The sequence below is a fragment of the Streptosporangium sp. NPDC000509 genome (assembly GCF_042898365.1).
Classification (GTDB): domain Bacteria; phylum Actinomycetota; class Actinomycetes; order Streptosporangiales; family Streptosporangiaceae; genus Streptosporangium.
Genome location: NZ_JBIAYX010000009.1, coordinates 300,574 through 348,114 on the forward strand (window position 1 = coordinate 300,574; position 47,541 = coordinate 348,114).

A 47,541-nucleotide genomic window follows, 5' to 3' on the forward strand; every position below is an offset into this window, starting at 1 on the left:
GATGGCGGAGATCTCGGCCGGATCCAGCGGGAGCCGCACCACCTCGTACTCGCCTCGGGCGGGATCGTCGAACTCCGGGCCGCAGCGCAGCGCGGGGTCCATGGAGACGAGGCGGCAGCCGTAGACATGCTGGGTCTTGATCCCCCCGTCGCGAAGGCACTCCAGGGTCGTGAGCGGGGTGACAGCGGAGACCACGGCGCCCAGCTCCTCCATGACCTCGCGGTGCAGGGTGTGCTCAAGGGAGGCGTCCTCGGGCTCGACGTGGCCGCCCGGAACGGACCAGTACGGCTCCCTGCCGGGAACCGTGCGCCGGAACACCACCAGACGGTCCTCGTCGAGAAGTACGGCGCGGACACTCGGCACGACGGACATGCGGCCATTCTGTCACCGCCCCGGCGCACGGTCCGCATCCGAGCCGGGGGAGGTGGGATTTCTTCACGACCCGGGTGGTCGGCCACCTCCTGAAAACGGGGTCGGCCGATCCTGTGTTCCGCACCCGCCCCCGACCTGCCTGGGGCGATCGCTCATCGCGTCGGATCGGACATGGCCGCCCGCGGCGTGTGCGAAGAGCGGGTCAGTAGCGGTCCCCACGCAGGCGCTTGAGGTCGGAACGTTGCTTCTTGGCGGTGATCCGCCGCTCGATCGCGCCCCTGCTCGGCTTGGTCGGGCGGCGCTTCTTGGGCGGCGGGGCGATCGCCTCGCGCAGGATCTGGGCCAGGCGCATCTCGGCGGCCTCGCGGTTGCGCAGCTGGGAGCGGAACTCCGAGGCGGCGACGGTGATCACCCCGTTCACCAGGCGGGGAGCGAGGCGTTCGAGGGCGCGGGCCTTGAAGACGGGCCCCAGCGCCTCGGTGGCGGCGAGGTCGAAGCTGAGCTCGACCCGGCTGTCGGTGGTGTTGACCCCCTGGCCGCCGGGGCCGGAGGAACGGGAGAACCGCCAGCCGAGCTCGGCCTCGGGGACCGAGACCGAGCCGCTGATCTGGAGCGGACCGGGCATGACGGTGACTTCCTTCTCATGGTGGGGCGTGATCTCAGGGTACCGAGGAGTGACAAGCATGGATCAACTGCTTTTATGCCCCGTTTCTCGATGGTCGATGAGTCGTGAAGCGGTGCACGGTCCCTGCGGCCGGTGATCTTCCGGTCCTTCGTCCTGGCCCGGCTCGGCTCGCCGCTTCCGGGAGGAGGATTTTCGGACGGGGAAGGCGCAGGTGGGCGCGGACGTCGATGACCGTGGCCTGGAGATTCTCGTCCGGCATCGCCCTGGCCGCCCTCACACCGGCCTGCTTCGAATGTGAGGGCGACGTGGCACGAGCAGCCGTTCTTTTTCGCCGGGAACGTTCCGTCGCAAATGCTTGTCAGTGCAGCTGACTCCTATGTAATGTCTCAGCTCTCGGTGCCCGAAAGGTCACCTTTAGGAAGGAGTGAGCCGTGCCGGTCGCTAAAACAGTGCAAATCGCAAAACGTGGTTCGGTGCGCGCCCTGGTGGCGTGTTCCACCACGGTCGCCCTGGCAGTGGGCGTCGGGGGTTGCGGGAGCGACTCATCCGAGGGCGGACCGGCACAGGCCTCGGCGTCGTCCACGACCCCGGAGTCGTCCGCGGCCTCGGCGTTCGACCAGGCGCTGCACGATCAGTTGCCCGACCGGATCAAGCAGAGCAAGCAGATCGTGTTCGGCGCGCTGTGGGAGACACCGCCGATCATCGGGATCGAGCCCGGTGACACCTCCAAGCCGGTCGGGATCACCCCGGACCTCGCGGTCGCGCTCGGCGAGATCCTGGGCGTGACGCCGGTGTGGAAGAACCTGCAGTGGCCGGCGCAGCTGCCCGGACTGCAGAGCGGCAACGTCGACGCCCTGTTCGGGCAGGTCAGCGACGGCAAGGAACGCGAGCAGGTGATCGACCTCGTCGGCTTCTACCGCTCCCCGATGTCCGTGCTCGTCAAGGAGGGCAACCCGCACGGGATCAAGAGCCTCTCGGACGCCTGCGGCCTGAAGATCGGCGTGCCGAGCGGCAGCCAGCAGGAGGCCGTGGTCAAGGGCAACAGCGAGAAGTTCTGCGTCGGGCAGGGCAAGCCCGCGATCACACCGATCGGCTACCCGGGCGCGCAGGGCGCGATCGTCGCGATCAAGGGTGGCACCGTGGACGCCTGGATGGATCTGACGGTCTCCGTCCGGGTCATCGCCAAGGAGTCGGGCACCGCCTTCGAGAACGTGTCCCTGCCGGACGACCAGATCGACCCGTACATGGAGCGCGACGTGGCGATCGCGATCTCCAAGGAGCAACCCGGGTTGTCGAACGCGCTGGCCGGAGCGCTCGGCGAACTCGCGCGATCAGGGGAGTACCGGAAGGTGATGGACAGGTGGGACTCCGGTGACGCCGCGCTGCCCGCCGAGGACATCAAGGTGAACAGCTACACCGGCCTGCCCGCCGGGCAGGGCGCCTCGGCCACCCCCGCGTCCTGAGCGGTCGTGATGACAGAGCAGGCATCCCGGGCTCCCGGCCTCGCGGACGGCGTCTCGCCGCTCGCCCGCCAGGACGCCGTGCCGGTGCGGCACTACGGGCGCGGCGCGGTCGCCGTGCTGGTGGTGGCGGTCGTCGCGATGACGGCCTACGCCTTCGCCGCGAACCCCAAGATCGAGTGGCCGGTCGTCGGCGAGTACCTCTTCCACCCCGACATCATGGCCGGCCTGACGCGCACGCTGCTGATGACCGCGATGGGCATGGCGTTCTCCGTGATCGGCGCGGTGGTGGTCGCGCTGATGCGGATGTCACCGAGCAGGATCATCAGCGCGACCGCGGCGGCGTACATCTTCGTCTTCCGCGGTATCCCGCTGATCCTGCTGCTCATCTTCGTCGGCAACCTCGGACTGTTCGTGGACCGGATCACCGTCGGTATCCCGTTCACCGACCTGCAGGTGTTCAGCCGCCCGGTGCAGGAGGTGCTGACGCCGTTCGCGGCCTCGGTCATCGGGCTGACGCTCGCGGGTTCCGGCTACATGGCCGAGATCGTACGCGGCGGCCTGCTCGCGATCGGCCGAGGCCAGCGCGAGGCCGCCAAGGCACTCGGGCTCAACTCGCTGAGGACCACCCGCTTCATCGTCCTGCCGCAGGCGCTGCGGGTGATCGTGCCCCCGATGGGAAACGAGCTGATCAGCATGCTCAAGGCGACCGCGATCGTGTCGGTGATCGGCGGCGGTGACCTGCTCACCGTCGCGCAGGCCATCTCCGGCTCCAACTACCGCACGATCGAGATGCTGCTGGTCGCGACCGTCTGGTACTTCGCCGTGATCGCCCTGCTCACGGCCGGTCAGTACATCCTCGAACGAAGGATCGCGGAACGATGACCGCCGAACCGGAGCCGCGCGACGCGCGGCCGATGGTCTCGATCGAGAACATCAGCAAGTCGTACGGGCACCGCCAGGTCCTGTTCGACATCGACCTCGCCGTCGCCGCGGGCGAGACGGTGTGCCTGATCGGGCCCTCGGGGTGCGGCAAGAGCACCCTGCTGCGCTGCGTCAACAACCTGGAGGACATCGACCGCGGTCTGGTGCTGGTGGACGGCTCGCTCGTCGGCTACCGCGTGCACCGCGGCAGGCTGCGCGAGCTGCGGGAGAACGCGGCCTGCCGCCAGCGTACGCAGGTCGGCATGGTGTTCCAGCACTTCAACCTGTTCCCGCACCTCACCGCGCTGGAGAACGTCGCCTTCGCGCCCGTGCGGGTACGCGGCGAGGACAAGGCCGCCGCCCGTACCCACGCGCTGGAGCTGCTGGAGAGCGTCGGACTGGCCGACAAGGCCGGCGAGTATCCCTCGCGCCTGTCCGGCGGTCAGCAGCAGCGCGTGGCCATCGCGCGGGCGCTGGCGATGCGCCCGAAGGTGATGCTGTTCGACGAGCCGACCAGCGCGCTCGATCCGGAACTGGTCGGCGAGGTGCTCAACGTGATGCGCGATCTCGCGACGCGCGGGATGACGATGATCGTCGTGACGCACGAGATGGGTTTCGCCCGCGAGGTCGCGAGCCGCGTGGTGTTCATGGACGGCGGCCGGATCGTCGAGCAGGGCCCGCCGCACGAGGTGCTGCGCAACCCCCGGCACGAACGCAGCCGCGCGTTCCTGTCGGCCGTGCTGCGATGACCGCGCGTCCTGACCGCCGAGAACCGAAGAAGAAGGCCGATGGGGCCGATAGGAGAATCATGACCACCACCAACGAACTGCCCGCCGGGAGTGTGTTGCGTGCGCCGGTGGCTGCGGAGGCGGTGCTGGCCAACGCGGACGCGGTGCTCGACCTCGTCGCGGAGGAGGCCGCCGACGGCGACGCCAAGGGGCGGCTCAGCGAGCGGGCGGCGCTGGCGCTGCGCCGGGCGGGCCTGTTCGAGATGGGCTTTCCCGCGCGCCTCGGCGGAATGGAGGTGCCCCTCGCCGACCAGGTGGCCGTCGTCGCCAAAATCGCCAGGGTGGACGCGGGCACGGCCTGGAACGTCGCGGTGCTCAACGCCACCGGTTTCTACGCCGGGCGGCTCGGCGACGAGGCCTACCACGAGCTGTACCCGACCCGCGACATGCCCACCAGCGGCGCGTTCCATCCCAAGGGCCGGGCGCAGGTGACCGAGGGTGGCTACCTGGTCACCGGGCGGTGGGACTGGGGCAGCGGCAGCTACATCGCCGAGCACATCATCGGCGGCTGCCTGGTCTTCGACGGCGACGAGCCGGTGATCGGGCCGAACGGCAAGCAGCTCACCCTCGGCCTGTGGCTGCCGCGCGAGGCGGTGGTGCACGCCCACAACTGGCACACGCTCGGCGTGCGCGGCTCGGGGAGCTCGTCCTACTCGATCACCGAGCCGGTGTTCGTCCCCGAGCGGTACTCCTTCGACAGGGAGGCGCTCGCCAACCCCGACGCCGACCCGCTCAACAAGCACGTCACGCTCGCGTTCTTCGGCCTGACCGGGGTCTGCGTCGGGGTTGCGCAGCACGCGCTGGACCTGGCGCTGACGGCCGTACGCCGCAGGCTCGGGCCCGCGGGCGTGGCCGACGTGACGACCAGGCGCGTGCTCGGCCAGGCGTGCGCCGAGGTGGACATGCTGCTCGCCGGGATCACCGACATCGCCAAGCGCACCGACGAGATCGTCTTCACCCCCGGCAGGGTGCTCACCCCGACGCAGGAGCACCGGCTGATCGCGACCAACACCATGGCCGCCGAGACGCTGCGCCGCGTGCTCGATCTGTGCCTGGAACTGTACGGATCGCACTATCTCTTCGACGACGACCCCATGCAGCGCGTGCTGCGCGACGCCTGGAGCGCGCTCGCGCACGTCGGGGCCAAGCGCGTGCACTGGGGCTCCCTGGCGGAGAAGGTGCTGCACGACCCGGCCGGCGGGCCGACCCTGTTCGGCGCCGCGCCGTGACCGCGCCGCCGCGGGTGCGGGTCGTGGTCGAGCGGGCGGACTCTCCGCGGTGCGGCCTGGCCATCGGTGATCATTTCGAGGTCGAGGGCACCGCGCTGACCCTGCCCCAGGGCAGGCCCTTCTGCCTGCAGGCCATGGCCGCGGTCTTCCCGATCCTGGAGTCCCGGCTGTCGGACCTGCCCGCCGACCACTGGCTGGAGCGCAAGCCCTTCACCTGCTGCCCCGACCCGGCCGACGCCGTCGTCATGCGTCTGGAGCGGGTGGACCGGGCGGAGGGGGCGGCGGGGGCGGCGGGGGCGGTGGGAACGCAGTGAGCGCAGGCCGCGGGGTGCGCTGCACCGTTGAGTTCATGAACTACTCGGCGTGCGGGCTGCGCGTCGGCGACTACTTCGAGGTCGGCCCCGAGGGGGTGTCGCTGCCGCCGGGCGGGCACTTCTGCTTCTACGCCATTGCCTCGGCCACCTCACTGCTCAACGGGCGGCTCGCCGCGCCGGGCGGGGACGCCTGGCTGGCCGGGCGCCCGCTCGCCGCGTGCCCCGACCCGCCGGAGAACCTGATCATGCGTCTGGAGAAGGTGGACGACGATGACCGAGCATGAGGGACCGATCTTCAGCGTACGGGTCGGCGGGGGTGGCATCGCGGAGATCACCGAGCACGCGGTGCGCGCCGAGGCGATGGGCTTCGACCAGGTGTGGACCGGCAACGATCTGTTCGGCGGACCGGGGATCGCGACTCTGGCCGCGATGCTCGGGGCGACGAGCCGGATCAAGGTCGGCTCCGCGGTGCTCGACCCGGTGTCGATCCATCCCGTCCAGCTCGCCCAGCTCGCCTCCGGCTATCAGGAGCTGTCGGGTGGCCGGTTCATCCTCGGCCTGGGCGCCGGCTCCGACGTCTTCTTCCGCCGCGCCGGAATCGTGGCGCCGCGTCCGGTGCCGCGTACCCGTACGGCGATCGTGGCGATCCGCGCGCTCACCGAGGGCCACAGCCCCGCCGGACTGCCGGGCGCGGGCGAGGGCTGGCACGAGCAGGCCCGCATCGAGTCGCCGCGTCCGGTGCCGATCTACATCGGCGCGATGGGTCCGAAGATGCTGGAGCTGGCCGGGCGGCACGCGGACGGCGCGCTGCCGCTGTGCCTGCCGCCGGGCCAGGTCCTCGACGCGATGGAGCAGATCGGACGCGGGGCACAGGCGCAGGGCCGCGATGTGGCCGCACTGGACATCGCCGCGTGTGTCTGGTGCTCGCTCGACGAGGATCGTGAACAGGCCCGCCACGCCCTGGCCAGGTTCATCGCCCGTTACAGCGGCTCGCTGTCGGCCGACGCGCTCGCCGCCCACGGTCTGGACCCCGAGGAGTTCGCCCGGACCCAGGCGCTCGTGGACGACGGGCGCCTGGACGAGGCGGCCGGGGCGGTGCTCTCCTCGTCGTCTATGCTCAGCCTGGGCATCGTCGGCGGGGCCCGTGAGGTGCTGGAGCAGTGCGAGGCGCTGCTCGCCGCGGGAGCCCGGCACATCTCCTTCGGGCCGCCGCTCGGCCCCGACCTCACCCACGCGATGCGGATCTTCGGCGAGAGCGTGCTGCCCACCCTGCGCGCCCGGGGGGCGGGATGACCGCGGGGCCGCTGGCGGGACGGGTGGCGCTCGTCGCGGGAGGGACCGGCGCGATCGGGAGACACGTCGCCACCGGGCTCGCCGCGGCGGGCGCGGCGGTGGCCGTGCACTGCCACCGCTCCGCGGGCCAGGCCGCCGAGATCGTGAGGGAGTGCGGCGGTGGCCTGGCCGTGTGCGCGGCACTGCCGGGGCCGCGATCCGCCGCCCGGCTTGTGTCCACCGTGGAGGCCGAACTGGGACCGGTGACGATCCTCGTCAACGCCGCGGAACCGGCCGGAGCGGCGGGCGTCGCGGCGGTGGCCGACATCGAGCCGGGCACGCTGGAACGTCATCTCGACGGCGTGCGCGCCCACCACGAACTGTGCCGGCGGGTCCTGCCCGGTATGCGGGCGGCGGGTTTCGGCCGGATCGTGTTCGTCTCCGGGGCGCTGATGGCCCGCCCCATGCCGGGCATGGGGGCGTACGCGGCGGCGAAGGCGGCGGCGTCGGTGCTGACGCGTTACGTCGCCGCCGAGGAGGGACGGTACGGGATCACGGCCAACGTGGTGGCCCCGGGCCGGGTGGCCGAGCCGGACGCCGAGGAACCGGACGACCCCGCGCTGCGGGAGCTGTCGGAGGCGTTGCGGCGGCGGATGGCGCTGCCGCGCTTTCCGGCGCCGCGTGAGGTCGCGCGTACCGTCGTGGCGCTGGTCTCACCGGAGTTCGACCAGGTCACCGGGCAGACGGTCTGGATGACCGGCGGCGAGTTCACCGGCTGAGCCGCGCGAAGGGCTCGCGGGTGTAGACGCGTGTCTCGCCCGCGGGGTCTGCCGGAGCCGACCAGAGCGCGAAGTCCACCCCCCACGCGCGCAGCCGGGCCTCGCCGTCCGCGAGGCCGGGGCCGGGATGCGCGCCGCCGGTCAGGTCCCAGCCGATCGCGCAGCCGGCGCCCCTGGCCGCGACCGTGACGGAGGCGAGGTCGGCCTCGTCGGCGGGCGCGGGCAGCCACACGGTGGCGTACTCGTGGCCGTACCTGCGCAGGAAGTCCGCGATGTCGGCCGGGCGGGTGTCGGGCTCTCCCGGGCGCGGGTGCAACCGCGCGAGCCGGCGCGGGGGTGGCTGGCCGTGTGCGGTGAGGGTGTCGGCGGCGGCGGTGACGTCCTCGTCGGCGCACCCGCTCGACAGCACGATGCCCAGGCGGAGTCCTTCCGGCCGGTAGTACGCCGCGAGCAGCCGTCGTAGCGAGGCGATGCGGGGATCTGGCACATTCCGCAGCCTAGCCACGATGGTAGACAGTGCACAATGCTGACTTGTAATCTATTGACGCGCCCCCCGAGGGGCCACTGCGAAAGGAGGCGCGGATGGGCATGCCGCCCCCCGGGCTCGGCTCCGTCCCCGTCGATTCGGCCCTGCTGCGCGAGGTGATGCGCCGCTTCGCCACCGGTGTGGCGATCGTGGCCACGGTGGACCAGGGGCGGCCCTATGCCGCGTCGGTCAACTCGCTGACGTCGGTGTCGCTGGAACCGCCACTGATCCTCGTCTGTCTCAAGATCGGCTCGAACACCTGCGCGGCCATCGAGCGCAACGGCCGGTTCAGCGTGTGCGTGCTCGCCGAGCAGCACGAGGAGCACTCCCGGCGCTTCGCCGGATCGCAGCCGACCATGGACGACCCCGCCTTCGAGCTGGTGGACGGCCTGCCCGTGATCCGCGGCGCGCTCGCGGGCATGCTGTGCGAGGTCGAGTCCACCCAGCGCAAGGGCGATCATGTGATCGTCATCGGCCAGGTCGTGCGCACCCACCACGAGCACGACACGCCGCTGCTGTTCTTCAACAGCCGCTACCACCGGCTGGCGTCCGGCGAGCCCGCCTGAGCGGACGCGCCCGGTCCGCCCGCCTCAGGTGCGGGTCAGCTCGCGAAAGTGGGTCGCGGCCGGCTCCCTGAGCCGGCCCAGCGCCTCCCAGTAGACCGTGATCGCCTCCTCGCGTGCCCCCGCGTGGGTCGCCCACTCCTCGGGCAGCTCGGGGTCGATGTCGGCGAACGAGCGGAAGGACTGCATCATCTCGGTGCAGGTGACGAACGCCTCCCGCGGCGACATCCGCGGCGGCCGGGTCAGCGGGGCGTATCTGGAGGCGAAGTGGCGATAGCGCTCGGCGACCTGGTCGAGCTGCCACAGATGCCCGAGCAGCGGCCCCGAGGCGACGTCTCCCGAGGGTGAGGCCCGGAAGATCGTGACGGCGTCGGCGATGCCGAGCTTGTCGACCAGGTCGGTCACCTCCGCCACGTAGTCGCGGGGCGAGACCCACATACCGTCCTGCAGAAGCCCGAAACCGTGGAAGCGGAGCTGGCGCACGAAGTTGGACCGCTCGGCCTTGCGGCTGTCGGGCAGCGTGTGCCAGACAAGCGTCCAGGTCGAGGCCGCGCCGGGGCGTTTACCGAGCGAGGAGATCCGCTCGTCGCCGTCCTCCAGCAGATGCACGCTCCGCCTGGTCAGCGTGTAGTAGACGTGCCGCCCTTTACGGTGCCGCTCGGCGAGCTCGCGCTGGACGAGGCGTGCCAGCGCGATGCGGGCCGCCGCGGTGGTGATCCCGAAATAGTCGAGCAAGGTGACCAGGCCGCCCGACCACACCGGCGCCGTGCGGGGCTCCAGGAAGGCCCCGAAAGTCGTCATCAGCAGGCTCTGCGGCTGCACGTCGAAAAGATCATCACCGTCTGTGCGCAAGCCATGATGCTACCATGCGCTCCCTCTCTCCCCGGGGGGCCGCGAGCGCCGAGACCGATCACGGTTTCCTCCGGCGGGTGCCGCCGCGGCCTTGTGGCGCGGTGTTCGCTTCCGCCACAGTTGCCCGGGGGCGTACGACACCCGGGAAACAGGGCTTCAGAGGGCGGGGAGCATGGACACGATCGTCGGCGTGCACGGTATCGGCAAGTACCGCTACTACCGTGACGCGGGTAACTCGGTCGGCGGCGCGGCCGTCGCGATGCGCGACAAGTGGGACCGTTACCTGCACAAGGGCCTCACCGGCGGCAAGCCGCACGCCAAGGAGCGCTACGTCACCGAGATCGCCTACTACGCCCACCTGCTGGGCGAGAGCAAGGACGAGTCCGTACGCGCGGTGCGGAGCATGGACGTCGGCGCCCAGGAGGTCTTCGTCGCCTGGGCCAGGCAGATCGACGCGGTGGGGGAGGGGCTGACCGGCGCCCTATACCGGATGACCGGCTGGCTGCTGGACCGGCTGGAGGTCAACGCCGCCGAGTTCGCCAGGCTGTTCTGCCCCGAGGTCGCCGCCTACATGGCCGCCGGGGGCGAGGCCAGGGCGAAGGCCCGGGCGGCCGTGGCCGAGGTGATCAGGCGCAACCGCCCCAAAGTGGTGATCGCCCACTCGCTGGGCAGCGTGGTGACGTACGAGACGCTCTGGGCCAACCCCGACCTGGAGGTCGACCTGCTCATCACCCTCGGCAGCCCGCTCGGCATGCGCAACGTGATCTTCGAGCGCCTGGTGCCCGCCCCGGTCAACAACTGGGGCGAGCGGCCCCGCAAGGTCAAGCGGTGGGTCAACATCGCCGACAAGGACGACATCGCGGCGATCCCTCCGGCGCTGCGGACCTGCTTCACCGGGGTCGACCAGGAGGTCATCGTCAACCTCGACTGGATCGACTTCCACACCGTGGAGAAATACCTGGGCTGCGGTGCCCTCAACCCCCACCTCAAGCCCTACCTACGCTGACGGCGGGCACCCCCGCTCTGACCGGCCGCGGTGCCTTTGACGGGATCTGTCGGCTCCGTCCTGAAGGCGTTCGCCCGCGCTCACCGGACGTGTCGGTCACCGTGGGTTCCGATCCTTCGCGGTCACGGGCCGTCGTCGCCGTCCGTGCCGCGCGGCCACCGGCGCGAGGTCGGCTCTTCGCCGTGATGTCGTCCCAAGGTCGGCCGTCGTTCAATCACGGTGGGTAAGGCGTCTTTCTGTGCGACGGCTGTTCATCTCGCCTTGATTCGCAGGTCACAGCGGAGAAAGCTGAAAAGGCTGCACTGATGGGGTGGAGCAGAAGCCGTCACGCAGAGTGTTCCTTTCCTTCGCCGCCGCGGGTGCGGGCGGCCTGTTGCTGACCGGGGCGGGGCTCGGCCCCTCCCGGACCCTCGCCGGTGATCCCTTCACCCTCGGCATCGCCTCCGGAGACCCGTCCAAGGACGGGATCGTGCTGTGGACCAGACTCGCCCTCGACCCGCTCGGCCTGAACGGCCGGGGCGGCATGCCGGTGAGGGACGTGGACGTCGAATGGCAGCTCGCCACCGACGAGCGGTTCTCCAAGGTGGTCCGCGAGGGCACCGAGACCGCGCGCTGGAAGCAGGCGCACAGCGTCCACGTCGAGGTCGACGGCCTGGAGCCGGGGTGGGAGTATTTCTACCGCTTCCGCGCCGAGGGCCACCTGTCGCCGACCGGCCGCACCCGTACGGCACCGTCCGCCGTGTCCTCGTCGTCCCCGCTCACCTTCGCCGTCGCCGCCTGCGCCCACTACGAGCACGGCTTCTACACGGCGTACAGAAGGCTGGCCGAGCAGGACCCCGAGCTGGTCGTGCATCTGGGCGACTACATGTACGAGTACGCCCCCCGGGGGTACACGGCGCTGGGCGGGAGCGTCCGGCAGCACACCTGGGGCAAGTGCGCCACGCTGGCCGACTACCGGATGCGCCACGCGCAGTACAAGAGCGACACCGACCTGCAGGCGGCGCACGCGGTCGCGCCGTGGCTGGTCGCCTTCGACGATCACGAGATCGAGAACAACTGGGCGGGGGACGTCTCCAGCACCGGCGCCCCGGCCTTCGCCCGGCGCAGGGCGAACGCCTTCCAGGCGTACTACGAGAACATGCCGCTGCGCAGGACGAGCGTGCCGGGAGGCGCGTCGATGCGGGTCCACCGCCGGGTGGACTGGGGGCCGCTCGCCCGTTTCCACCTGCTCGACACCCGGCAGTTCCGCGACGACCAGGCGTGCGAGGACGGGCTCAGGTCCGGCTGCGACGAGCGGCTCGCGACCGGACGCACCCTGCTCGGCGAGGACCAGCGGCGCTGGCTGCTGGACGGTCTCGCGAGTTCCGGCGCCCGCTGGAACCTGGTCGGCCAGCAGATCCTGATGGCCCAGCGCGACTCCAAGGTCGGGCCGGGAGTCGAGGTCAACATGGACTCCTGGGACGGCTACGCCGCAGAGCGCACCCGCCTGCTCACCGGTTTCCGCGACTCGGGCGCGTCCAACCCGGTCGTGCTGACCGGCGACGCGCACATGCACCACGCGGCGGACCTGAAGCTCGACTTCGACGACCCCGACTCTCCCCGCGTGGCGGTGGAGCTCGTCACCTCCTCGATCGCGAGCGACGGCGACGGCTACCGCGACGAGGGCAGGATCTCCGGGACGATCGCGGAGAATCCGCATATCTCCTACCTTGACCAGCGGCGCGGCTACATCGTCTGCCGGGTCACCCCGGAGGAGCTGCAGGCGGACTTCCGCACGCTTGACTACATCAGCAGGCGCGGCGCCCCCGCGAAGACCGGCGCACGGTTCACCGTGCCGTCAGGACAGTCGGCACTAACCTGAAACGTGAGAGGAATTCGGACTGATTTATTGGATGATGCCGCTTATGAGTCCCCTCACCACGAGGCTCACCGCCGCGGCTCTCGCCGCAGCGGTGGGCGGCGCCCTCCTGTCCCCGACCCCCGCCACAGCCTCATCAACCTTGTCAGCGTTACCCGCGTTACCCGCGTTACCGGCCGTGCCCGCCGCCGCGGCGCCCTCCGCCTTCGGATACGTGATCACCTTCCCCAAGCACGTCAAACGGGGCGGATCCCTCGTCTACTCCGTCAAGGTCCGTAACAGGAAGGCCAAGGGCCAGCACTACGTGGCGCTCACCGGAGACTTCTCCAAACGTTTCCGTAAGATCCGGGTGGTCTCCAAGCCGCGTAGCGTCAAATGCTCCGTCAAGGGCCGCAGCCTGTCGTGCTGGATCACCTCCCTGGACAAGGGCGACTCGACGACCGTGCGGATCCGCGCCTGGGCCGGCTCACGCCGGGGCGTCGCCACCGCCGCGTTCGGCGTGATCGCCACATCCAACGCGGACGCCGACATCCGCAAGCTCCGCAAGGAGATCGGCCGCAAGATCAAGGCCAGCACGCGCATCCGCTGAACCCGCGTCCTCTTTCCGGTGTCGGGCGCGGGGATCACCCCCCGGCCCGGCGCAGAACACGCGCGGAGACTCCGTTCGGCCTCACGATCGGTCCCGGCCGTCAGGCCGGCCGGTCCGCCACCCAGGTGGGTGACGGTCTCGCCGACGATCGGGGGCCCGCCACCACCCGTGCGGCCCGCTCCCTCGCAGGCGTCTACCGCGAGGAGGACGGGCTCGCGAAGGCGTAGCCGAACAGGGTGTCCTTGGGGGCGCCGGCGAGGGGTTTCGCCGTCGACGGGCGAATGCCCGGGTAGGAGCCCTTTCGCACGCTTCCGCGCAGCAGGGTGAGCCTGCCGCTGCCCGGGGCGGCGACGACGAGGCGGCGCCCGGCGACCGCGGCGAGGGCCGCGCCGAAGTCGCCGCCCGCACCGGTGATCAGCAGGTTGTGGTTCTTGGTGAGGCCGCCTGAACGGGTTCCCGCGAGCACGTGGACGGCGTTCTCACCCGGCGCCCCGATCACCAGCTCGTCGTCGCCGTCGCCGTTGAGGTCCCCGGCGGCGAGAGCGGCGCCGAAGCGGTCGAAGTAGCGCGGCTCGCCCTTCAGGGAGCGCTGCGACCATGCCTCGGAGACCGCCGTCCGCAGTCCTGAGCGGGAGCCGTAGACGACGTGTACGGTGCCGTCGCCGTAGTCCATCGCCCGCTGGTTCTCGCTCAGTCCCTCGCCGGGCACCCCGATCGCCAGGTCGTCGCGTCCGTCGGCGTTGAAGTCACCGGCGGCGAGGGCGCTGCCGAAGAAGTCCCAGGCCTCGGCGAGGCCGCTGATCCAGGGGCTGTCCTGGGTGAGCATGGTCGCCTTGCGACGCCGGACGTCGAGGACGGTGACCGAGCCCTGGCCGTTCTTCAGCACCGTGTCCGCGGGCGCGCCCACGGCGATCTCGGCCCGGCCGTCGCCGTCGAAGTCGCCGGTGGCGAGCGCCGCGCCGAACTGGTCGGTCTCCCGCTCACGCTGCCCCACCCAGCGGGTCTCCTGCGTGATCATGTACGGTTTGCGGCCCTTGAGGCCGTACACCCCGACCGCGCCACCGCCCAGCCCGGGGGCACCGATCACCAGTTCGTCGTCGCCGTCGCCGTCCAGGTCCCCCGCCGCGAGCGCGGCACCGAACCGGCCGGGATCACCTTCGCGGCCCAGGTCCCCGGCGTCGATCGTCCTGCCGGGCCGCAGGCCGTCAGGCGAGCCGTGGAACAGTTGCACGACACCGTGGCCGTCCTCTCCCGGCCGGGAGCGGTTCTTCTCGGAGACGCCCACGGCGAGGTCGGCGCAGCCGTCGCCGTCGAGGTCACCGGTCGCGAGCGCCGAGCCGAACGAGTCCCCGGTCTCGCTCTCGCCGAGCACCCCGGGCGTGTCCTGGGTGAGTTCCACGGGGTCGCGCAGGTCGTACAGGACGGTGACCGATCCCGCGCGGGCGTGGCCGCCGGAGCGGGTGTAGGGCGCGGCGACCGCGAGATCGGCCCGTCCGTCGCCGTCGAAGTCGGAGGGTACGCCGGAGCAGGCGGCGGCCGAGGCGTGGACGGGGAGGGGGGAGGCGGAGACCAGCAGGGAGGTGAGGACTGCGGAGGTGAAGAGCGCGGCTCTCATACCTGTGATGGTTTCCGGTGATTCGGACACGCGGCCCACCGGGACATGAAATTCACGTGGCCGGTACGCGTAAAGAACATGCCAGGATTGACGCCATGGAAATCGACCTGGCCGACCTGGGATTCTGGCGGCGGCCGCTCAAGGAGCGGCATGAGGCGTTCGCGCGGCTTCGGGATCTCGACAAGCCGGTGTTCTTCGAGGAGAAGCGGGTCCCGCTGCTCCGCTCGGGCAAGGGTTTCTACGCACTGGTCCGCCACGCCGACGTGGTGGAGGCGAGCCGCAACGCCAAGGTGTTCTCCAGCGAGCCCGGCGTGACCAGCCCCGAGCCGCCGGGCTGGGTCAAGCACGTGTTCGGCGAGTCCATGGTCAACATGGACGACCCCCGGCACGCCAGGCTGCGCCGCATCGTCTCCCGCGCGTTCAGCCCGAAGATGCTGGCCGGTCTGCAGGGCGACATCGACGCCGCGTGCGCGCGCATCGTCGACGACGTGACGGCCGCAGGACCCGGTGACTTCGTCGGCCAGGTGGCCGCCAAGCTTCCCATCCACGTCATCTGCGACATGATGGGCGTCCCCGACGACGTGCGGGCCAAGGTCCACCAGCACGTCGACATCTCCACCGCCTACTCCGGCGTGCGGCCCAGCCTGGCGCACACCGTCAGGATGGCCGCCCAGAACACGCTCGCGCTGCTCGCCCTGCAGCGGCTGGTGATCAACCTGGGCAAGGAGCGTGCCCAGACGCCGCGCGGCGACCTCGTCTCGGCGCTCGTCACCGCGAACGTCGACGGTGAGAGGCTGACCGACCGCGAGCTGGGATCGTTCTTCACGCTGCTGCTCGTGGCGGGCAACGAGACGGCCCGCAACACCATGGCGCACGGCATCAAGCTGCTGACCGACAACCCCGAGCAGCGGCGCCTGCTGGCGGACGACTTCGACGCCCACATCGGCGGCGCGATCGAGGAGATGGTCCGTTACGTCTCACCCATCATGCAGTTCCGCCGCACCGTCACCGAGGACTACGACCTGCGCGGCCTGCACCTGAAGGCCGGTGACAAGGTCGTGCTCTTCTACGGCTCGGCGAACCGCGACGAGACGGTCTTCCCCGACGCCGACCGGTTCGACATCACCCGTGACACCAAGCCCCACGTGGGCTTCGGCGGTCCGGGGCCGCACTTCTGCCTGGGCGCGAACCTCGCCAGGCAGGAGATCAAGGCGATGTTCCGCGAGCTGTTCACCCGGCTGCCGGAGATCCGCTCGGTCGGCGAGCCCGAGCTGCTGGTGTCCAACTTCGACAACAGCGTCCGCAGCCAGGCGTTCACCTTCTGAGGCCTCCTGAGCCACGGTCACTTGCCGGGCTGGGGGGTCGTCACCGGGCAGCTCAGCTTCGGCTCGTCCGGGACGAGGACGTTCTCCCTGATGGTGAGGAAGGTGATCAGCGCCGCGAATCCCATCATCACCGCGCTCACCAGCATCGTGGTGTGGAATCCCGCGGTGAAGATCACGGGGGAGGCGAAGGCGTCGCCGGTCAGCCCGGCGAGCGGGGGGATCGCGGCCACCGCGAGCAGCCCGCCGGTCCTGGCGACGGCGTTGTTCACCCCGCTCGCCACTCCCGCGTGGCGTTCGGCGGCGGTGGCGAGCACCGTCGCGGTGAGCGGCGCGACCGCGGCCGACAGGCCCACCCCGAACAGGGTCGCCGGAAGCAGCACGTCCACCACGTACGACGAGCCGGGGCCGATCCGCGACATCAGCAGCAGGGCGCCGGCGCAGACCAGGATGCCGGCCGTCATCGGCAGCCGGGGCCCCAGGCGCCTGGCCAGCTCACCCGCACGCGCCGACAGCAGCAGCATCAGGATCGTCACCGGGATCATCGCGGTCCCGGCCACCAGCGGGGAGAAGCCCGCCGACACCTGCAACTGGACGACGAGGAGGAAGAACACCACGCCCATCGCGGCGTACATGATGAAGGTGACGACGTTGACCGCGCTGAACACCTTTGAGGAGAAGACCTCGACCGGTACGAGCGCCTCGGGCGAGCGCCTGATCTCCAGCCAGACGAACGCCGCGCCCAGCAGCACGCCCACCGTGATCGGGACGATCGCGAGGTCGATCAGGCCGTAGGTGATCCCGGCGAGCGCGAACGCCGCGAGCGCCGCGCCCAGGACGTCGAACCTTCCGGTGGCAGAGGGGTTTCTGCTCTCGGGGACGTGCCGTAGGGCGACCGCCACGACGAGGACCGCGAGCGGCAGGTTGATCAGGAACACCCAGCGCCACCCGGCCGTCTCCACCAGCCAGCCGCCCAGCAGCGGGCCGATGGCCGCGGCCACCCCGCCCAGGCCCGACCACGCTCCGATCGCCCTGGGCCGGTCGTCGCGGTCGAAGGACGCCTGGATGATGGCGAGGGATCCGGGGGTGAGCAGCGCACCCCCGGCGCCCTGCAGCGCACGGGCGGCGATCAGCGTCTCCACGTTGGGCGCGAGGCCGCACAGGGCGGAGGCGAGGGCGAACCAGGCGACGCCGATCAGGAAGACCTTGCGCCTGCCGTACCGGTCGCCGAGCGATCCGCCCAGCAGGATCAGGCCCGCCAGTGTGAGGGTGTAGGCGTTGACCGTCCACTGCAGGCCCGCCATGTCGGCGCCGAGATCGGCGCCGAGGGCGGGCAGGGCCACGTTGACGACCGTGCCGTCCAGCATGGCCATGCCGGAGCCGAGTACGGTGGTCAGGAGGACCCAGCGACCCGTCGCTGAGGTGAAGCGAATGTGACCGTTGTCCATGCCGCTCATCATCGCCGACCTCCCGCACCTGTCCGACCGCGTCCGCGACCCCGGGAGCGGGGTCCGAAGTGTCGCGCGCCTCTGATAGGACGGTCCTTGTCACAGTCGAGCCTGACGGGGAGCCTCCGATGGACTACAGCGAGTTCAACGACGACGTCGACGGTCTTTACCGAGGAGACTACGCGGGCCTGCCCATCGTGGGCCTGCGCCCCCCGGGCGCTCCCATGCCCGGCGCGGGGGAGGCCGCGTGGCGTGTCTCGGTCCGCGTCTACGACGCCAAGGAGACCTTCGAGGAGCACTTCGCGCGCTTCACCGAGACCGTCGACACCACCGAGGTGAGGGCGCTCATCATCGGTGGCTGGGCCGAGGCCTACGAGAAGGACGCCTCGGAGCCCATCCGGCTGCTGGCGGAGAACGCGGAGCGTTTCCCCGCCCTGCGCTCGCTCTTCTTCGCCGCGATGCCGCAGGAGGAGTGCGAGATCTCCTGGATCCAGCAGAGTGACGTCACCCCGCTGCTGGAGTCCTTCCCACTGCTGGAGCGGCTGGAGGTCCGGGGCGGGACGGGGCTGGAGTTGCGGCCGGTCAGGCACGAGCACCTCAAGATACTGCGCTTCGAGACGGGCGGGCTGCCCGCCTCGGTGGTCAGGGCGGTCGGCATGAGCGAGTTCCCCGCGCTCGAATACCTGGAGCTCTGGCTCGGCACGAGTGAGTACGGCGGTGAGACCACCGGGGCCGACCTGGAGAACATCCTGTCCGGTGAGCGGCTGCCCGCCCTCAGGCACCTGGGGCTGCAGGACAGCGAGATCCAGGACCAGGTCGCGGCTCTCGTCGCCTCCGCCCCCGTCGTGGCCCGGCTGGAGTCGCTCTCCCTGTCGATGGGGGTGCTCACCGACGAGGGCGCCGAGGCCCTGCTCTCCGGGGTCTCCCTCACCCACCTCAAGCGCCTGGACCTGCACCACCACTACCTCACCGACGCCATGGTCGAGCGCCTCACCGCGACGTTCTCCGGCATCTGGCTCGACGTGTCCGACCAGCAGGAGCCCGACGACGAGTGGCGCTACGTCGCGGTCGCCGAGTGAGGGCGCTCGCCGTCGTCGGCACGCCGGGCGACCGGCGGGTGACCATGTTCGCCGACGCCTGCGTCCGGCAGGGGCTGGACGAGCCCGCCGTCGTGCCGTGGACGTCCGTGCTGCGCGGCGAGGAGATCCGGATCGCGCCGGGGACGCTCGTGAGGATCGACTCGCCGGGGGAGGACGCCGAGGCGGACGCGCTGCTGCGCGGCCCCGGCGAGCCGTCCAGGGTCGGTGGGGGCGCCCGCTGGTACGCCGGGTTCGTCGCCGGGATCACCAGGGTCCTTCGGGCGGTGGCCGCGACGCCGGGGGCCGCGCTGCTCGCCGACGTCGAGGACGTCTCGGTGATGTTCGACAAGCGGCGCTGTCACGCCAGGCTGTCGGCGGCCGGGGTGCCGGTGCCTCCGGCACTCGCCGCGCCGGTCGGCGGCTACGCCGAGTTGCGCGAGCGGATGGGCGAGGCCCGCTGGGGCCGGGTGTTCGTCAAACCGGCCCACGGCTCGTCGGCCTCCGGCGTCGTCGCCCTGCACGCGTGGGGGCGCCGGGTGAGGGCGGTGACCTCGGCGGAGCGGGTCTCCGGCGGGCTGCGCAACTCCCTGCGGGTCAGGTGTTACGAGGACGAGACCGAGGTGGCGGCGATCGTCGACCTGCTGGCCACCGACGGCCTGCACGTCGAGCGCTGGTTTCCCAAGGCGAGCCTCGAAGGGCGCGCGATCGACCTGAGGGTGGTCGTCGTGGACGGCACGCCCACCCACGCGGTCGTCCGCGCGAGCCGCAGCCCGATGACGAACCTCCACCTCGGCGGCGTACGGGGTGATCTGGGCGCCGTCGAGGCCGCTCTCGGCCCCCGGGGGTGGGAGACGGTCCTGGAGATATGCGCGCGGACGGCGGCCCGCTTCCCCGGGAGCCTCGCCGTCGGGGTCGACCTGATGATCGGGGTCGACTGGCGGGAGTTCGCGGTGGCCGAGGTGAACGCGTTTGGAGACCTGCTTCCCGGGCTGGAGGGGCTGCCGGGTGGCGGAGCCGAGGGGCTCGACACCTACGGCGCCCAGGTCCGTGCGATCCTCGCCAGGCACGCCCCGATCGGGAGAGCGAGGGTCCCGGTGGGGAGCGGGGGGAGGGGGCCCGGTGCGTGACATGAACGAGATCGTGGGCAGCCACGACCTGCTGCTGGTCACGCTCGACACCCTCCGCTACGACGTGGCGGAGGAGCTGATGGCGGCCGGACGGCTGCCCACCCTGGCGCGGGCGCTTCCCGGCGGGCGCTGGGAGCGCCGGCACAGCCCCGGCAGCTTCACCTACGCCGCGCACGCCGCGATCCTCGCCGGTTTCCTGCCGACCCCCGCCGAGCCGGGACCGCATCCGCGCCCGTTCGCCGCCGCGTTCCCCGGCAGCGAGACCACGACCCCCGGCACCTGGGTGTTCGACGCCCCCGACCTGCCTTCAGGACTGGCGAAGGCGGGATATCACACGGTCTGCGTCGGGGGAGTCGGGTTCTTCAACAAGCTGACCCCGCTCGGGTCCGCGCTGCCGGGGATGTTCGCCGAGAGCCACTGGGAGCCGGGGTTCGGGGTCACCGCGCCCGCCTCGTTCGAGGCGCAGATCGCCCGCGCGGAGCGGGCGGTGGCGGGAGCCGACCGGCCGGTCTTCCTGTTCGTCAACGTCTCGGCGCTGCACCAGCCCAACTGGTTCCACCTGCCGGAAGGCACCCGCGAGCACGGCGACAGCCGCGAAAGCCACGCCGCCGCCCTCGAATACGTCGACCGGCACATCGGCAGGCTGTTCGCGCTGATGAGCGAGCGGCGGCCGGGGTTCGCGATCGTCTGTTCCGATCACGGCACCGCTTACGGTGAAGACGGATATATCGGGCACCGGATCGGCCATGAGGTCGTCTGGACCGTGCCCTACGGGGAGTTCACGATGGAGCGGGGGCGATGGCGGTGACTCCGGATTCCGGCCGGGTGCCGGAGACGGCGGGCGGCGGGCGGACTGTGCTCCCCCTGCTCCCTTTGCTTCCCGTGCCCTCGGCGTCGCCCCGGCCCTCGTCCCCGTCCACCGGCGCGGGACCGTACCAGGGCTACGTCTACGCGTACCCGCACAAGACGGCCTACCGGCCGCTGGACCCGCGGCCGTCGCTGGCGGAGGTGTGGGCGGGGGAGCCCACCGGGCGCCTCTTCCTCTACCTGCACATCCCGTTCTGCGAGATGCGTTGCGGATTCTGCAACCTGTTCACCAGGACCGGCGCCCCCGAGGAGCTCGTCGCCGCCTACCTCGACGCGCTGGAACGCCAGGCCGGCGCCGTACGGGACGTGCTGGACGACCCCCGCTTCACGGCGGCCGCCGTCGGCGGCGGCACGCCGACCTACCTGAGCGCCGCCGAGCTCACCCGGATGTTCGACCTCACCGAGCGGATCACGGGCGCCGACCTGCGGGCCGTCCCGATGTCGGTGGAGACCTCCCCGGCGACCGCGACGGCCGAGCGGCTCGCCGTCCTCGCCGAGCGGGGGGCGACCCGCGTCTCGATCGGCGTGCAGAGCTTCGTCGACGCCGAGGCACGCGCGGCGGTGCGGCCGCAGCGGCGGCGGGAGGTCGAGACGGCGCTCGGCCGGATTCGCGAGGCGGGGTTCGAGGCGCTCAACATCGACCTGATCTACGGCATCGACGGGCAGACGGAGGAGTCCTGGCGTTACTCGCTGGACGCCGCGCTCGCCTGGAAGCCGGAGGAGATCTACCTCTACCCCCTGTACGTCCGCCCGCTCACCGGCCTTGGGCGCCGCGCCCGCGACTGGGACGACCACCGCCTCACCCTCTACCGCCAGGGCCGCGACCACCTGCTCGCCGCCGGGTACGAGCAGGTCTCGATGCGGATGTTCCGGCTGCCGGGACGAGCCGGCCCGGCCGAATACACCTGCCAGAGCGATGGCATGGTCGGCCTCGGCTGCGGCGCCCGTTCCTACACCTCCGGTCTGCACTACTCCTACGAGTACGCGGTCGGCGCCGGTCAGGTGCGTGCGATCATCGACGACTACGTGCGTCTCGCCCCGGAGGAGTTCGCGGTCGCCAACGTGGGATTCCGGCTGGACGACGACGATCGCCGTCGCCGCCACCTCATCCAGTCGCTCCTCCAGGCGGAGGGTCTCGATCGCGCCGTCTACCGAGACCGCTTCGGTGCCGAGGTGGAGACCCACTTCGGCGAGGAGTTGGAGCGTCTGGCGGAGCGGGGCCTGCTGGAGCGCGACGCCCCACCGCCCGGGGGTGCCGGGCCCGGATGGCTCCGGCTCACCGCGGAGGGCCTGGCCCACTCCGACGCGATCGGCCCCGCCCTGTTCTCCGGCAGGGTCCGCGCGCTGATGGCCCGATACGAGAATCGGTGATGACTGATGAGGACACAGCCGGGCGGATCGAGCGCACCGTATGGGGAAGGCGCGGGGGAGACACGCGCCGGCGGCCGGAAGCGCGATCATCTGACGGTCCTCGACCGGGAGCGCGACCGTCCGGCGATGCCCGGCCGGGAGCACGGTGAGTTGACGATCCTCTACCGGGGGCCGCTGGCGAGCTGCGACTACGACTGCCCCTACTGCCCGTTCGCCAAGCGGCGTGACAACCCGGAGCAGCTGAGCCGGGACCGGGTGGCGCTGGAGCGCTTCACCGCGTGGGTGGCCGGGCGAGACCATCCGGTCTCGGTGCTGTTCACCCCCTGGGGCGAGGGCCTGGTCCGCTCGTGGTACCGCCGGGCGATGGTCGAGCTGAGCCACCTTCCCCACGTGCGGCGGGTCGCCATCCAGACCAACTTCAGCTGCCGGTCCGGCTGGCTGGCCGAGGCCGACCTGGACACGCTCGCCCTCTGGGTCACCTACCACCCCGGACAGGTCACCTACGAGCGTTTCCTCGGCCGCTGCCGTGACCTCCTCGAGCGGGGGGTCCGCTTCAGCGTCGGCGTCGTCGGCCTGCCCGAGCACCTCGGCCAGGCTCGCCGCCTCCGGGCCGACCTGCCGCCGGAGGTGTACCTCTGGGTGAACGCCGCGGAGGGCACCGTCTACACCGACGACGAGGCGGACGCCTGGACGGAGATCGACCCGCTGTTCCAGCACAGCAGGACCCCGCACCGGAGCGCGGGCCTGCCCTGCCGTACGGGAGACAGCGTGATCTCCGTCGACGGCGACGGCACCGTGCGGCGCTGCCACTTCGTCCCGGCCGTGCTCGGCAACCTCTACGACGGCACGTTCGCCCCGAGGGCCGCGGCGTGCCCGGTGGCGGTGTGCGACTGCCACATCGGCTACGTGCACCTGGAGACGACCGGCCTGTACGACGTCTTCGCCGGGGGAGTCCTTGAGCGCATTCCCGCCCTCCTGCCGCCGGGCTGATCGGAGGGGCCGGCGGTCTCCGGGAAGCTCGGATACCGTTCCGGGAGCCCGGGGAGCCCGGGGAGCCCGGGGAGCCCGGGGAGCCCGGGGAGCCCGGGGAGCCCGAGGACTCCGCGGCTCAGATACCGTCCTCGGGCTCGGGGGCAGGGGCGCTCGGGCAACCGAGGCCGCGGAGCACGAAACCCGAGACGATTCTCTCTGCCTCCTCGGGCGTCACCTCACCGCTGAGCAGCGGGACCCGCTCGGCGCCGATGACGGCGAGGATGATCCGGGCGGCGGCGGCCACGTCGGGGGCCTGGAAGTCACCCGATGACACGCCGCTCTCGATGATGCCCGTCAGGATGCGCTGCATCGGCTCGACGTGGTCGGCCAGGCGCTGGTAGGCGTCGGGGCCGAGCGCCGCGGACAGGTCGGCGGGGCCGGGGTGCGGGTGGGCGAGCAACCCGTCGAGCTGGAGCCTGACGAAGACCCGCAGGCGCTCGGCGGGTGAGGCCCGGTCGGGCAGCTCCCGCTCGTAGCTGTCGATGAAGTAGTGCGTCACCCGCTCGGTGAAGGCGAGCAGCAGCGCGGCCTTGTCCGGGAAGTAGTTGTACAGCACGGTGCGGGTGATCTCGGCCTCGCTCGCCACGTCGGTCATGGAGATGGCGTCGATGCCCTGGTCACGCGAGAGACGCGAGACGGCCCGCAGGATGCGATCCTGAGTCTGGGCGCGGTGCTCGCCGATGGTCGCGGCCGAAATCCGGGGCATGGCCCCATGGTCGCACAATGCCGTCCCCGGCTGTCAGGTCGTTTCGGGGTCGGGCGTTGCCCGGGTCCATGGCGAGACACGGGTCATCGAATATCTCCGAGGAGACCCCGCCTTCCGGCAGGGGCGGAATCGGAACCCCGTGGAGCAGGGCGGGAGTGGGCGGGAACGTGGGTCCGGCGTGGTAGGCGCGGCGGGCGTCGAGGGTTAGGCCGATCCCCGGTCGGGCGCCTTCAGCGCCCGCGCTACGGTGGCGGCGAACGAAGCCGTGCCTTTACCTGTTTTCGGAGTTCCTCATGAATATTGCCCTCTGGGCCGTGCAGATCCTGCTCGCCGGGATGTTCCTCATCGCGGGTCTCACCAAGGCCACCCAGCCGCGCGAGGAACTCATCCCCAAACTGGGGGGATGGGTGGAGGATTTCTCCGCCGCTCAGATCAAGGGCATCGGCGTTCTTGAGGTGCTGGCCGGGGTCGGGCTGGTCCTGCCCGCCGTCTCCGGCATCCTGCCCGTGCTGACCCCGCTCGCCGCCGTCGGCCTGGTGATCACGATGATCGGCGCCATCGTCGTGCACGTCAGGCGCAAGGAGTACTCGGCGCTTGTGATGAACGTGATCCTTCTCCTGCTGGCCGGCTTCGTGGCCTGGGGACGTTTTGGGCCGTACGCCTTCTGAGTGCCGTAGGCCCCTCGGGGCTTTCTCCGGGACCGGAGGATTGACGCCGGACGGGTGAACGCTCCGGCACGGATACACCCGTGCCGGAGCGTTCACCCATGTCGTGGAGGGGCCGGGTTCAGGCGGCGACCTCTGCCCTGGCCACCCGGCCGAGTTCGCTCAGGACCTCGGTGTTGAGCAGGTAGGCGAGCTTGGTCTCGCGGATCAGGCGCTGCTTCTCCGCCTCGTCCAGAGGCAGCGCGTCCAGCCGGGCCCGATACTCGTTCTTGAACCGGGGCAGGCTGCCGATCTCGTCGAACAGGTAGAAGTCGACGCCGCCCCCCGGCTGGTAGCCGTAGATCTTCTGCAGCTCCATCCGGATGAACTGTCCGCCGGACAGGTCGCCCATGTAGCGGGTGTAGTGGTGGGCGATGTAGCCGGCGGGCCAGGTGGCGACCTGGTTGATCCGGGCGACCAGGGTGAGGGTCGGTTTGGAGGGCTCGATCCTGGAGCGCCAGCCGGATCCGTAGATCGTCTCCAGGTCGCGGACCAGGGCCTCCTCCCGGTAGAGCTCGGGGAGGACGAACGGTGCCGCGACGGGGTCCTCGGCGAGCGACCGCGAGGCGCCGTCCAAAGCGATGTAGGCGAAGTAGTGCTGGGCGACCATCTCGCCGTACGCCTCGGGGCTGAGGCGGCCGGCCATCAGGGCCTTGAGGTAGCTCTCGTCCTCGGCGGATTCGTGGTCACCCCAGGTGGCGTTCCTGAGGACTTCGGAGAAGGGCGAATCGCTCATGATCACTCCGCGACGAGGGACACTTTCATGACACAGTGTCACAAAAATCGCGCCACATCGTCAAGCCGATGACGACACCCTGTCATTAAATCGCCCCCGAGTTGATCCGGGAAGGCAGGCGAGCGCGAGAACGGCCGCGAACACCGGTATCCAGGCCAGCCGGTGCAGCAACCAGACAGGCTCGTCGGGCGTGGACAGCAGGCCGGGTACGTCGCCGAAACGCAGGGCGGCGACGGCGATCGCGCTCACCGCGCTCTGATGCCACAGGAAAAGCGTCATCGCCGACAGGTTCGCCAACGCGACCACCGCCCACAACCGGGGACGCCGCATCAACCGGGCCAGCGGCGCGCGGACGAGCAGCGCCACCCCCACCTGGGCGAGTCCGAAGCAGACCACGGCCAGGCTGGGCGGGCTGAGGTTGGAGGCCGCGTCCCCGGTCACGCCCACCATGCTCGCCGGATACCCGAACGCGCCGACCAGCAGCGCGGCCCCGGCCACGCCGCCGATCAGCAGTGCCGCGGCCACCCGCCGCGAGGCGAGCAGCCCGCCCGCCCAGGCGATCCCCAGCGCGTACGGCACCAGCCACCCGGCCGTCAGGTTCGCCCATCCCGTCCAGGCCGGGGCGCCGAACCGGAACCTGGCCAGGTCCACCCCGAGCACGACCGCGAACGCCGCGGCGGCGATGACGAGCGGATGCGCGCGCAGGAGAAGCGGGGTGGCCGCGGTCAGCACGGCGAAGACGGCGAGGAACCACAGCGGCCCGATCGCCGGGAGCACCATCACCCTGATCGTTCCCGCCGAGGACCCGCGCAGCGCCATCCCCACCGCGATCCCCGTCCAGACCAGGACCAGCGGCACCACCGGCCCCAGCAGTCTTCCCATCCGGGCCCGCACCCAGATCCCCGCCGGGTACGCACCGCTCGCCGTTCCCCGACGTGGACCGCGCGCCGCCACGGGACCCGCGGCGTGCGACGGGGAGTCCGGTCCGCGGGTCTCCACCTCGTGGGCCTCCGGTCTGTGGATCTCCGGTTCGTGGGGCACCGGTCCATGCACCTTTCGGGGGCGGCTCCCCGGGACGCGGGCCGCCGAGCGGAGGCCGCGGGCCGCCGCGTAGCCGCCGACGAGGAAGAACACCGCCAGCGTCTGCAACACCCAGGACATCGGCGTGAACTCCGGCAGGTGGGCGAGCGGGCTGGACAGGTGAACGGCCCCCGCCGCGCCCCGATCCCACGCCGTCACCAGCCAGTGCCCCAGCACCACGCCCACGATCGCGAGCGCCCGCAGCGCGTCCACCCCACGATCCCTGCCCTCGGGGGTGGTCGCCCCGATCCGGGCCGCGAGGCTAGCCACGGGACACCTCGCCGACCCGGCCGAGCGCGATCAGGGCCAGGTTGCGCAGAGACTCGCCACCCGGTCGGAGATACTCGCTGTGATCTGCGGAACCGGTACCGAACAGGCGGGCGCCGAAGGCCGGGCCGGCGGGGTCGGGGCCGAATCCGAGCGGCCCGATCCTGAGCTTGGGCGCCTCACGTATCCAGTCGCGGGTGCCGCTGCCCGCCCACAACCGGGTGCCGCCCAGTTCGGCGGCCGACGAGACGCCCAGCCCAGGGCTGCCGAACACGACCGTGTCCGCGACCCCGGAACCGGGCACGGCCCCGGCGCACACCACCGATCCGTAGCTGTGACACAGCAGGCTGACCCGTTTCCCGCCGAGTGCCCCGGTGACGTACCGCCGCAACTCCACCGCGCCCCGCTCCGCGGCCTCGCCGGTCACCGCGCGCAGGCTGAGCATCGCCGGGCTGTCGTAGCCGAGCCAGGCGACCACCGCGAGCCGCGCTCCCGGATCCAACGCCCGCGCCTCGGCGAGCAACGCCCCTGCCCCGCCCCCCGGCGTGCTGTACGGCCTCGCCCGGCCGCCGTCGAAGGTGGCGGCCGTGGTGTCGGTGCCGGGAACGATGACCGCGACGTGCTCGGCCGTGCCGAGGTCGCCGTAGACCCGCACCACCCGGTCGCCCGCCGGCGGCGGAACCGTCACGTAGGCGAACGCCGCGGCGACGGCCACGGCGAGCGTACGGCGGAACATGCGAGCCTCCTGTCCGGTCTGAAGAACCAGACAGAACGCTAGGAATCGCATCCCCTAACCCGCGTCACCCCGAGGCGGTCACCTTCCCTGTCCCCCTCGGGAACGAGAGGGCCGATCCCGGGGTCACTCGCCGGGGCGGACCAGGCCTGTCTCGTAGGCGTGGACGATCGCCTGGGCGCGGTCGCGCAGGTTCAGCTTCGCGAGGATCCTGCCCACATGGGTCTTGACCGTCTGTTCCGAGAGCATGAGCTCCTCGGCGATCTCCTGGTTGGACCTGCCGCGCGCGATGAGCGCGAGCACCTCCGTCTCCCGCTCGGTGATGTCGTCCAGGCGTCCGCGCGGGCGGCTCGGGCCGACGCGGGCGAACTCCGCGATCAGCCGCCGGGTCACCGAAGGTGCCAGCAGCGCCTCCCCGGCCGCCACCACCCGGACCGCCTCGGCGAGTTGTTGCGCGGAGGCGTCCTTGAGCAGGAAGCCACTCGCCCCCGCGCGCAGCGCCTCGTACACGTAGTCGTCGAGGTCGAACGTGGTCAGGATCAGCACCTTCGGCAGGGAAGGACGCGCGCCGGGATCGTCGGGCGGGCCGGGGGAGGCGGGGGAGTCCGGCCGTACGGAGGAGTGCGTGGGTGCGGCGAGCCCGGAACTCGCCCGTAAGGAAGGGGCGGGAGGAGAAGAGGTTCCGGGGGTGAGGATGTGGCGGGTGGCGGTCAGGCCGTCCATCACCGGCATCCGCACGTCCATCAGCACCACGTCGGGCCGCAACTCGGCCACCCGTGCCACGGCCTCGGCGCCGTTGGCGGCCTCGCCGACGACCTCGATGTCGGGCTGCGAGCTCAGGAACACCGTGAAACCGGTCCGTACCATGCCCTGATCGTCGGCGATGAGCACCCGGATCGTCATCGCATCTCCTTGAGCGGGGAGCCTTTGAGGGAAGGGTTCATACGTCCTCGGTGATCGGCAGTATGGCGGTGACCGCGAAGCCCGTCCCGGTCGGACCGGCCCAGAGCTTCCCGCCGAGCATGGACACCCGTTCCCGCATCCCGATCAGGCCGTGTCCCATATGCCCCTTGGCCCCTCGCTGCCTGGGGGAGCGGTATCCGGTGTTGTTCGTCACGTGGATGTGCAGCTCGGAACGGTATCGGGCGATGCGCAGCGAGACAGCGGAGCCGGGGGCGTGCCGCATGGCGTTGCTGAGCGACTCCTGGGCGATCCGGTAGGCGGACAGGCTCACCGCCGTGGGCAGCCCGATCAGGTCGCCGCTCAGTTTGAGCGTCACGCCGAGCCCGGCGGAGCGCGCGGTGTCGACGAGCTCCTCCAGACGGCCGAGACCCGGCTGCGGCGCGGTGTCGGCGTGCTCGTCCTCCTCCCGCAGGACGCCGAGCACACGGCGCATCTCGGTCATCGCCGCGAGGGACAGCGCCCGGATCTCCTTCAGTCCCTCCTCCAGGCGCCGCGCGTCTCCGGCAGCCTGCATCGGGACGGCCTCGGCCTGGATGGCGATCACCGACATGTGGTGGGCGACGACGTCGTGGAGCTCTCTGGCGATCCTGGCCCGTTCCTCAAGGGCGGCCTGGGCCGCGAGGGCGCGCTCGCTGCGCCGTTCCTCCCTGGCCAGCAGTCCGGCGGCCAGCCGCCGGGCGCGCACGTTGTGGCCGAACAGGACGGTCACCGTGACCATGCCGGTGATGACGTTCACCGAGCCGGGATGGATCATCCAGGAGCCCAGGACCGAGGCGATCCACACACCGATGGTGATGTGCCGCTCGCAGCGGACCGCGACCGCGTAGACCACGAGCGTGTACATGAATGTGGTGGACCCGGTGTAGGGGATGTCGCCGAGGAGTTGCCGCGAGACGACGGTTCCCAGCGGGATGAGAAGGAAGGCCGACCGCCAGGCCGCCAGCGGCCACCGGTCGCGCAGTGCGAGCGGCAGGGAGAAGGCGAGGGCCGCGAACACGATCCCCTGGGGATCGAGGGGCGAGCGCGTCGCGACCACCCGGGCCTGGAGGTCGGACAGGGCCAGGTTGAACAGCAGGAAGGCGAGCAGCAGGTCGCCCAGCAGGACCAGGTCGACCCTGCGGAACGGCAGCAGGCCCAGCACTCCCGGCATCCGGGGGGTGAGGCGGCGTGACCGAGGACGGGCCGGGTCGGACACCCCGGTCACCAGCGCCTCGGTGAGCGGGCGGAGCAGCGGTACGGCGATCTCCCGCACCCGCCACGTACGTCGCGAGAGGAACCGCCGGGCGGAGCTGGAGATCACCGGAACAGCCTAGGCAGGGTGGGGCCCACTCCGCGTCCCACCGTGGGGTGAGACCTCGGCATCACCCGCAGGAGCCACTCGGCCACCGTGGGGCGAGACCCCGGCATCACCCGCAGGAACCACCCGGGTCTTTCGGAAGAGCGGTCCACCCGGAGCGGTGGCCTTGCCTTGGTACCTCCCGTGTCCTCACCGTGGGCCGAGGACCTTCTCCGGCTCTCCGTCGGTACCCGTCTTCGCTGAACGTTTCATCGGCCGACCTCGTTCATCAGGGACAGCCGGGCGTGGTGGTCGCGCGGCGTTGACCATTCCCATCCTGAGGGTGATTTTCGTGGAAAAGACTGATCGGTACGGGGAGGTAGGTCGATGCGAGTAAGGACATGGTTGGCCGGTTGGGTCACCGGAGGATTGACGGCCGCGGCTCTCGTCCTCATGGCGGCAGGGAGCGCCACGGCCGCACCGGCACCGGCGCCGTCGCCCGCTCCGTCCGGTGCCCCTCCGTGCCATACGGGCCCGGTGACCCCGGCGCCCTCCAGCAGCCCGCCGACCGCGCCGGGAACGCCGACGGTCCTGAGCGTCGTGCTCAACTCGGCACGCCTGAGCTGGGCCGCCTCCAGCGACCCGCAGGGCATCGCCTGCTACTACGTGTACGAGGACAGGAACGGCACGGCCGTCAGGGTGGCCACCTTCCAGTCCGCGGCGACCGAGGGGACGGTCTACCTTCCGTTTCCCCCGCGCGGCGTCGAGTCGGTGACGTACCACCTGTACGTCGTGGCCGTCGACCCCCTGAACGAGGTGAGCCCTCCGTCCGGAACGGTGGCCGTCAAGATCTACAACGACCTCCCCATGCCACCCACGCCGACGCCGACCGGCAGCTGCGAGGTGGAGTACACCTCCTGGCCGTGGAGCACCGGAATGAGCACGCACATCAAGATCTCCAACACCGGTTCCACCCCCCTCACCGACTGGCGGCTCACGTTCACCTTCGCCGACTCAGGTCAGCGGGTGACCTCGGGCTGGGAGGCCACCTGGTCGCAGACCGGGACCGCGGTGACGGCCAAGAGCCTGGCCTGGAACAAGGACCTGTCTCCCGGGCAGTCCCGGCTCATCGGCTTCCAGGGAACCCATGGCGGAGCCAACCCCACCCCGGCGGCCTTCCAGATCAACGGGATCGTGTGTAGCCGGGGGTGAGGGAGGGACCGACCCGATGACACGCCCCCTCTGAACGGTCAAGGTGTGCCCGACAGCGTGACCGGAAGCCGAAGAGGGCCCCGGTGGTCCCGGTGGCAGCCGGTCGCGATGTCGGGCACCCGTGATCCGGGCTGCCCGCCGGGAGGCGCGTGGCCGTCCGCCTGTCACGCTCGCGCGGTGCGGACCTGTGAGTAGATCGCCGTCGCGCCCAGTGCCATGAGACCCAGCATCCAGTACTGCCACGACTGCGACAGACCGAGGAACACCGTGGTGTTCTGGATGAGCTGCAGGAGCACGACTCCGAACAGGACGCCGACGAAGCTGCCCCTGCCCCCGAAGATCGAGGCCCCACCGAGGACGACCGCGGTGATGGCGGCCATCGTGTAACTGATGCCCGCCGTCGGGTCGCCCACGCCGATCTGCGCCATCAGCAGCAGGGCGCCGCACACGGTGAAGAGCGCGCTGGCCAGATAGACGACCAGGTGAACGCGTTCCACCGGGATGCCCCGGTTCCGTGCCGCGTGTTCCGACGAGCCGGCCCCCCGCAACCTGAGCCCCGTCATGGAGCGCCTGGACATCACTTCCAGCAGGACGAGGAGAACGGCACCGACGATCACAGCCCAGGGAATCGGGCCGATGCGCGCGCTGAGCGCCTCGGTGACGGAGGTGGCGATGGAGCCTCCGGGCGAGTCCCGCATGAACAGGGAGAATCCCTGGAGCGCGGTGTAGGTGACCAGGGTGGCGACCACCGGTGTCACCCTGGCGAATCTGACCATCGCTCCGTTGGCCAGACCCACACCGGTCGCCATGAGGATCATCAGCAGGAAGCCCAGGATCCACCAGCCGGCCCCGTACCCGTCGAGGACGTAGAACGACGCGATGACCACGAGGGCCCCGCTCAGGGGGCCGACGGAGAGGTCGATCCCCCCGGTGAGGATGACGACGAGCTGGCCGGCGGCGAGGAAGAGTACCGGTGCCAGCAGTCCCAGCATGCTCGCGATGTTGAACTCGGACAGGAAACGGTCGCTACGGGTCGCGCTCACCGCGGCGAGCAGCACGATCGCGATCGCGAGGAACGCGCTGGGTGCCTGCTCGCTGGAGAGCAGACGCCGCACTCCGCCGAACAGGCCCGTGCCTCGTGTCCGTACCGAGGACTCCGCCGTCCGCGCCGAGGTCGCGGCCGTCAGGGACGCCTCGGTGAGGGAGTGGTCGGAGATCTCGTCGCCGGTCAGTTCGCGGACGACCCGTCCCTGGGAGAAGACCAGTACCCGGTCGCACAACCCGGCCAGTTCGACGTTGTCCGAGCTGAGCACCACGACGGGTGTTCCCGACTCGGCGGTGGAGCGGAGCCGGTGGTAGATGTCGGAGCGGACACCGACGTCGATGCCTTGGGTGGGCTCGTCGCAGAGCAGCACCTTGGGCGCGGAGAGCAGGGCCCGGCCGAGCACGACCTTCTGCTGGTTTCCTCCCGACAGGTGCTCCACGGCGGAGTCGGGCGAGGCCACCTTGATGCCGAGCCGGCTGATCTCCTCGGCCACGATCGAGTTCTCCGCCGAGCCTCGCACCACACCGGCGACCGCCGTCTCACCCGTGGCGGCGACGCCCAGGTTCTCCTTGACCGACAGTACGGTCGCGACGCCCTCGACGTGCCGTTCCTGGGGCATGAGCACGACGCCGGCACGCCGGGCACGACGTGGGCTGCCGAGATCGACGGGACGACCGGAGACGACGACGTCGCCGCCGGTCACCGGGTCGGCGCCGCCGAGTGACCGGATGAAGTCGCGCTGTCCGTTGCCTTCCACGCCGGCGAGGCCGAGAACCTCGTTGCGGGCCAGCGTGGTGGTGATCCCCCGGAGCCGGTCCGAGCGCAGGTCCCTGACCTCCATCACGACGTCGCCGACGGACGAGGGGCGCGGTGGGAACAGCGCCTCGATCTCGCGTCCCGCGATGCGGGTGATGACCTCCTGCTCGGATACCTCGGAGGAGAGGAAGGTTCCGCGCACCTGCCCGTCGCGCAGTACCGTGAGCCGGTCGGACAGTGCCATCACGTCGGGCAGCCGATGACTGATGTAGATCACCGTCATGCCGCGGGCCGCGGCGAGCCTGACCTGCTCGAAGAGTCTCTCGATCTCGGCCGCCATGAAGGGCTCGGTCGGTTCGTCGAGAATCAGGACGCCGGGCTCGCAGGCGAAGGCACCGCAGATCTCGACCGCCTGCTTCTCGGCCAGGGTCAACCGCCCGGCCGCGACGGCCGGGTCGATGTCCATCCCCATGACGAGCAGCTGTTTCCGAGCCCAGTCCTGGGCGTCGCCGAATGACGGCCGCAGCCGCTTCGGCACGCTCAGCAGGAGGTTCTCGGTGACCGTGAGGTCGGGGAGAAGCGCCGGATGCTGGAAGGCGATGGCCAGGCCCTGCTCCCGGGCGGCGATCGGGGACCGCTGCCGCATCGGCGAGCCCGCGATCTCGACGGTGCCGGCGTCGGGTGCCAGTGCGCCGGAGGCCACGGCCATGAGCGTGGACTTCCCGGCGCCGTTCCCTCCGACCAGGGCGTGCACCTCGCCCGGACGGGCCTGGAACTCGACGCCGTCGAGCGCGACGACGCCGGGGAAGCGTTTGGTCACCCCGCGGAGAACCAGTCCAGCGTTCGAATCGGCCATGCGAAGGATCACTCCTCACTCAGGCTCAATGCGCTCCGCCGGGTGCGCGCCCGGCGGAACACAACGAGTGATCAGTTGTAGGCCTGCTTGAGCTGCTCCGGCGTGAGCTCGGAGGACAGGATCGCGCTGGCGGGAAGATCGGGGTCGCACTTGGGGGGCTTCGTCTCGTCCAGGGTGTTCTCGAAGATCGGGATGTTGATGATCTCGGGCTCGTCGTTCTTGATGCCCTGGTGAGCGGCGACGGCCTTGCGCAGTGCGAGGCGGATGATCCATGTACGCGAGGACACGGTCACGGTCTGGAAGGTCGGTTGCTTGGCCGAGTTCTCCTTCCAGGCGCAGGCGAAGCCGTTGAGGTCGTTGGCGGTCCACAACGGCAGGGGCCGACCGGCCTGGAGGAAGGCGCGGATGCCACCCAGCGACGCGTCACCGGAGTCGGTGATCACACCGTCGATGCTCGGGTACTTGGTGAGCAGTCCGGACACGACCTTCTGCAGCTGGGCCGGGTTCCAGTTCGTGTCGATCGGCTTGCCGGGCTCGTTCAGCAGCTTGACGCTCGCGCAGGCGGTGTTCTCCTTGAGTTCCTTCTCGATGCCGACCATCTCGGTGATGCTCTGGGTGTTGCCCGGGGTACCGCCGAGGAAGACGACGTTTCCGCCCTTGCTCCCGAGGTTCTCGCACATCCAGCGCGTCCACGTCACGCCGTCGTTGACCGTGTTGTGGCCGACGAACGTGGTGTAGTCCTGGCCCGGTTTGCCTCCCGGGTTCGCCGTCCACGGCACCACCTGCACGCCCGCCTTGTAGGCCTCGCGCAGGGTCGGCAGCAGTGCCTCGCCCGCGTCGGGGAAGACGACCAGGGCCTCGACACCCTGGGCGACCAGGGCCTTGATGTCACTGATCGCCTTCTGCGGGTTGTTCTGACCGTCGGCGTACGGCAGCACGGTGATGTTGGGACACTTGCTCGCCTCGTCCTCGAACTCGGCGCGGGCCGTCTTCCTGAAGGCGTTGTCGCCGGTACCGTCGGCGAGCGCGACCTTCACCGGTTTGGTGCCGCAGAAGTCCGTCATGGGGCGGAGCTGGGAGACGTCTCCGGTCCGGGCCACGTCGCTGTAGACGTCCTGCACACCGCCGGCGGCCTTCGTCTCGCCCGGGCCGCCGGCGCAGCCCGCCGCGCCGAGGAGCGCGAGTGCCAGAACGGCGGCCGACTGGCGGGCCCGGAATCGAGGTTTGGTGGGAGGCATTGCGATCTCCTGTCGGGGGTGACACTTCTTGGGGAGGGAGGAAGCTCGCCGTTCACGGTGATGACGGCATGGATCGGGTAGCGGGGGAACGGGTTCTCAGCCGCGTGCGGACGGTGCCCCAGGGCACTCCGCGGAACACCACGCTCAGCGCGAGCACGCCTGCCTGGACGAGCAGCTGGGTGGCGGTGGAGGCGCCGGCGGCGAGGACCACCTGGTCCAGCTGGGTGAGGAACAGGGCGGCGACGGCGGTGGCGGCCAGGCTGGTGATGCCGCCGGACAGCAGGCTTCCGCCCAGGACGACGGCCGCGATCGTGGGGAGCAGGTAGGTGTTCCCGAGCAGGATGTCCGGAGTCCGCAGGTAACCCGCGAGCAGGACGCCGGCCAGCGAGTAGCAGATACCCGCCGTCACGTAGGCACCCGCCTCGTAGGAGCCGGTGGGCAGACCGAGCAGCCGCGCCGCGGGCCGCCCGGCGCCGACCGCGACGAAGCGACGGCCGAGCACCGTGTGCCGGACCCCCCAGTGCGCGAAGGTGACCACCACGACGGCGACCAGCAGCAGGTTGGGGACGCCCCACACGGATCCGACGGCGAAGGCGCTCAGGCCGGGTGCGGCGGAGGCGGGGAACCCCTTGGAGACCTGCAGGACGATGCCGATGAGGATGGAGTTCACCGCGAGGGAGGCGACGAACGCGGCGATGGACAACCGCACCACGGCGATGCCGATGACCAGACCGCTCACCGCGCCCGCCGCGATCCCCATCGCGACCGCCGCCCAGACCGGCACACTCGTGACCGTCGGCAGTTTGGTCGCCAGGACCGCGGCCAGCGCCATCACTCCCGGCACCGACAGATCGATGCCGCCCTGGGAGACGACGAGGGTCTGGCCGAGCGCGGCGATCGCCATCACGGCGGCGAACGGGAGCATCGACAGGACGGCGGAGCCGGACAGGCTGCCGGGGGAGATCAGCGGGCTGGCGGCGAAGAGCAGCAGCGTGATCAGCCAGATCGAGGAGAACCGGCCTGTCAGGAGGCGGCGCGGGTCGATCGGTCCACCGGGAGCGGTGCGCCTCGTCGGCGGCAAGGTCGTATGCCGAGACATTTCCGATTCCCTTTCTGGAAACTGCGCGAGCCGGGGATGGGGGAGGTACGCCGGTGCTCTCAGACGGCGGTGTAGCCGCCGTCTACGGCCACGTCCGCCCCGGTCATGAAGCCGGCGGCGGGGCTCAGCAGGAAAAGGATCACCTTGGCCACCTCCCGCGGTTCCGCGAGACGCGCGATCGGATGGCCTTCGATGAGGCGCCGCCGAGCCGATTCGGGATCGGGCTGGGACCCGAGGTAGGTCTCCAGCTGCTCGGTGACCACGGACCCGGGGCTGACCACGTTGCACCGGATCCCGGCGGCGGCGTAGTCGACGGCGATCTGGCGGGACAGCTGCGACACCGCACCCTTGGAGGCGCAGTACGCGGCCTGGTTGGCCAGGCCGACGGTCCCCGAGATCGAGGAGAGGTTGACGATGGAGCCCGGTGACCCCTGGGCGAGCATCGCGCGCACCACGTGCTTGTTCAGCAGGAAGGTGCCGGTCGCGTTGATCGTGATGACCCGCTCCCAGTCGGCGAGTGTGGTGTCGACCAGCGGTTTCGCCACGATGGTGGCGGCGCAGTTCACCAGACCGTCGATTCGGCCCCACCGGTCGAGAGCGATCCGCACGGTCCCGGCGACGGCCTCCTCGTCGGTGACGTCCAGTCCGTGTGCCACCGCGTCCGCGCCGGTCGAGCGGAGTTCGGCGGCGAGCCGCTCCGCGAGCTCGGCCCGTTGATCCGTCAGCAGGACGGACATGCCGGCCGCCGCGCATTCGCGGGCCGTCGCGGCGCCGATCCCGCCCACGGCACCGGCGAGGACAACTACTTCTGGCATGACCGTTACCTCTCAGGTGCAATGTCCGAATCAGGTCGGGCCACCATTGCATGCAGCACTTTGCATGTCAATGGTGAATGCTGCGCTTGACGTGCAGCATGCTGCATGCAACTCTGAGCCGTGTTCACTCCCTCATGGACATCAGAGGTGCACATTGCCCGGTTTGGATACGGGGTCCGGCATCCCGATCGGCGTGGCTCAGATGAGCGTCGACCGAACGGATGCGGCGGCGAACGTCGATCGAGTCGTTGAGATCCTGCGGGCAGGCGCCACGGCCGGGCACCGGCTGGTGGTCTTCCCCGAATGCGTGCTCACCGGCTACCTGTTCGACTCCCGTGCCGACACCTACGCCGCCGCGCTCAACGTCGCGGATCCGCGGATCGGCCGCGTGGTGGACGCCTGCCGTGCGAACTCCATCCACGCGGTGGTCGGTCTCCTGGAGGAGACGGACGGGGTGGTCCACAACTCGGCCCTGGTGATCGGGCCCTCCGGGATCATCGGCCGTTACCGTAAACAACACCTGCCCTACCTCGGTGCGGACCGTTTCGTCGAACAGGGCGACGGCACCGAGCCCCGGGTGGTCGACACCCCCTTCGGCAGGGTCGGTGTGATGATCTGCTTCGACCTGAGGTTCCCCGAGTCCGCTCGCGAGCTCGCGCTCCAGGGCGCCGACGTCATCGCGATGCCCACCAACTGGCCCGCGGGGTCGGACTTCCTCGCCGACCACGTGACACGGGTGCGCGCGCTGGAGAACCTCACCTATCTCGCGGTGGCCGACCGCCCCGACTCCGAGGCAGGCACCCCCTTCATCGGCAGGAGCCAGATCATCGCGCCCTCCGGAGCGGTGCTGGTGGACGCCGGGCAGGAGGAGGGGTTGTTCGGAGCGGAGATCGACGTGCGGAACGCCCGGACGAAGAGACTGATCATCGAGCCCGGCCGGTTCGAACTCCCGGTGTTCTCCGGACGCCGCCCCGAGATGTACGGCGAGATCACCCGCCCGGTGCCCCCGGGCCGGTAAGCGAAGCGAACAGGAAGGCGGACACCACCATGTGCGGGCCCGCGCTCATCAGTGAGGCGACCAGGGACAAGATCGCGGCGTACTGTGCCACGTTCCGAGAGGTCACCCGTAGCCCATTCGGCCCCGACGACGAGATCGGCATGCTGAACCTGCTCACCCCCGAGGCCTCGCGCGAGGTGCTGCGACGGGCGGACGGCGGCAGTGCCATCGACCTGTCGGTGGACTACTTCGTCGGAATGCCCTCGTGGACGAAGGCGGGCGACCCCGGCTTCCAGCAGTGGATGACGCACACCCCGGCCGGTACAGTCCTGGACGACATCACCGGAATGGGGCGCGAGCAGAACGAACTGGTCTCCTACTCCGGCGACGCCATCTCGATGTACACGCACTGCGGAACCCACATCGACACGTTGAACCACTTCGGGTACAACGGCCGGATCTGGAACGGCTTCTCCGCGCAGGACCACATCAGCTCCCGGCACTGGACCAGGTGCGGTGCGGACAAGATCCCTCCCATCATCGCCCGCGGCGTGCTCTTCGACGTCGCCGCGCTGCACGACGTCGACATGCTTCCCGACAACCACGGGATCGGCGAGGAGGACCTCCGCCAGGCGCTGCGACGTCAGAACGTCGAGTTCCGGCCCGGTGACGTGGCGCTGGTGCGCACGGGCCGGATGCGTGCCTGGCCGAAGATCGACGCCTACATCGACAACAGTCCCGGCCTGAACCTGGAGGGGGCCCGGTTCCTCGCCCGGCTCGGCGCCTCGGTCATCGGCGGCGACACCCTCGCCCTGGAGCAGATGCCGGCCGCGGACGAGGAGAACTGGCAGGTCGTCCACACCTATCTCATGGGAGAGGCGGGCGTCCCCATCATGGAGGTGGTCGACTGCGAGCGGCTCTCGGCGGACGGGCTCCACGAATTCGCCTTCGTCGCCGCCTCCCTGAAGCTCCGCGGCGCGACCGGTGCTCCCACGCGTCCGCTCGCCATGCCTCTCCGACACTGACGCCCCCTCTTCCTTCCCCCCGATCGGTTTGACCCCCGGAGGTCCACCCACCATGAATACGACGCCCCCGACCGAATCGGTCATCGACCGGGCTCGCACGTCATACGGTGACGACGGTTTCAGCAAGTACCTCCGGCGTGCCTTCCTGGCCTCCAGCGGGTACGACGACGTGGCGCTGGACCGGCCGATCGTCGGGATCGCGGTGACGAAGTCCGACTACAACACCTGCCACCGCGACATGCCCGCGCTGCTGGCGGCGGTCAGGCGCGGGGTCCTGGAGGCCGGCGGCCTTCCCATGGAGTTCCCCACCATCTCGCTCGGGGAGATCCTGACCTCCCCCACGACGATGCTGTTCCGCAACCTGCTCGCGATGGACACCGAGGAGATGATCCGCGCGCTTCCGATGGACGCCGCGGTCCTGCTCGGCGGATGCGACAAGACCGTGCCGGCCCAGCTGATGGCCGCGGCCTCGTCGGACAAGCCGGTGCTCCTTGAGGTCGTCGGGCCGATGATGACGGGCAGCTGGCAGGGCGAGCGGCTCGGGGCCTGCACCGACTGCCGGCGTTTCTGGGGCAGGCACCGCGGCGGCGAACTCGACGAGGCGGAGATCACCGGTGTCCGCGACGAACTGGTGTCGACCGCGGGAACATGCGCGGTCATGGGAACCGCCTCCACCATGGCCTGCCTCACCGAGACCCTCGGCATGATGCTGCCGGGAGGCGCGACGCCGCCCGCCGCCACCGGCGCCCGCCTCCGGCACGGTGTCGAGACCGGCCGCCGCGCCGTCGAACTCGGCCGGTCGGGAGGCCCGCTGCCGAGGGAGATCATGACCCCCGCGGCGTTCCGCAACGCCATCCGCGTGCTCTCGGCGTTGAGCGGATCGACGAACGCGCTGATCCACCTGACCGCCGTGGCACGAAGGGCCGGGGTGCCGCTCGACCTCAGGGACTTCGACGCGATCGGCGCCGAGGTGCCGCTCCTGGTCGACTGCAAGCCCGCCGGATCGGGTTACCTGGAGGACTTCCACCGTTCCGGAGGACTGCCGGCGCTGCTGAAGGTCCTGGAGCCCATGCTCGAACCGGAGACGGTCGGGGTCTCGGGGAACACCCTGGGATCGCTGATCGAGCGGACCCCCGCCCGGCAGGACTGGCAGACCACGATCCGCCCGCTGAAGGACCCCCTGGGAGCGGCGGGGAGTCTGGCGGTGCTGCACGGCACGCTGGCCCCGGGCGGCGCGGTCATCAAGACCGCCGCCGCGAGCCCTCACCTGATGGACCACACCGGACCCGCGCTGGTCGTCGACTCGGCGGAGGACGCGGCCCGGATCCTGGACGACCCGGATCTGGACGTCACGCCGGATCACGTGCTGGTGCTGCGCAACGCGGGCCCCGTCGCCGCGGGGATGCCGGAGGCCGGTGCCCTGCCCATCCCCGCCAAGCTGGCCCGCGCCGGGATCCGGGACATGGTCAGGGTCTCCGACGCGCGGATGAGCGGCACCTCCTACGGCACCGTGGTGCTGCACTGCACCCCGGAGGGCGCGGCAGGGGGACCGATCGCGCTGGTCCGTGACGGCGATCTCATCAGACTGGACGTCGCGGCCCGGCGACTCGACCTGCTCGTGGACGAGGACGAACTGGAGCGGCGCCGTGCGGACTTCGTCCCGCCCGAGCTGCCGGCACGCGGCTGGCGGCGACTGTACGCGCAGACGGTGCTCCCGGCCACCGAGGGAGCCGATCTATCATTTCTCTGAAACGGTTGCCATGCCACACGCCGCATGTCGCTCTCTGGATGCGTCCCTGAGTCAGCAGGGGCATCATTGAGCGTCACGTCAGACGCTGTAGATCAAAAAACACCAGGAGCCATGCCGGATGGAACAGATTTCGACGGATAAGACAACGCTGACGACTCAGACGTTCGAAGTCATCCGCCGGGCCATCCTCACCGGCGAGCTGGCACCTGGCACGTTGCACTCCGTGGTGGGGATCGCCGCCCAGTTGGGAGTGTCCCGGACGCCGGTCCGGGAGGCTCTCCTCCAGCTCGCCACCCATGGGGTCGTCAGTTTCGAACGCAGCCGCGGTGTCAGGATCCTCCAGATGACGACGCGTGACATCGAGGAGATCTACTCGATCCGTTTCCTGCTCGAGGTCCCCTCGGTCTATCGCGCCGCGACCACGATGAACGACGACCAGATCGCATCGGTCTCGGAGGCACTGGAGAAGATGGGCAAGGCGGTCGAGATCGGGGACGAGCGCCTCTTCCAGGAGGAGGATGTGAAGTTCCATCAGCTGATCCTGGAAGGAGCGGGCAACGAGCGGGTGACCCAGAGCGTCGCGACGACACGCGCCCAGATGTCCGCCCGAGGTCTGTCCACGACCCGGACCAGGACGCTCGCCGACATCTGGCGAGTTCACGAGCGCATCCTGGAGCGCATTCAGGCCCGTGACAACCAGGGTGCCGCACAGGCCATGCACGATCATCTACTGGAGACCACGCGCCTGCTGCTGACCCAGTCGACCGGGGATCCGCTCACCGGGGCCGGTTTCGAACCTCCGGTCTTCCCCGTCGTCTCGCCCCGGAACCCCTCGAACCCCTGACGGCTCCGCGCGCGGGCACCGGACGTGCCCCGCGTCGGCCTCGTGCTCGATGACGGTGAGACGGCTCCGCGCGAGCGCCGGACGTCTCGCCGCCGGGCACCCCTCGCGAGGGGTGCCCGGCGGCGTATCGGCCGTCCTCCGCCCCTGAGGCGCGATCTTCCTCACCCCTCCGCCGACGCGGTGCGGCGTACACGCACTCCTGAAGCGGTCGGGTTGTCCGAGCAGCCGTGATTACACAATTACGATCGCTCACAGCGAACAGGCTCAAGGCCGGGAACATTATCGGACTCCCATTAATTGAGTGTGTATAACTCAACCCTTGGAGTTCACATGAGTGAGAGCTTGATCCTCCCGGTCCTGCCGCTCGACGACGAGGTCGTGCTGCCGGGCATGGTGGTCCCGCTTGACCTGTCGGAGACCGAGGTCCGGGCCGCGATCGACGCGGCGCAGGCTCTCGCTGACAACAAGCCCGAGGTCCTTCTCGTTCCCCGGATCGACGGCAGATACGGCTCGGTGGGCGTGCGGGCGATCGTCGAGCAGGTGGGCAGGCTCCCCGGAGGCGAGCCGGCGGCCGTGGTGCGCGGCGTCGACCGGGTGCGCGTGGGCACCGGCACGACCGGCCCCGGCGCGGCCCTGTGGGTGCAGGCCACCCGCATCCCCGCCGTCGCGGCGGGTGAGCGCGCCCACGAGCTCGCCAAGGAGTACAAGGCGCTGGCCACCACGATCCTGCAGAAGCGGGGCGCCTGGCAGGTCGTCGACGCGGTCAACCAGATGGACGACCCCTCGATCCTCGCCGACAACTCGGGGTACGCCCCCTGGCTGAGCGTCCCGCGCAAGGCCGAGATCCTCCAGACCGCCGACCCGGCCGACCGCTTGGAGAAGCTGGTCGAGTGGTCGCGCGAGCACCTGGCCGAGCTCGACGTGGCCGAGACGATCCGCAAGGACGTCCAGGAGGGCATGGAGAAGCAGCAGCGCGAGTTCCTGCTCCGCCAGCAACTCGCCGCGGTCCGCAAGGAGCTCGCCGAGCTGAACGGTGACACCTCCGCCTCCGAGGAGGAGGACTACCGCTCCCGCGTCGAGGCCGCCGACCTGCCCGAGAAGGTCCGCGAGGCCGCGCTCAAGGAGGTCGACAAGCTGGAGCGGACCTCCGACCAGTCTCCGGAGACCGGCTGGATCCGCACCTGGCTCGACACCGTCCTCGACATCCCGTGGAACGAGCGGACCGAGGACTCCTACGACATCGCCGCGGCCCGCGCCGTCCTCGACGCCGACCACACCGGCCTCGACGACGTCAAGGACCGCATCATCGAATACCTGGCCGTCCGCGGACGCAGGGCGGAGAAGGGCCTCGGCGTGGTCGGCGGACGCCGCAGCGGCGCCGTGCTCGCGCTGGCCGGTCCTCCTGGGGTCGGCAAGACCTCCCTCGGCGAGTCCGTGGCCCGCGCGATGGGCAGGAAGTTCGTCCGGGTCGCCCTCGGCGGCGTGCGCGACGAGGCCGAGATCCGCGGTCACCGGCGCACCTACGTGGGGGCACAGTCCGGCCGGATCGTCCGGGCCGTCCGCGAGGCGGGTTCGATGAACCCGGTCGTGCTGCTCGACGAGGTCGACAAGGTCGGCTCCGACTACCGGGGCGACCCCACGGCCGCGCTCCTCGAGGTGCTCGACCCGGCGCAGAACCACACCTTCCGCGACCACTACCTGGAGGTGGAGCTCGACCTCAGCGACGTGCTCTTCCTGGCGACCGCGAACGTGCTGGAGGCGATCCCCGGCCCGCTGCTGGACCGCATGGAGATCGTGACGCTCGACGGCTACACCGAGGACGAGAAGGTCGCCATCGCCCGCGACCACCTGCTTCCGCGTCAGCTCGACAAGGCCGGTCTCACCGCGGAGGACGTCACCGTCGGCGAGGACGCGCTGCGCAAGCTCGCCGGTGAGTACACCAGGGAGGCCGGGGTCCGCTCCCTGGAGCGCTCGATCGCCAGGATCCTGCGCAAGGTGACGGCGAACGTCGCGCTCGGCGAGAGCGAGCTGCCCGTGACGGTGGAGGATCTGGTCCCCTACCTGGGCCGCCCGCGCAACGTGCCGGAGTCCTCGCTTCCGGAGTCCAGCCAGCGGACGGCGGTGCCCGGCGTGGCCACCGGCCTCGCGGTCACCGGAGCGGGAGGCGATGTCCTCTATGTGGAGGCGTCCCTGGCCGACCCCGAGACCGGCGACACCGGTCTGACCCTCACCGGTCAGCTCGGCGACGTCATGAAGGAGTCGGCTCGGATCGCGCTCTCCTACCTGCGCTCGCGGGGCGCGGAGCTGGAGCTGCCCGTCGGTTCCCTCAAGGACCGCTCGGTGCACGTCCACTTCCCGGCCGGAGCCGTTCCCAAGGACGGCCCGTCCGCGGGCGTCACCCTGATCACGGCCCTCGCCTCGCTGCTGTCGGGCCGTCAGGTCCGCGCCGATGTGGCGATGACCGGCGAGGTCTCCCTCACCGGCCGGGTGCTCCCGATCGGCGGGGTGAAGCAGAAGCTGCTCGCCGCCCACCGGGCGGGCATCACGACCGTGCTGATCCCGGCGCGCAACGAGCCCGACCTGGACGACGTCCCGCAGGCCGTCCGTGACGAGCTCACCGTGCACACGGTGAGCGACGTGCGCGAGGTCCTGGAGATCGCGCTCACCCCGGCCAAGGTGGCCGAGCGCGCCGCCGCCTGACCGGCGCTCTCCGAGACGGCCCGCTCTCTCCGACGAGAGAGCGGGCCGTCCGCGTCATTCCCGGATGAAACGGACGTAGCGAATATAAATGAACGAATCATCAAGTCGATTGACCAAATGATCTGGTCATGGTGGCATGGGATCCATGCTGTACGGAACGCCTCCCCTGGAGGCCGTCGACGAAGTGGTGCTCGGCGAGATCGAGGAGATGCGCCGCGACCTGAGATACCGTCTCGCGGAGAGCCACCGCTGGGACGGCCAGCTCCGGCGCCAGCTCCAGGCGCGGGCCATCCAGGGATCCAACTCGATCGAAGGCTATCGAGCCAGCGTCGAGGACATCGAGTCGATCATGGCCGGTGAGGAGCCGTTGGAGGCCTCCGGTGCGGTCGCCAAGGAGATCTCCGGCTACCAGCAGGCGCTCACCTACATCCAGATGCTCTCCCGCGCCCCGGTGTTCGCGTTCGACGCCGGACTGCTCCACGCGCTCAACTTCATGATGATCGGTCATCACCATGACAAGACCCCGGGCACGGTGCGGCCCGGTGGCATCTACGTCCGCGACTCCGCCACCGGGGAGGTCGTCTACGAGGGGCCGGACGCCGAGTTGGTGCCGGAGCTGATGGCCGAGCTGGTCACCTGGCTCAACGAGGGCGATCTGGATGCGCCGAGCCACGTGCGGGCGGCGATGGCCCACTTCAACCTGGTGAGCATCCATCCCTGGCGCGACGGCAACGGCCGCATGTCGCGGGCGCTCCAGACACTCGTGCTCGGCAGGGACCGGATCACGACCCCGGAGTTCTCCTCCATCGAGGAGTGGCTGGGGCAGGCCAGGAACACCTATGACTACTACGACGCCCTGGCGGGGATGCAGCGGCGCGGTTGGAGTCCGCACGGAGACACGCTGCACTGGGTGCGTTTCTGCCTGCGCGCCCACCACCTCCAGGCCCAGCAGGTCCGGCGGAGACTCTCGGAGGCGGGGGAGGTGTGGATGCTCCTGGAGGAGCGGATCGACGCCGACGGGCTCAACCCCCGCACGGTCTCGGCGCTGTACGAGGTGTTCGTCAACCGGCGGCTGCGCCGAAGCAGATACCAGCTGGACGAGTCGCTCAGCCAGGGACAGGCGGTCAGGGACCTGCGTGATCTGGCGGCGAAGGGCTGGCTGACGCCGTACGGGGAGACCAAGGGCCGCTTCTACGCGCCCGGGGAGAGGATGCGGGTGATCAAGGAGGACTTCGCCCAGCGGATCACCTCCCTGCGGGACCCGTACCGGCGTGACTAGCTCGCGGTCGGACACGGCCGTCCATCGGGACGATCCCGCGGAGCCGGTATCGGCATGACCGGCCCCGGCCGGACCTCGGCGCGACCGGGTACGGTCGTGGTCGGTGGCACCATATGCCGATATTTCTGACAAGTGATTGATCTCACCTAACATGTCGGGAATGAGGGTAAACAGCGGGCGCGTTGGGAACCGGTTGTGATCGATGTGTCGGGCCTGCGGAAGGTCTATCAGGATCGGGGCCGAGAGGTGGTCGCCGTCGACGGGGTGGATCTCCACGTCCGCGAGGGCGAGATCTTCGGCGTGCTCGGGCAGAGCGGCGCCGGTAAGAGCACCCTGCTGCGCTGCGTGAACCTCCTGGAGCGGCCGACCTCCGGCACCGTCTCGGTGGCCGGACAGGAGCTGACCGGCCTGAAGGAGGGTGAGCTGCGCAGGGCCCGGCAGCGGATCGGGATGATCCACCAGCACTTCGCCCTGCTCTCCTCCCGCACGGTCGCCGGGAACGTCGCCTTCCCGCTGGAGGTGATGGGGATGGCCAAGGCCGAGCGGGCCAGACGTACGGCCGAGCTGCTGGAGCTGGTCGGGCTGGCCGACAAGGCGGGGGCGCACCCCGCGCAGCTGTCGGGCGGGCAGAAGCAGCGGGTCGGCATCGCCCGCGCGCTGGCGGGAAGCCCTCCGGTCCTGCTGTCGGACGAGGCCACCTCGGCGCTCGACCCGGGCACCACGCAGTCGATCCTCGCCCTGCTCAAGCGTCTCAACCGCGAGCTCGGCCTGACGATCCTGCTGATCACCCACGAGATGCACGTCGTGAAGTCGATCTGCGACTCGGTCGCGATCATGCGGGACGGCGTGGTCGAGGAGTCGGGGACCATCCCCGAGCTGATCTCCAGGCCCGGCTCCAGGCTCGCCGCCGAGTTGTTCCCTCTCCCCGAGCCGGAGCCGGGGCAGGTCACGATCACCTTCACCGGGCAGGCCGGTGAGCCGGTGGTCTCGCAGGTGGTCCGCAAGTTCGACGTCGACGTCAACATCCTCGGCGGGGCGCTGGAGGAGGTGGCGGGCCTCTCGACGGGACGGCTGCGCCTGCTCGTCGCCGGTGACGAGCGCGCCGCCGCGCTCACCTACCTGGCCGGACGCGGCCTGCTCGTCGAGGAGGCCCGATGACCTGGGAAGAGATGCTCCCGCTGCTGCTGGAGTCGACCGGCCAGACCGTCCAGATGGTCCTGTGGTCGACCCTGTTCACGGTGATCCTCGGCCTCCCGCTCGGGGTGGCGCTGGTCGCCACCGACCGGGGCGGGCTGTTCCCCTCGCCCGCGCTCAACCGGGTGCTCGGGCTGATCGTGAACATCGGCCGCTCGCTGCCCTTCATCGTGCTGATGATCGCGATCCTCCCGCTGACCAGGCTCATCGTCGGCACGACCATCGGCACCATCGCCTCGGTGGTCCCGCTGACCCTCGGCGCGGCGCCGTTCTTCGCCCGGCTGGTGGAGACCGCGCTGCGCGAGGTCGGCAGGGACAGGGTGCAGGCGGCCCAGGCCATGGGGGCGGGACGGGTGACCATCGTCGGCAAGGTCCTGCTGCCGGAGGCGATGCCGGGCCTGGTCGCGGGGCTCACGGTGACCGTGGTCGCGCTGATCTCGTACTCGGCGATGGCCGGGGCGATCGGCGGGGGAGGACTGGGGGACCTGGCCATCCGCTACGGCTACCAGCGCTTCGAGACCACGCTCATGATCGTCACCGTTGTCGTGCTGGTCGTCGTGGTGCAACTCGTGCAGACCCTGGGGGACACCGTCGCCCGTCGTCTCGCGCGTAACTGACCGGATTGTCACACTGATCATTTACCCCCATTTTATGATTTATCCGGCAAGTAATTTTATTTGATCATTGATGTGGCCTCGCCTTTTAAGTGAAGTGAAAGTTACGGGCAATCGGCGCATCGTACAACGTGGGTGTCAAAATCCTCACTCCCGAGAGGAACCCTCGAAATGCGATTCGCCAGCCGAATCCTCCTGGGCGCCGGTGTCGCCGCCCTGCTCGCCACGGCTACTCCGGCGATGGCCAACGCCGAGACCGTGACCCCCGTCCAGACCGTCGCCACGACCACCTCCGCGGACCCCTTCTACGCCGACAGTTGGGGACCGTACTACTCCGGTGACAAGAAGGCGGAGGCCGAAGGCAAGGTCGCCGTGGAGAAGAAGTCGGAGAAGAAGTGGTACTGGAAGAAGTATCACAAGATCGTCAAGAAGTGCACCTGGTACAAGGGTGAGAAGAAGTGCAAGTGGGTGAAGCAGTGGTTCAAGAAGCGCGCGTGGAAGTGGGAGGACACATACCACTACACCGTCGACAGTAAGCTCACCAACCGGACCCCGAGATCGTCGGTGGCGTGCTGCATCCGGGTCATCAACGTGATCACCATGCCGGCCAGCACCGCGAGAGAGAACGAACGCA

General features: G+C 70.4%; 45 protein-coding genes (1 of these 45 only partly in view). 29 read left to right on the top strand and 16 right to left on the bottom strand.

From position 1 onward, the window contains the following. Positions 1-372: the 5' portion of an NUDIX hydrolase gene (locus ACFY3D_RS18795; protein WP_350943714.1), read on the bottom strand. Its footprint begins 72 nt before the window's first position; the window shows 372 of its 444 coding nt (coding positions 1-372); the start codon lies at positions 370-372; its stop codon lies off the left edge, out of view. Positions 373-574: 202 nt separating this feature from the next. Then, on the bottom strand, positions 575-997 hold the full coding sequence (arfB, locus tag ACFY3D_RS18800; protein ID WP_350943712.1) for an alternative ribosome rescue aminoacyl-tRNA hydrolase ArfB: 423 nt from the start codon (positions 995-997) through the stop codon (positions 575-577). A gap of 473 nt (positions 998-1,470) precedes the next feature. On the opposite strand from arfB, the gene ACFY3D_RS18805 reads away from it, so the two are divergent. From ACFY3D_RS18805 to ACFY3D_RS18840, 8 genes are read left to right on the top strand one after another with little or no spacing between them, the layout of a single operon-like run. Further along, positions 1,471-2,460, top strand: a complete 990-nt coding sequence (locus ACFY3D_RS18805) for a transporter substrate-binding domain-containing protein (protein ID WP_389980890.1) — start codon at positions 1,471-1,473, stop codon at positions 2,458-2,460. Positions 2,461-2,469: 9 nt separating this feature from the next. Continuing rightward, the gene (locus ACFY3D_RS18810; RefSeq protein WP_350943708.1) at positions 2,470-3,342 is read left to right on the top strand and encodes an amino acid ABC transporter permease; all 873 of its coding nucleotides are present in this window, start codon (positions 2,470-2,472) and stop codon (positions 3,340-3,342) included. Beyond that, positions 3,339-4,130 carry an amino acid ABC transporter ATP-binding protein gene (locus ACFY3D_RS18815; RefSeq protein ID WP_389980892.1) on the top strand — a complete coding sequence of 264 codons (792 nt, stop codon included), beginning with the start codon at positions 3,339-3,341 and terminating at the stop codon, positions 4,128-4,130. The genes ACFY3D_RS18810 and ACFY3D_RS18815 overlap by 4 nt, the downstream gene beginning before the upstream one ends. Before the next feature lie 59 nt (positions 4,131-4,189). Further along, complete coding sequence (locus ACFY3D_RS18820) at positions 4,190-5,398, top strand: acyl-CoA dehydrogenase family protein (RefSeq protein ID WP_389980894.1); 1,209 nt, start codon at positions 4,190-4,192, stop codon at positions 5,396-5,398. Further along, positions 5,395-5,712, top strand: coding sequence for a TIGR04076 family protein (locus tag ACFY3D_RS18825; RefSeq protein WP_389980896.1), 318 nt, complete (start codon positions 5,395-5,397; stop codon positions 5,710-5,712). Before ACFY3D_RS18820 ends, ACFY3D_RS18825 begins: the two co-directional genes overlap by 4 nt. A gap of 35 nt (positions 5,713-5,747) precedes the next feature. Continuing rightward, positions 5,748-5,996 (top strand): TIGR04076 family protein, encoded by a 249-nt coding sequence (locus ACFY3D_RS18830; RefSeq protein WP_389980898.1) that lies wholly within the window; start codon positions 5,748-5,750, stop codon positions 5,994-5,996. Then, positions 5,983-7,005, top strand: coding sequence for an LLM class flavin-dependent oxidoreductase (locus ACFY3D_RS18835; RefSeq protein ID WP_389980900.1), 1,023 nt, complete (start codon positions 5,983-5,985; stop codon positions 7,003-7,005). The genes ACFY3D_RS18830 and ACFY3D_RS18835 overlap by 14 nt, the downstream gene beginning before the upstream one ends. Beyond that, positions 7,002-7,763: an SDR family NAD(P)-dependent oxidoreductase gene (locus ACFY3D_RS18840; protein WP_389980902.1), complete on the top strand. Its 762-nt coding sequence runs from the start codon at positions 7,002-7,004 to the stop codon at positions 7,761-7,763. Before ACFY3D_RS18835 ends, ACFY3D_RS18840 begins: the two co-directional genes overlap by 4 nt. Here ACFY3D_RS18840 and ACFY3D_RS18845 read toward each other — a convergent pair. Beyond that, complete coding sequence (locus tag ACFY3D_RS18845; protein WP_389980905.1) at positions 7,753-8,250, bottom strand: hypothetical protein; 498 nt, start codon at positions 8,248-8,250, stop codon at positions 7,753-7,755. The genes ACFY3D_RS18840 and ACFY3D_RS18845 overlap by 11 nt on opposite strands. 95 nt (positions 8,251-8,345) lie before the next feature. On the opposite strand from ACFY3D_RS18845, the gene ACFY3D_RS18850 reads away from it, so the two are divergent. Beyond that, the gene (locus ACFY3D_RS18850) at positions 8,346-8,855 is read left to right on the top strand and encodes a flavin reductase family protein (RefSeq protein WP_350943700.1); all 510 of its coding nucleotides are present in this window, start codon (positions 8,346-8,348) and stop codon (positions 8,853-8,855) included. 24 nt (positions 8,856-8,879) lie between these two features. On the opposite strand, the gene ACFY3D_RS18855 is transcribed toward ACFY3D_RS18850, so the two are convergent. After that, entirely contained in the window at positions 8,880-9,704 is an 825-nt protein-coding gene (locus tag ACFY3D_RS18855) for a PaaX family transcriptional regulator C-terminal domain-containing protein (RefSeq protein ID WP_389980907.1), read from the bottom strand. Between the two features lie 172 nt (positions 9,705-9,876). Here ACFY3D_RS18855 and ACFY3D_RS18860 point away from each other — a divergent pair, with 172 nt between their 5' ends. The 3 genes from ACFY3D_RS18860 (at position 9,877) to ACFY3D_RS18870 (ending at position 13,157) form a co-directional block, all read left to right on the top strand. Continuing rightward, positions 9,877-10,710, top strand: coding sequence for a hypothetical protein (locus tag ACFY3D_RS18860; protein ID WP_389980909.1), 834 nt, complete (start codon positions 9,877-9,879; stop codon positions 10,708-10,710). Positions 10,711-11,020: 310 nt separating this feature from the next. Then, positions 11,021-12,571 (top strand): alkaline phosphatase D family protein, encoded by a 1,551-nt coding sequence (locus tag ACFY3D_RS18865; protein ID WP_389980911.1) that lies wholly within the window; start codon positions 11,021-11,023, stop codon positions 12,569-12,571. 139 nt (positions 12,572-12,710) lie between these two features. Further along, on the top strand, positions 12,711-13,157 hold the full coding sequence (locus tag ACFY3D_RS18870) for a hypothetical protein (RefSeq protein WP_389980913.1): 447 nt from the start codon (positions 12,711-12,713) through the stop codon (positions 13,155-13,157). A gap of 193 nt (positions 13,158-13,350) precedes the next feature. Here ACFY3D_RS18870 and ACFY3D_RS18875 read toward each other — a convergent pair whose 3' ends face one another. Continuing rightward, positions 13,351-14,772 (bottom strand): FG-GAP repeat protein, encoded by a 1,422-nt coding sequence (locus tag ACFY3D_RS18875; RefSeq protein WP_389980915.1) that lies wholly within the window; start codon positions 14,770-14,772, stop codon positions 13,351-13,353. A gap of 95 nt (positions 14,773-14,867) precedes the next feature. Between ACFY3D_RS18875 and ACFY3D_RS18880 the strand changes: the two genes are divergently transcribed. After that, the gene (locus ACFY3D_RS18880) at positions 14,868-16,097 is read left to right on the top strand and encodes a cytochrome P450 (RefSeq protein ID WP_389980917.1); all 1,230 of its coding nucleotides are present in this window, start codon (positions 14,868-14,870) and stop codon (positions 16,095-16,097) included. 17 nt (positions 16,098-16,114) lie between these two features. On the opposite strand, the gene ACFY3D_RS18885 is transcribed toward ACFY3D_RS18880, so the two are convergent. Continuing rightward, positions 16,115-17,542, bottom strand: a complete 1,428-nt coding sequence (locus ACFY3D_RS18885) for an MFS transporter (protein ID WP_389980919.1) — start codon at positions 17,540-17,542, stop codon at positions 16,115-16,117. Between the two features lie 128 nt (positions 17,543-17,670). Here ACFY3D_RS18885 and ACFY3D_RS18890 point away from each other — a divergent pair, with 128 nt between their 5' ends. The 5 genes from ACFY3D_RS18890 to ACFY3D_RS18910 all read left to right on the top strand — a co-directional run bounded on the left by ACFY3D_RS18890 (position 17,671) and on the right by ACFY3D_RS18910 (position 22,976). Next, the gene (locus ACFY3D_RS18890; RefSeq protein ID WP_389980921.1) at positions 17,671-18,621 is read left to right on the top strand and encodes an STM4015 family protein; all 951 of its coding nucleotides are present in this window, start codon (positions 17,671-17,673) and stop codon (positions 18,619-18,621) included. Beyond that, positions 18,594-19,748: an STM4014 family protein gene (locus ACFY3D_RS18895; RefSeq protein ID WP_389980923.1), complete on the top strand. Its 1,155-nt coding sequence runs from the start codon at positions 18,594-18,596 to the stop codon at positions 19,746-19,748. The genes ACFY3D_RS18890 and ACFY3D_RS18895 overlap by 28 nt, the downstream gene beginning before the upstream one ends. A gap of 1 nt (position 19,749) precedes the next feature. Then, a complete protein-coding gene (locus tag ACFY3D_RS18900; RefSeq protein ID WP_389980976.1) occupies positions 19,750-20,556 on the top strand; it encodes an STM4013/SEN3800 family hydrolase in 807 nt (268 codons plus the stop codon). Then, entirely contained in the window at positions 20,547-21,986 is a 1,440-nt protein-coding gene (locus ACFY3D_RS18905) for an STM4012 family radical SAM protein (protein WP_389980925.1), read from the top strand. Before ACFY3D_RS18900 ends, ACFY3D_RS18905 begins: the two co-directional genes overlap by 10 nt. A 126-nt stretch (positions 21,987-22,112) precedes the next feature. Then, a complete protein-coding gene (locus ACFY3D_RS18910; protein WP_389980927.1) occupies positions 22,113-22,976 on the top strand; it encodes an STM4011 family radical SAM protein in 864 nt (287 codons plus the stop codon). Between the two features lie 118 nt (positions 22,977-23,094). On the opposite strand, the gene ACFY3D_RS18915 is transcribed toward ACFY3D_RS18910, so the two are convergent. Next, a complete protein-coding gene (locus tag ACFY3D_RS18915) occupies positions 23,095-23,724 on the bottom strand; it encodes a TetR/AcrR family transcriptional regulator (RefSeq protein WP_389772343.1) in 630 nt (209 codons plus the stop codon). 293 nt (positions 23,725-24,017) lie between these two features. On the opposite strand from ACFY3D_RS18915, the gene ACFY3D_RS18920 reads away from it, so the two are divergent. Beyond that, positions 24,018-24,392: a DoxX family protein gene (locus ACFY3D_RS18920; RefSeq protein ID WP_389980929.1), complete on the top strand. Its 375-nt coding sequence runs from the start codon at positions 24,018-24,020 to the stop codon at positions 24,390-24,392. A gap of 118 nt (positions 24,393-24,510) precedes the next feature. Here ACFY3D_RS18920 and ACFY3D_RS18925 read toward each other — a convergent pair whose 3' ends face one another. The 5 genes from ACFY3D_RS18925 to ACFY3D_RS18945 form a co-directional block, all read right to left on the bottom strand. Beyond that, positions 24,511-25,164, bottom strand: coding sequence for a heme oxygenase (biliverdin-producing) (locus ACFY3D_RS18925; protein WP_389980931.1), 654 nt, complete (start codon positions 25,162-25,164; stop codon positions 24,511-24,513). Positions 25,165-25,224: 60 nt separating this feature from the next. Continuing rightward, positions 25,225-26,514, bottom strand: a complete 1,290-nt coding sequence (locus tag ACFY3D_RS18930) for an acyltransferase (RefSeq protein ID WP_389980933.1) — start codon at positions 26,512-26,514, stop codon at positions 25,225-25,227. Then, complete coding sequence (locus ACFY3D_RS18935) at positions 26,507-27,247, bottom strand: alpha/beta hydrolase (RefSeq protein WP_389980935.1); 741 nt, start codon at positions 27,245-27,247, stop codon at positions 26,507-26,509. The genes ACFY3D_RS18930 and ACFY3D_RS18935 overlap by 8 nt, the downstream gene beginning before the upstream one ends. Before the next feature lie 123 nt (positions 27,248-27,370). Further along, positions 27,371-28,147, bottom strand: a complete 777-nt coding sequence (locus ACFY3D_RS18940) for a response regulator (protein ID WP_389980937.1) — start codon at positions 28,145-28,147, stop codon at positions 27,371-27,373. Between the two features lie 37 nt (positions 28,148-28,184). After that, positions 28,185-29,507: a sensor histidine kinase gene (locus ACFY3D_RS18945; protein WP_389980939.1), complete on the bottom strand. Its 1,323-nt coding sequence runs from the start codon at positions 29,505-29,507 to the stop codon at positions 28,185-28,187. 513 nt (positions 29,508-30,020) lie between these two features. On the opposite strand from ACFY3D_RS18945, the gene ACFY3D_RS18950 reads away from it, so the two are divergent. Then, positions 30,021-30,695 (top strand): cellulose-binding domain-containing protein, encoded by a 675-nt coding sequence (locus ACFY3D_RS18950; protein ID WP_350943675.1) that lies wholly within the window; start codon positions 30,021-30,023, stop codon positions 30,693-30,695. A 164-nt stretch (positions 30,696-30,859) separates the two neighbouring features. Here ACFY3D_RS18950 and ACFY3D_RS18955 read toward each other — a convergent pair whose 3' ends face one another. From ACFY3D_RS18955 to ACFY3D_RS18970, 4 genes are all read right to left on the bottom strand, one after another. Then, positions 30,860-33,352 carry an ATP-binding cassette domain-containing protein gene (locus tag ACFY3D_RS18955; RefSeq protein WP_389980942.1) on the bottom strand — a complete coding sequence of 831 codons (2,493 nt, stop codon included), beginning with the start codon at positions 33,350-33,352 and terminating at the stop codon, positions 30,860-30,862. A 71-nt stretch (positions 33,353-33,423) separates the two neighbouring features. Next, a complete protein-coding gene (locus tag ACFY3D_RS18960; protein ID WP_389980944.1) occupies positions 33,424-34,590 on the bottom strand; it encodes a substrate-binding domain-containing protein in 1,167 nt (388 codons plus the stop codon). Positions 34,591-34,642: 52 nt separating this feature from the next. Next, a complete protein-coding gene (locus tag ACFY3D_RS18965; RefSeq protein WP_389980946.1) occupies positions 34,643-35,689 on the bottom strand; it encodes an ABC transporter permease in 1,047 nt (348 codons plus the stop codon). A gap of 59 nt (positions 35,690-35,748) precedes the next feature. Further along, positions 35,749-36,504 carry an SDR family NAD(P)-dependent oxidoreductase gene (locus tag ACFY3D_RS18970; protein WP_389980948.1) on the bottom strand — a complete coding sequence of 252 codons (756 nt, stop codon included), beginning with the start codon at positions 36,502-36,504 and terminating at the stop codon, positions 35,749-35,751. Between the two features lie 70 nt (positions 36,505-36,574). Between ACFY3D_RS18970 and ACFY3D_RS18975 the strand changes: the two genes are divergently transcribed. The 9 genes from ACFY3D_RS18975 to ACFY3D_RS19015 form a co-directional block, all read left to right on the top strand. Beyond that, positions 36,575-37,522 (top strand): carbon-nitrogen hydrolase family protein, encoded by a 948-nt coding sequence (locus tag ACFY3D_RS18975; protein WP_389980950.1) that lies wholly within the window; start codon positions 36,575-36,577, stop codon positions 37,520-37,522. 29 nt (positions 37,523-37,551) lie between these two features. Then, the gene (locus ACFY3D_RS18980) at positions 37,552-38,526 is read left to right on the top strand and encodes a cyclase family protein (RefSeq protein WP_362897013.1); all 975 of its coding nucleotides are present in this window, start codon (positions 37,552-37,554) and stop codon (positions 38,524-38,526) included. Between the two features lie 52 nt (positions 38,527-38,578). After that, positions 38,579-40,276, top strand: a complete 1,698-nt coding sequence (locus tag ACFY3D_RS18985; protein ID WP_389980952.1) for a dihydroxy-acid dehydratase — start codon at positions 38,579-38,581, stop codon at positions 40,274-40,276. A gap of 118 nt (positions 40,277-40,394) precedes the next feature. Continuing rightward, the gene (locus ACFY3D_RS18990) at positions 40,395-41,120 is read left to right on the top strand and encodes a GntR family transcriptional regulator (protein WP_389980954.1); all 726 of its coding nucleotides are present in this window, start codon (positions 40,395-40,397) and stop codon (positions 41,118-41,120) included. A gap of 330 nt (positions 41,121-41,450) precedes the next feature. After that, the gene (gene lon, locus ACFY3D_RS18995) at positions 41,451-43,820 is read left to right on the top strand and encodes an endopeptidase La (protein ID WP_389980956.1); all 2,370 of its coding nucleotides are present in this window, start codon (positions 41,451-41,453) and stop codon (positions 43,818-43,820) included. Positions 43,821-43,956: 136 nt separating this feature from the next. Further along, complete coding sequence (locus ACFY3D_RS19000) at positions 43,957-45,099, top strand: Fic family protein (RefSeq protein ID WP_389980958.1); 1,143 nt, start codon at positions 43,957-43,959, stop codon at positions 45,097-45,099. A gap of 195 nt (positions 45,100-45,294) precedes the next feature. Continuing rightward, complete coding sequence (locus ACFY3D_RS19005) at positions 45,295-46,257, top strand: methionine ABC transporter ATP-binding protein (RefSeq protein ID WP_389980960.1); 963 nt, start codon at positions 45,295-45,297, stop codon at positions 46,255-46,257. Further along, positions 46,254-46,910 (top strand): methionine ABC transporter permease, encoded by a 657-nt coding sequence (locus tag ACFY3D_RS19010; RefSeq protein ID WP_350943662.1) that lies wholly within the window; start codon positions 46,254-46,256, stop codon positions 46,908-46,910. Before ACFY3D_RS19005 ends, ACFY3D_RS19010 begins: the two co-directional genes overlap by 4 nt. Before the next feature lie 168 nt (positions 46,911-47,078). Next, on the top strand, positions 47,079-47,541 hold a 463-nt coding region (locus tag ACFY3D_RS19015; RefSeq protein ID WP_389980962.1), incomplete at its 3' end, for a hypothetical protein.

Bases quoted from the DNA above. Each gene is read 5' to 3' on its own strand.
- ACFY3D_RS18900 (WP_389980976.1), top strand. From the start codon at position 19,750: ATGAACGAGATCGTGGGCAGCCACGACCTGCTGCTGGTCACGCTCGAC.
- ACFY3D_RS18885 (WP_389980919.1), bottom strand. From the start codon at position 17,542: ATGGACAACGGTCACATTCGCTTCACCTCAGCGACGGGTCGCTGGGTC.
- ACFY3D_RS19000 (WP_389980958.1), top strand. From the start codon at position 43,957: ATGGGATCCATGCTGTACGGAACGCCTCCCCTGGAGGCCGTCGACGAA.
- ACFY3D_RS18850 (WP_350943700.1), top strand. From the start codon at position 8,346: ATGGGCATGCCGCCCCCCGGGCTCGGCTCCGTCCCCGTCGATTCGGCC.
- ACFY3D_RS18980 (WP_362897013.1), top strand. From the start codon at position 37,552: ATGTGCGGGCCCGCGCTCATCAGTGAGGCGACCAGGGACAAGATCGCG.
- ACFY3D_RS18970 (WP_389980948.1), bottom strand. From the start codon at position 36,504: ATGCCAGAAGTAGTTGTCCTCGCCGGTGCCGTGGGCGGGATCGGCGCC.
- ACFY3D_RS18890 (WP_389980921.1), top strand. From the start codon at position 17,671: ATGGACTACAGCGAGTTCAACGACGACGTCGACGGTCTTTACCGAGGA.
- ACFY3D_RS18965 (WP_389980946.1), bottom strand. From the start codon at position 35,689: ATGTCTCGGCATACGACCTTGCCGCCGACGAGGCGCACCGCTCCCGGT.
- ACFY3D_RS18960 (WP_389980944.1), bottom strand. From the start codon at position 34,590: ATGCCTCCCACCAAACCTCGATTCCGGGCCCGCCAGTCGGCCGCCGTT.
- ACFY3D_RS18985 (WP_389980952.1), top strand. From the start codon at position 38,579: ATGAATACGACGCCCCCGACCGAATCGGTCATCGACCGGGCTCGCACG.
- ACFY3D_RS18925 (WP_389980931.1), bottom strand. From the start codon at position 25,164: ATGAGCGATTCGCCCTTCTCCGAAGTCCTCAGGAACGCCACCTGGGGT.
- ACFY3D_RS18835 (WP_389980900.1), top strand. From the start codon at position 5,983: ATGACCGAGCATGAGGGACCGATCTTCAGCGTACGGGTCGGCGGGGGT.
- ACFY3D_RS18820 (WP_389980894.1), top strand. From the start codon at position 4,190: ATGACCACCACCAACGAACTGCCCGCCGGGAGTGTGTTGCGTGCGCCG.
- arfB (WP_350943712.1), bottom strand. From the start codon at position 997: ATGCCCGGTCCGCTCCAGATCAGCGGCTCGGTCTCGGTCCCCGAGGCC.
- ACFY3D_RS18940 (WP_389980937.1), bottom strand. From the start codon at position 28,147: ATGACGATCCGGGTGCTCATCGCCGACGATCAGGGCATGGTACGGACC.
- lon (WP_389980956.1), top strand. From the start codon at position 41,451: ATGAGTGAGAGCTTGATCCTCCCGGTCCTGCCGCTCGACGACGAGGTC.
- ACFY3D_RS18935 (WP_389980935.1), bottom strand. From the start codon at position 27,247: ATGTTCCGCCGTACGCTCGCCGTGGCCGTCGCCGCGGCGTTCGCCTAC.
- ACFY3D_RS18915 (WP_389772343.1), bottom strand. From the start codon at position 23,724: ATGCCCCGGATTTCGGCCGCGACCATCGGCGAGCACCGCGCCCAGACT.
- ACFY3D_RS18920 (WP_389980929.1), top strand. From the start codon at position 24,018: ATGAATATTGCCCTCTGGGCCGTGCAGATCCTGCTCGCCGGGATGTTC.
- ACFY3D_RS18910 (WP_389980927.1), top strand. From the start codon at position 22,113: ATGCCCGGCCGGGAGCACGGTGAGTTGACGATCCTCTACCGGGGGCCG.
- ACFY3D_RS18975 (WP_389980950.1), top strand. From the start codon at position 36,575: ATGGTGAATGCTGCGCTTGACGTGCAGCATGCTGCATGCAACTCTGAG.
- ACFY3D_RS18810 (WP_350943708.1), top strand. From the start codon at position 2,470: ATGACAGAGCAGGCATCCCGGGCTCCCGGCCTCGCGGACGGCGTCTCG.
- ACFY3D_RS18955 (WP_389980942.1), bottom strand. From the start codon at position 33,352: ATGGCCGATTCGAACGCTGGACTGGTTCTCCGCGGGGTGACCAAACGC.
- ACFY3D_RS18815 (WP_389980892.1), top strand. From the start codon at position 3,339: ATGACCGCCGAACCGGAGCCGCGCGACGCGCGGCCGATGGTCTCGATC.
- ACFY3D_RS18880 (WP_389980917.1), top strand. From the start codon at position 14,868: ATGGAAATCGACCTGGCCGACCTGGGATTCTGGCGGCGGCCGCTCAAG.
- ACFY3D_RS18860 (WP_389980909.1), top strand. From the start codon at position 9,877: ATGGACACGATCGTCGGCGTGCACGGTATCGGCAAGTACCGCTACTAC.
- ACFY3D_RS18990 (WP_389980954.1), top strand. From the start codon at position 40,395: ATGGAACAGATTTCGACGGATAAGACAACGCTGACGACTCAGACGTTC.
- ACFY3D_RS19010 (WP_350943662.1), top strand. From the start codon at position 46,254: ATGACCTGGGAAGAGATGCTCCCGCTGCTGCTGGAGTCGACCGGCCAG.
- ACFY3D_RS18830 (WP_389980898.1), top strand. From the start codon at position 5,748: ATGAACTACTCGGCGTGCGGGCTGCGCGTCGGCGACTACTTCGAGGTC.
- ACFY3D_RS18875 (WP_389980915.1), bottom strand. From the start codon at position 14,772: ATGAGAGCCGCGCTCTTCACCTCCGCAGTCCTCACCTCCCTGCTGGTC.
- ACFY3D_RS18840 (WP_389980902.1), top strand. From the start codon at position 7,002: ATGACCGCGGGGCCGCTGGCGGGACGGGTGGCGCTCGTCGCGGGAGGG.
- ACFY3D_RS18905 (WP_389980925.1), top strand. From the start codon at position 20,547: ATGGCGGTGACTCCGGATTCCGGCCGGGTGCCGGAGACGGCGGGCGGC.